General features: G+C 73.2%; 49 protein-coding genes and 1 tRNA gene (1 of these 50 only partly in view). 32 read left to right on the forward strand and 18 right to left on the reverse strand.

What is annotated here, in order from left to right:
• The 4 genes from ACIA5A_RS16870 to ACIA5A_RS16885 all read left to right on the forward strand — a co-directional run.
• Window positions 1-1,266 carry the 3' portion of a PQQ-binding-like beta-propeller repeat protein gene (locus ACIA5A_RS16870; RefSeq protein WP_396762667.1) on the forward strand. It extends 132 nt beyond the left edge of the window, so only the last 1,266 of its 1,398 coding nucleotides appear in the window; its start codon lies off the left edge, out of view; its stop codon occupies window positions 1,264-1,266.
• A gap of 77 nt (window positions 1,267-1,343) precedes the next feature.
• Window positions 1,344-3,011, forward strand: coding sequence for a fumarate hydratase (locus ACIA5A_RS16875; RefSeq protein WP_396762503.1), 1,668 nt, complete (start codon window positions 1,344-1,346; stop codon window positions 3,009-3,011).
• A gap of 199 nt (window positions 3,012-3,210) precedes the next feature.
• A complete protein-coding gene (locus ACIA5A_RS16880; protein ID WP_396762506.1) occupies window positions 3,211-6,192 on the forward strand; it encodes a BTAD domain-containing putative transcriptional regulator in 2,982 nt (993 codons plus the stop codon).
• Window positions 6,193-6,235: 43 nt separating this feature from the next.
• The gene (locus tag ACIA5A_RS16885) at window positions 6,236-7,645 is read left to right on the forward strand and encodes a class II fumarate hydratase (protein WP_396762509.1); all 1,410 of its coding nucleotides are present in this window, start codon (window positions 6,236-6,238) and stop codon (window positions 7,643-7,645) included.
• 2 nt (window positions 7,646-7,647) lie between these two features.
• Here ACIA5A_RS16885 and ACIA5A_RS16890 read toward each other — a convergent pair whose 3' ends face one another.
• A complete protein-coding gene (locus tag ACIA5A_RS16890; protein ID WP_396762511.1) occupies window positions 7,648-7,911 on the reverse strand; it encodes a hypothetical protein in 264 nt (87 codons plus the stop codon).
• Between the two features lie 259 nt (window positions 7,912-8,170).
• On the opposite strand from ACIA5A_RS16890, the gene ACIA5A_RS16895 reads away from it, so the two are divergent.
• Together ACIA5A_RS16895 and ACIA5A_RS16900 are read left to right on the forward strand one after the other, a co-directional pair.
• Window positions 8,171-8,983, forward strand: a complete 813-nt coding sequence (locus tag ACIA5A_RS16895; protein ID WP_396762514.1) for a Scr1 family TA system antitoxin-like transcriptional regulator — start codon at window positions 8,171-8,173, stop codon at window positions 8,981-8,983.
• Window positions 8,974-9,177 carry a DUF397 domain-containing protein gene (locus ACIA5A_RS16900; protein WP_396762517.1) on the forward strand — a complete coding sequence of 68 codons (204 nt, stop codon included), beginning with the start codon at window positions 8,974-8,976 and terminating at the stop codon, window positions 9,175-9,177. The genes ACIA5A_RS16895 and ACIA5A_RS16900 overlap by 10 nt, the downstream gene beginning before the upstream one ends.
• Here the strand turns inward: ACIA5A_RS16900 and ACIA5A_RS16905 are convergent.
• Entirely contained in the window at window positions 9,166-9,711 is a 546-nt protein-coding gene (locus tag ACIA5A_RS16905; RefSeq protein ID WP_396762520.1) for a CGNR zinc finger domain-containing protein, read from the reverse strand. The genes ACIA5A_RS16900 and ACIA5A_RS16905 overlap by 12 nt on opposite strands.
• A gap of 72 nt (window positions 9,712-9,783) precedes the next feature.
• Here ACIA5A_RS16905 and ACIA5A_RS16910 point away from each other — a divergent pair, with 72 nt between their 5' ends.
• The 4 genes from ACIA5A_RS16910 to ACIA5A_RS16925 all read left to right on the forward strand — a co-directional run bounded on the left by ACIA5A_RS16910 (window position 9,784) and on the right by ACIA5A_RS16925 (window position 16,892).
• Complete coding sequence (locus ACIA5A_RS16910) at window positions 9,784-10,746, forward strand: EamA family transporter (RefSeq protein ID WP_396762523.1); 963 nt, start codon at window positions 9,784-9,786, stop codon at window positions 10,744-10,746.
• Window positions 10,743-11,441, forward strand: coding sequence for an HAD family hydrolase (locus tag ACIA5A_RS16915; RefSeq protein ID WP_396762526.1), 699 nt, complete (start codon window positions 10,743-10,745; stop codon window positions 11,439-11,441). The genes ACIA5A_RS16910 and ACIA5A_RS16915 overlap by 4 nt, the downstream gene beginning before the upstream one ends.
• Before the next feature lie 89 nt (window positions 11,442-11,530).
• The gene (locus ACIA5A_RS16920; protein ID WP_396762529.1) at window positions 11,531-13,219 is read left to right on the forward strand and encodes a S8 family serine peptidase; all 1,689 of its coding nucleotides are present in this window, start codon (window positions 11,531-11,533) and stop codon (window positions 13,217-13,219) included.
• Between the two features lie 268 nt (window positions 13,220-13,487).
• Window positions 13,488-16,892, forward strand: a complete 3,405-nt coding sequence (locus ACIA5A_RS16925) for a hypothetical protein (protein ID WP_396762532.1) — start codon at window positions 13,488-13,490, stop codon at window positions 16,890-16,892.
• A gap of 199 nt (window positions 16,893-17,091) precedes the next feature.
• Here the strand turns inward: ACIA5A_RS16925 and ACIA5A_RS16930 are convergent, their stop codons facing one another.
• A complete protein-coding gene (locus ACIA5A_RS16930) occupies window positions 17,092-18,384 on the reverse strand; it encodes a hypothetical protein (RefSeq protein WP_396762534.1) in 1,293 nt (430 codons plus the stop codon).
• Window positions 18,385-18,509: 125 nt separating this feature from the next.
• On the reverse strand, window positions 18,510-19,157 hold the full coding sequence (locus tag ACIA5A_RS16935; RefSeq protein ID WP_396762537.1) for an IclR family transcriptional regulator: 648 nt from the start codon (window positions 19,155-19,157) through the stop codon (window positions 18,510-18,512).
• A 63-nt stretch (window positions 19,158-19,220) separates the two neighbouring features.
• Between ACIA5A_RS16935 and cysS the strand changes: the two genes are divergently transcribed.
• Complete coding sequence (gene cysS / locus ACIA5A_RS16940) at window positions 19,221-20,636, forward strand: cysteine--tRNA ligase (RefSeq protein WP_396762540.1); 1,416 nt, start codon at window positions 19,221-19,223, stop codon at window positions 20,634-20,636.
• Window positions 20,636-21,760: a 23S rRNA (guanosine(2251)-2'-O)-methyltransferase RlmB gene (rlmB, locus tag ACIA5A_RS16945; protein WP_396762543.1), complete on the forward strand. Its 1,125-nt coding sequence runs from the start codon at window positions 20,636-20,638 to the stop codon at window positions 21,758-21,760. The genes cysS and rlmB overlap by 1 nt, the downstream gene beginning before the upstream one ends.
• Before the next feature lie 66 nt (window positions 21,761-21,826).
• Here rlmB and ACIA5A_RS16950 read toward each other — a convergent pair whose 3' ends face one another.
• Window positions 21,827-22,918, reverse strand: coding sequence for an ABC transporter ATP-binding protein (locus ACIA5A_RS16950; protein WP_396762546.1), 1,092 nt, complete (start codon window positions 22,916-22,918; stop codon window positions 21,827-21,829).
• Between the two features lie 364 nt (window positions 22,919-23,282).
• Between ACIA5A_RS16950 and ACIA5A_RS16955 the strand changes: the two genes are divergently transcribed.
• Window positions 23,283-23,359, forward strand: a tRNA-Thr gene (locus tag ACIA5A_RS16955).
• 46 nt (window positions 23,360-23,405) lie between these two features.
• On the opposite strand, the gene ACIA5A_RS16960 is transcribed toward ACIA5A_RS16955, so the two are convergent.
• Window positions 23,406-24,068, reverse strand: a complete 663-nt coding sequence (locus ACIA5A_RS16960) for a DUF4386 domain-containing protein (RefSeq protein WP_396762548.1) — start codon at window positions 24,066-24,068, stop codon at window positions 23,406-23,408.
• Window positions 24,069-24,388: 320 nt separating this feature from the next.
• On the opposite strand from ACIA5A_RS16960, the gene ACIA5A_RS16965 reads away from it, so the two are divergent.
• The 3 genes from ACIA5A_RS16965 (at window position 24,389) to ACIA5A_RS16975 (ending at window position 25,942) form a co-directional block, all read left to right on the forward strand.
• Entirely contained in the window at window positions 24,389-24,790 is a 402-nt protein-coding gene (locus tag ACIA5A_RS16965) for a helix-turn-helix domain-containing protein (RefSeq protein WP_396762551.1), read from the forward strand.
• Between the two features lie 35 nt (window positions 24,791-24,825).
• Window positions 24,826-25,260 carry a VOC family protein gene (locus ACIA5A_RS16970; protein WP_181570659.1) on the forward strand — a complete coding sequence of 145 codons (435 nt, stop codon included), beginning with the start codon at window positions 24,826-24,828 and terminating at the stop codon, window positions 25,258-25,260.
• A gap of 67 nt (window positions 25,261-25,327) precedes the next feature.
• Window positions 25,328-25,942: a histidine phosphatase family protein gene (locus tag ACIA5A_RS16975; RefSeq protein ID WP_396762555.1), complete on the forward strand. Its 615-nt coding sequence runs from the start codon at window positions 25,328-25,330 to the stop codon at window positions 25,940-25,942.
• 102 nt (window positions 25,943-26,044) lie between these two features.
• On the opposite strand, the gene ACIA5A_RS16980 is transcribed toward ACIA5A_RS16975, so the two are convergent.
• Window positions 26,045-26,701 (reverse strand): type 1 glutamine amidotransferase domain-containing protein, encoded by a 657-nt coding sequence (locus ACIA5A_RS16980; RefSeq protein ID WP_396762558.1) that lies wholly within the window; start codon window positions 26,699-26,701, stop codon window positions 26,045-26,047.
• 72 nt (window positions 26,702-26,773) lie between these two features.
• On the opposite strand from ACIA5A_RS16980, the gene ACIA5A_RS16985 reads away from it, so the two are divergent.
• Complete coding sequence (locus ACIA5A_RS16985) at window positions 26,774-27,658, forward strand: LysR family transcriptional regulator (protein ID WP_396762561.1); 885 nt, start codon at window positions 26,774-26,776, stop codon at window positions 27,656-27,658.
• Between the two features lie 10 nt (window positions 27,659-27,668).
• Here ACIA5A_RS16985 and ACIA5A_RS16990 read toward each other — a convergent pair whose 3' ends face one another.
• Entirely contained in the window at window positions 27,669-28,124 is a 456-nt protein-coding gene (locus ACIA5A_RS16990; RefSeq protein ID WP_396762572.1) for a hypothetical protein, read from the reverse strand.
• 170 nt (window positions 28,125-28,294) lie between these two features.
• On the opposite strand from ACIA5A_RS16990, the gene ACIA5A_RS16995 reads away from it, so the two are divergent.
• The 3 genes from ACIA5A_RS16995 (at window position 28,295) to ACIA5A_RS17005 (ending at window position 32,191) form a co-directional block, all read left to right on the forward strand.
• Window positions 28,295-30,685 (forward strand): M4 family metallopeptidase, encoded by a 2,391-nt coding sequence (locus tag ACIA5A_RS16995; RefSeq protein ID WP_396762575.1) that lies wholly within the window; start codon window positions 28,295-28,297, stop codon window positions 30,683-30,685.
• A 77-nt stretch (window positions 30,686-30,762) separates the two neighbouring features.
• The gene (locus tag ACIA5A_RS17000; RefSeq protein WP_396762578.1) at window positions 30,763-31,530 is read left to right on the forward strand and encodes an enoyl-CoA hydratase/isomerase family protein; all 768 of its coding nucleotides are present in this window, start codon (window positions 30,763-30,765) and stop codon (window positions 31,528-31,530) included.
• Between the two features lie 58 nt (window positions 31,531-31,588).
• Window positions 31,589-32,191 (forward strand): hypothetical protein, encoded by a 603-nt coding sequence (locus ACIA5A_RS17005; RefSeq protein ID WP_396762581.1) that lies wholly within the window; start codon window positions 31,589-31,591, stop codon window positions 32,189-32,191.
• A 163-nt stretch (window positions 32,192-32,354) separates the two neighbouring features.
• Here ACIA5A_RS17005 and ACIA5A_RS17010 read toward each other — a convergent pair whose 3' ends face one another.
• The 4 genes from ACIA5A_RS17010 to ACIA5A_RS17025 all read right to left on the reverse strand — a co-directional run bounded on the left by ACIA5A_RS17010 (window position 32,355) and on the right by ACIA5A_RS17025 (window position 36,367).
• The gene (locus tag ACIA5A_RS17010) at window positions 32,355-32,795 is read right to left on the reverse strand and encodes an HNH endonuclease (RefSeq protein ID WP_396762584.1); all 441 of its coding nucleotides are present in this window, start codon (window positions 32,793-32,795) and stop codon (window positions 32,355-32,357) included.
• A gap of 211 nt (window positions 32,796-33,006) precedes the next feature.
• The gene (locus tag ACIA5A_RS17015) at window positions 33,007-34,125 is read right to left on the reverse strand and encodes a hypothetical protein (RefSeq protein WP_396762586.1); all 1,119 of its coding nucleotides are present in this window, start codon (window positions 34,123-34,125) and stop codon (window positions 33,007-33,009) included.
• 18 nt (window positions 34,126-34,143) lie between these two features.
• Window positions 34,144-35,685 carry an FAD-dependent oxidoreductase gene (locus ACIA5A_RS17020; RefSeq protein ID WP_396762589.1) on the reverse strand — a complete coding sequence of 514 codons (1,542 nt, stop codon included), beginning with the start codon at window positions 35,683-35,685 and terminating at the stop codon, window positions 34,144-34,146.
• Window positions 35,686-35,890: 205 nt separating this feature from the next.
• Window positions 35,891-36,367, reverse strand: a complete 477-nt coding sequence (locus ACIA5A_RS17025; protein WP_396762590.1) for an MSMEG_6728 family protein — start codon at window positions 36,365-36,367, stop codon at window positions 35,891-35,893.
• Between the two features lie 88 nt (window positions 36,368-36,455).
• Between ACIA5A_RS17025 and ACIA5A_RS17030 the strand changes: the two genes are divergently transcribed.
• Entirely contained in the window at window positions 36,456-38,219 is a 1,764-nt protein-coding gene (locus ACIA5A_RS17030) for a potassium channel family protein (RefSeq protein WP_396762593.1), read from the forward strand.
• Window positions 38,220-38,225: 6 nt separating this feature from the next.
• Here the strand turns inward: ACIA5A_RS17030 and ACIA5A_RS17035 are convergent, their stop codons facing one another.
• Window positions 38,226-39,431: an APC family permease gene (locus ACIA5A_RS17035; protein ID WP_396762596.1), complete on the reverse strand. Its 1,206-nt coding sequence runs from the start codon at window positions 39,429-39,431 to the stop codon at window positions 38,226-38,228.
• A 105-nt stretch (window positions 39,432-39,536) separates the two neighbouring features.
• Window positions 39,537-40,304, reverse strand: a complete 768-nt coding sequence (locus ACIA5A_RS17040; RefSeq protein WP_396762599.1) for a phosphatase PAP2 family protein — start codon at window positions 40,302-40,304, stop codon at window positions 39,537-39,539.
• 45 nt (window positions 40,305-40,349) lie between these two features.
• On the opposite strand from ACIA5A_RS17040, the gene ACIA5A_RS17045 reads away from it, so the two are divergent.
• Window positions 40,350-41,612: a DUF4032 domain-containing protein gene (locus tag ACIA5A_RS17045; RefSeq protein WP_396762601.1), complete on the forward strand. Its 1,263-nt coding sequence runs from the start codon at window positions 40,350-40,352 to the stop codon at window positions 41,610-41,612.
• Window position 41,613: 1 nt separating this feature from the next.
• Here ACIA5A_RS17045 and nagA read toward each other — a convergent pair whose 3' ends face one another.
• Genes nagA through ACIA5A_RS17060 form a run of 3 tightly spaced genes read right to left on the reverse strand, consistent with a single transcriptional unit; the run spans window position 41,614 to window position 44,578 of the window.
• Window positions 41,614-42,723, reverse strand: coding sequence for an N-acetylglucosamine-6-phosphate deacetylase (gene nagA / locus ACIA5A_RS17050; RefSeq protein WP_396762604.1), 1,110 nt, complete (start codon window positions 42,721-42,723; stop codon window positions 41,614-41,616).
• A complete protein-coding gene (locus ACIA5A_RS17055) occupies window positions 42,720-43,652 on the reverse strand; it encodes an ROK family protein (protein ID WP_396762607.1) in 933 nt (310 codons plus the stop codon). Before ACIA5A_RS17055 ends, nagA begins: the two co-directional genes overlap by 4 nt.
• Window positions 43,649-44,578, reverse strand: a complete 930-nt coding sequence (locus ACIA5A_RS17060) for an SIS domain-containing protein (protein WP_396762610.1) — start codon at window positions 44,576-44,578, stop codon at window positions 43,649-43,651. Before ACIA5A_RS17060 ends, ACIA5A_RS17055 begins: the two co-directional genes overlap by 4 nt.
• 199 nt (window positions 44,579-44,777) lie before the next feature.
• Between ACIA5A_RS17060 and ACIA5A_RS17065 the strand changes: the two genes are divergently transcribed.
• The 4 genes from ACIA5A_RS17065 (at window position 44,778) to ACIA5A_RS17080 (ending at window position 48,324) form a co-directional block, all read left to right on the forward strand.
• Window positions 44,778-45,563: a DeoR/GlpR family DNA-binding transcription regulator gene (locus tag ACIA5A_RS17065; RefSeq protein WP_396762613.1), complete on the forward strand. Its 786-nt coding sequence runs from the start codon at window positions 44,778-44,780 to the stop codon at window positions 45,561-45,563.
• A 112-nt stretch (window positions 45,564-45,675) separates the two neighbouring features.
• A complete protein-coding gene (locus ACIA5A_RS17070; RefSeq protein ID WP_396762616.1) occupies window positions 45,676-46,677 on the forward strand; it encodes an ATP-binding cassette domain-containing protein in 1,002 nt (333 codons plus the stop codon).
• Complete coding sequence (locus ACIA5A_RS17075) at window positions 46,674-47,687, forward strand: ABC transporter permease subunit (protein WP_396762619.1); 1,014 nt, start codon at window positions 46,674-46,676, stop codon at window positions 47,685-47,687. The genes ACIA5A_RS17070 and ACIA5A_RS17075 overlap by 4 nt, the downstream gene beginning before the upstream one ends.
• A 136-nt stretch (window positions 47,688-47,823) precedes the next feature.
• A complete protein-coding gene (locus tag ACIA5A_RS17080) occupies window positions 47,824-48,324 on the forward strand; it encodes a DUF3263 domain-containing protein (RefSeq protein WP_396762622.1) in 501 nt (166 codons plus the stop codon).
• A gap of 6 nt (window positions 48,325-48,330) precedes the next feature.
• Here ACIA5A_RS17080 and ACIA5A_RS17085 read toward each other — a convergent pair whose 3' ends face one another.
• Window positions 48,331-48,543, reverse strand: coding sequence for a hypothetical protein (locus ACIA5A_RS17085; protein ID WP_181570637.1), 213 nt, complete (start codon window positions 48,541-48,543; stop codon window positions 48,331-48,333).
• A gap of 143 nt (window positions 48,544-48,686) precedes the next feature.
• Here ACIA5A_RS17085 and ACIA5A_RS17090 point away from each other — a divergent pair, with 143 nt between their 5' ends.
• The 6 genes from ACIA5A_RS17090 (at window position 48,687) to ACIA5A_RS17115 (ending at window position 52,703) form a co-directional block, all read left to right on the forward strand.
• The gene (locus ACIA5A_RS17090; RefSeq protein WP_396762626.1) at window positions 48,687-49,589 is read left to right on the forward strand and encodes a hypothetical protein; all 903 of its coding nucleotides are present in this window, start codon (window positions 48,687-48,689) and stop codon (window positions 49,587-49,589) included.
• Between the two features lie 152 nt (window positions 49,590-49,741).
• The gene (locus ACIA5A_RS17095) at window positions 49,742-50,251 is read left to right on the forward strand and encodes a GNAT family N-acetyltransferase (protein ID WP_396762629.1); all 510 of its coding nucleotides are present in this window, start codon (window positions 49,742-49,744) and stop codon (window positions 50,249-50,251) included.
• 258 nt (window positions 50,252-50,509) lie between these two features.
• A complete protein-coding gene (locus tag ACIA5A_RS17100) occupies window positions 50,510-50,974 on the forward strand; it encodes a hypothetical protein (protein WP_396762631.1) in 465 nt (154 codons plus the stop codon).
• Window positions 50,975-50,979: 5 nt separating this feature from the next.
• Entirely contained in the window at window positions 50,980-52,140 is a 1,161-nt protein-coding gene (locus ACIA5A_RS17105; RefSeq protein WP_396762634.1) for an SRPBCC family protein, read from the forward strand.
• An 18-nt stretch (window positions 52,141-52,158) separates the two neighbouring features.
• Window positions 52,159-52,365 (forward strand): gas vesicle protein, encoded by a 207-nt coding sequence (locus tag ACIA5A_RS17110; protein WP_396762637.1) that lies wholly within the window; start codon window positions 52,159-52,161, stop codon window positions 52,363-52,365.
• Complete coding sequence (locus ACIA5A_RS17115; protein ID WP_396762639.1) at window positions 52,362-52,703, forward strand: gas vesicle protein K; 342 nt, start codon at window positions 52,362-52,364, stop codon at window positions 52,701-52,703. The genes ACIA5A_RS17110 and ACIA5A_RS17115 overlap by 4 nt, the downstream gene beginning before the upstream one ends.
• Window positions 52,704-52,788 lie beyond the last annotated feature (85 nt).

A 52,788-nucleotide genomic window follows, 5' to 3' on the forward strand; every position in this document is an offset into this window, starting at 1 on the left:
GGCGGCACCCCGCGCAGCGTCACCATCGCCGGCGACACCGTGATCGTGGAGCAGCGCACCCGGATCGAGTCGCGCCGGCTCGCCGACGGCACCCAGCTCTGGGAGCGCAAGGCCGACTGGTCGGCGGTGGCCGGCAGCGGCCGGGAGTCGGTCGTCGCCGTGGGCAAGCTGCTGGACAAGGGGTACGAGGTGCTCGACCCGGCGTCCGGCGTCACCCGTCGACGCGACGATCGCGCGATAGCCGTCTGGACCTACCGGAACCTGCTGCTCGACGCCTACTGCGTGCAGCCCACCGACTGCACGTTACGGGCCTGGGACCCGCGCGGCGCCACCCCGCTGTGGAGCGCGTTCCTGCCCGGCGTGCACAGCGGCGTGCTGGCCGACAACCCGGAGCTGCTCGGCACCCGGCGGCTGGGCGCGACCCGCATCGACGGCGGGGTGGCCGGGCCGGAGTCGGTCCCGCCGCTGCTCGGCTTCCCGGTCGACGGCCGGGTGCACGTGGTGGACACCGCCACCGGTCGGGTGCTGCAGAACGTCCAGCCCGGCCGGGAGGAGCGGCTCGCGGTGGTCGGCGGCCGGCTGCTCCGGATCGCGGCCACCTCCCGCGACGGGAGCTGCTACTTCGTCATCACCGCCGTCGACCCGGCCACCGGGCAGCAGGTGTGGCGCCGGGCCGGGATCAACCTGCGCACCGCGGACTCCGCCGGCTGCGTGCAGCGGGAGGACCCGCAGGGCGCCCGCAATGTGCTCATCGGCGTCGCCCCGGACGGCCGTGAGGCGGTGCTCGACGGCTACGACGGCCGGCTGCTCCAGGTCGGCGCGGACGGGGAGAAGCTGCTCGCCGTCGACGACCGCTACGCGGTGGTGCGCAGCGCCGACAAGGACTCGCTGTTCGGCCGCGAGCTGTCCGCCGACCGGACCCGGTGGACGCGCCCGGCCGGCGGGAAGAGCGGCGCGGCGCTCACCCCCTACGCGGCGGTGATCACCGAGGAGAAGCCGTCCCGGCTGGTCGCGGTCGAGCCGCGGGGCGGCCGGGTCCTGGTCGAGCTGCGGACCTCGGCGAACGCGCTCGCGGTCGGCCCGAACGGCATGATCATCGGCGAGGGACGGGAGATCGGGTACGTCCGCTGGGGCGCCGCCGAAGCCGGCGTGCCCCCGCCGGACCAGGGCGCGGTGCCGGTGCCCGATCCGGCCGACACCTGGCGTCCCCCGAGCGACCAGGGCAGTTGCGGGCCGAAGAAGGAGCTGTGCGTCGACGGCAAGTGACGTCGGGTTGAGATCGGCGTCCCAGGACCCACCGGCGGGTGTCACCGATCGACCGCTCTGCCCTAGGCTTTTCGGTCATGAGCAGTGCCGCCGCCTTCTCGTACGCACCCCTGCTGCCGACCGGTCCCGACCAGACGGAATACCGCCTGGTCACCGATGAGGGCGTGGACGTCGTCAACGGCCCGGGTGGCCGCCGGTTCCTCACCGTGGAGCCGGCCGCGCTGACCGCGTTGACCGCCGAGGCCATGCACGACATCGCCCACTACCTGCGCCCGGCGCACCTGGCCCAGCTCCGGTCGATCATCGACGACCCGGCGGCCTCGCCGAACGACCGGTTCGTCGCGCTCGACCTGCTGCGCAACGCCAACATCGCGGCGGGCGGGGTGCTGCCGATGTGCCAGGACACCGGCACCGCGATCGTGATGGGCAAGCGTGGCCGCCACGTGCTCACCGACGGCGCCGACGCGGAGGCGATCTCCCGGGGCGTCTACCAGGCGTACACCCGGCTCAACCTGCGCTACTCGCAGCTCGCGCCGCTGACCATGTGGGAGGAGCGGAACACCGGCAGCAACCTGCCGGCCCAGGTGGACCTCTACGCCGAGGACCCGGACGGCCACCCCGACGCCTACAAGTTCCTCTTCATGGCCAAGGGCGGGGGCTCGGCCAACAAGTCCTACCTCTACCAGGAGACCAAGGCGCTGTTGAATCCGACGCGGATGATGCAGTTCCTGGAGGAGAAGCTGCGGCTGATCGGCACCGCGGCCTGCCCGCCCTACCACCTGGCGGTCGTCATCGGCGGCACCTCCGCGGAATACGCGTTGAAGACCGCCAAGTACGCCTCGGCGAAATACCTGGACGCGCTGCCCACGCAGGGGTCGATGAGCGCGCACGGCTTCCGTGACCTGGAGCTGGAGGCCGAGGTGCTGGAGTTGACCCGCAACTTCGGCATCGGCGCGCAGTTCGGCGGGCGCTACTTCTGCCACGACGTGCGGGTGGTCCGGTTGCCCCGGCACGGCGCGTCCTGCCCGGTGGCGATCGCGGTGTCCTGCTCGGCCGACCGGCAGGCGGTCGCCAAGATCACCCCGTCGGGCGTGTGGCTGGAGCGGCTGGAGACCGACCCGGCGCGCTTCCTGCCCGACGTCACCGACGAGACGCTGGAGACCGAGGAGGTCGTCCGCGTCGACCTCAACCGGCCGATGGCCGAGATCCGCGCCGAGCTGTCGAAATACCCGGTGAAGACCCGGCTGTCGCTGACCGGTCCGCTGGTCGTGGCGCGGGACATCGCGCACGCGAAGATCGCCGAGCGGCTGGACGCCGGCGAGCCGATGCCGCAATACCTGCGTGACCACGCGGTCTACTACGCCGGCCCGGCCAAGACGCCCGAGGGTTACGCGTCCGGCTCGTTCGGCCCGACCACGGCCGGCCGGATGGACGCCTACGTGGAGAAGTTCCAGGCCGCTGGCGGGTCGATGGTGATGCTGGCCAAGGGCAACCGCTCCGCGCAGGTCACCCGCTCCTGCGGCACTCACGGCGGGTTCTACCTCGGCTCGATCGGCGGCCCGGCCGCCCGGCTCGCGCAGGACTGCATCAAGCACGTCGAGGTGCTCGAATACCCGGAGCTGGGCATGGAGGCGGTCTGGAAGATCGAGGTGGAGGACTTCCCGGCCTTCATCGTGGTCGACGACAAGGGCAACGACTTCTTCGCCGAGGTCACGAAGCCGGTGCTGACCGTCGGCCGCCGCTGATCGACATCGGTGCGCTCACCCGGCCCGAAGGCCGGGTGAGCGCACCGCCCCCGTCGGATGCCGTCACCGACAGCAACCCGCGACGAGTCTGGACCGAGGCGCTGTCGATCGCCTATCAGATCGCTATCACCTCCACACGGCGTTCGGTCACCAGCGCGTTACGCTCCTGGGAGGACACCACGGGCGTACGGGGGCGCGCATGCGGTTCGGGATCCTGGGACCACTGCGGGTGGGCGGCGGCGAAGCCACCGTCACCGCAGGTCGGGACCGGTCCGTGCTCGCCCTGCTGTTGCTGCGTGCCGGCCGGGTGGTGCCGTTCGACGAGCTTGTCGACGCGGTCTGGGAGGAGCGCCCGCCGGCCACCGCCCGGGCCCAGTTGCAGATCTGCGTGTCGCGGTTGCGGCACCGGTTCGTGGTGCTGGGCCTGCCCGCCGAGACCATCGTCACCGATCCGGCCGGCTACGGCATCCGGGTCGAGCCGGGCGACCTCGACGCCGAGGTCTTCGCCCGTACCGTCGAGGCGGCCCGCGCCCAGGTGGTCGCCGGCCAGGTCGGCGCGGCGTGCCGGCTCTACCGGTCCGCGTTGGCGCTCTGGCGCGGCCCGGCGCTGGCCGGCATCCCCGCCCGCACGGTGCGGCGGCGGGCCCAGACGCTCGACGAGCAACGGCTCGCGGTGCTTGAGGAGTGCGTCGACGTCGAGCTGCGGCTGCGCCGGGCGGCCGGCCTGCTCGACGAGCTCTCCGAGGCCGTCGAGCGCAACCCGCTGCGGGAACGACTGCGCGGGCAGTTGATGCTGGCCCTGTGCGCGGTCGGCCGCCAGGCCGACGCGCTCGCCGTCTACCGCGAGGGCCGGCGCGTCTACGCCGACGAGCTGGGCATCGAACCGGGTAAGGCATTGCAGGAGCTGCACCAGCGGGTGCTCGCCGGTGACCTGGCGCTGGGCGGTTCGGAGAGCCGGGCGACCGGTCCGGTGCGGGCGCTGCCCCGGGCGATCAGCGACTTCACCGGACGGCAGCAGACCGTGGCCCGGCTGGTCAAGGAGATCGAGGAGGACGGTGTCCGGGTCCAGTTGGTCGACGGCATGGCGGGCAGCGGCAAGACCACGCTCGCCGTGCAGGTGGCGACCGCCCTGGGCGACCGGTTCCCGGACGCGCAGCTCTTCGTCGACCTGCACGGGCACAGCGAGCGCACCCCGTTGACCACGGCGGCCGCGGCGGCGACCCTGCTGCGGCAGCTCGGCGTGCCGGCGGAGCGGGTGCCCGTCGATCCGGCCGACCGGTTGGCGATGTGGCGCTCGGAGCTGGCCGACCGGCGGGCGGTCGTGGTGCTGGACAACGCGGCGGACGCGGGCCAGGTCGGGCCGTTGCTGCCGAACGGCCCGGACTGCCTGGTGCTGATCACGAGCCGCCGCCGCCTGGTGGGGCTGGACGAGGGCCGGCCGTCGTCGCTGCCGGTGCTGGATCTCGACGAGGCGGTCGAGCTGCTGGCCCGGGTGGTCGGCGTGGAGCGGGTCGCGGCCGAGCCGATGGCGGCCGAGGAGGTGGCCCGCCGCTGCGGGTTCCTCCCACTCGCGTTGCGGCTGGCCGGCGCCCGGCTCGCGCACCGGCCCCGCTGGCGGGTGGCCGACCTGGCGGAGCGGCTCTCCACCGCCGCCGACCCGCTGGCCGAGCTGGCCGCCGGGGAACGGTCGGTGGCCCGGACCTTCGCCCTGTCGTACGCGCAGGTGACGCCGCCCGCGCAGCGGGTGTTCCGGCTGCTCGGGCTGCACCCGGGCGCGCGCGCCGACAACCGGGTGGCGGCGGTTCTCGCCGATCTTCCGCTCGCCGACGCCCAGGACGCGCTTGACGAACTCGTGGACGCGCATCTCCTCGACGAGGTGGAGCCGGGTCGCTACGGCCGGCACGACCTGATCCGGGAGTACGCCCGTACCCTCGGCGCGGAGCACGAGACGGCGGAGGAGCGGCGGGCCGCGCTCGTCCGGCTCCTCGACCATCACATCCAGGTCGCCGCGACCATCGCGTTGTCGCTGGAACTCGCCGTTCCGCGTGATCTGTTCGCGTTGCCGGACCCGCTGCGACCCGACCTGGTGGCGGCCACCGTGGGGCTGGGTCGCACCTGGATCGAGGAGAACCGGGCGACCCTGGCCGCGCTGGTGCGGTTGGCCGAGGCCGAGGGCTTCCTCCGGCAGAGCTGGCAGCTCGCCCGTGCCGGCTGGGCGGTCAACTTCGACGGCGGCCACCTGGACGACCTGATCGAGACGCACCGCGTCGGCCTGCGGGCGGCCGAGCGGCTGGGCGACGACAAGGCCGTGGCGACGATGCACAACTATCTCGCCTCGGCCAACTACCGGCGGGCGCGTTTCGCCGAGGCGATCCGGCAGATGGAGGTGGCGGTCGGCATCTACCGGCGGCTCGGGCTGACCGGGGAGCTGCGGGGCGCGGTCGCCAACCTCGGCACCGCGTACGCGGTGGGTCTGCAGTTCCGGCGGGCGATCGAGACGTTCGAGGCGTCCCGGGCGTTCTTCCGGGAGTCCGACGGGCCGGCGCCGCTGGCCCACCTGCTCAACAACCTTGAACTCACCCTGATGTGGAGCGGACGCCTCGACGAGGCGCTGCGGATGTGCCGCCACCACCTGAGCCTCGCCCGGCAGATCGGCGACCCGCGTCAGATCGGGCATGCCATCGGCCATCTCGGCATGGTCCGTCACCGGCTCGGCGATCGGGGTCCGGCCCGCCGGCTCCTGCGCGCCGGGTTGACCGTGAAGCGCCGGACGGGCAACCGGTTCGGTGAGGGGGAGCTGCTCAACGAGCTGGGCATGATGGAGCGCGAGGAGGGCCGCCCCGATCTGGCCGCCGCGCTGCACCGGGAGGCGCTGGTGGCGATAAACGACGCGGGCGACCTGGTCGGGCAGTGCGCGTCCCGGAACCTGCTCGCCCGGGCGATCCTCGACCAGGGCGACGAGGCGAGCGCGTTGGATCTGCACCGCCGGGTGCTCACCGACGCCACCCGCCTGGATGCCCGGTACGAGCAGGCCCGGGCGCTGGACGGGATGGCCCGGTGCCTGCGGTGGACCGATCCGGAGCAGGCCCGCCGCTACGCCGGCCGGGCGGTCGCGCTGTTCGGGCAGATCGGGCTGCCGGACCGGCGGGCGGCCGAGGAGCTGCTGGCCGAGCTGGGTTGAGGCCGCCGGCGTTCCGCTGCACGTCGGCGGGTGGCGCGGCAGGATGGTGTGCGTGACGACTCCAGAGGCGACCGGTTACCGGATCGAACGTGACTCGATGGGCGAGGTGGAGGTGCCCGCCGAGGCGCTGTGGCGGGCGCAGACCCAGCGCGCGGTGCAGAACTTCCCGATCTCCGGGCGTGGGCTCGAACCGGCGCAGATCAAGGCGCTGGCCCAGATCAAGGGCGCCGCGGCCCAGGTCAACGGCGAGCTGGGGGTGATCGACGCGGACGTCGCGGAGGCGATCGCGACCGCCGCCGCGCACGTCGCCGACGGCGGCTACGACGACCAGTTCCCGGTGGACGTGTTCCAGACCGGCTCCGGCACGTCGTCCAACATGAACACCAACGAGGTGATCGCCTCGCTGGCGAGTCGCGAGCTGGGTCGGGACGTCCACCCGAACGACCACGTCAACGCGTCGCAGTCCAGCAACGACGTGTTCCCGACCTCGATCCACCTGGCCGCCACCCAGTTCGTGGTGGAGGACCTGCTCCCCTCGTTGACGCAGCTCGCCATGGCGTTGGAGGCGAAGGCGGCCGAGTTCGAGACAGTGGTCAAGGCCGGCCGGACCCACCTGATGGACGCCACGCCGGTGACGCTGGGGCAGGAGTTCGGTGGCTACGCCGCGCAGGTCCGCTACGGCGTGGAACGGCTGGAGATGGCGTTGCCCCGGCTGGCCGAGCTGCCGCTGGGGGGCACCGCGGTGGGCACCGGCATCAACACGCCGCTCGGCTTCGCGGGCAAGGTGATCGGGCGGCTGCGCGACTCGACCGGCCTGCCGCTGTCCGAGGCGCGCAACCACTTCGAGGCGCAGGGCGCCCGGGACGCGCTGGTGGAGACGTCGGGTCAGCTCCGGACCGTCGCGGTCAGCCTTTACAAGATCGCCAACGACGTACGCTGGATGGGGTCCGGCCCGCGCGCGGGCCTGCGCGAGTTGCGCATCCCCGATCTCCAGCCCGGCTCGTCGATCATGCCCGGCAAGGTCAACCCGGTGGTGGCCGAGGCGATGCGCCAGGTCTGCGCGCAGGTGATCGGCAACGACGCGGCGGTGGCGTTCGCCGGTTCGCAGGGCGACTTCGAGCTGAACGTGATGCTCCCGGTGATGGGCCGGAACCTGTTGGAGTCGATCAAGCTGATCGCCGCGTCCAGCCGGCTGTTCGCCGAGCGCCTGGTGGCCGGCCTGGTCGCGGACGCGGAGGTCTGCCTGGCGTACGCGGAGGGGTCACCGTCGATCGTCACCCCGCTCAACCGTCACCTCGGCTACGACGAGGCCGCCTCGATCGCCAAGGAGGCGCTGGCCAAGCAGGTCTCGATCCGCGAGGTGGTGATCTCGCGCGGCCACGTCGACTCGGGCAAGCTCACCGAGACCCAGTTGGACGAGGCGCTGGACCTGCTCCGGATGACGCACCCCTGAGATCAGGGGACGGCCCGGCGTCGCGCCCAGCCGAGGAAGCGGGCGAACAGCGCGGCCGGGTCGAGCCGGTCGGCCGGGTGCAGCCGGTGCAGGTCGGCGGTCGCCTCGTGGAGCACGCCGCAGAGATAGACGCTGAGCCCGACCGGGTCGGTGGCGTACTCGCCGAGCAGCGTGAGGCGCGCGTCGGCGCACGGCCAGGGCGTGCCGCACGTGCGGCACAGCCAGAGCGGGCGCAACGGTAGGTGGGGCCGGTCGGATCGGGGCATGTGCGGTCCCTTTCGAGCTGAGTCGTTCGTGACATCGCCGCCCCGGCTGGGTGGGACCGCTCGGCCGGGGGAGCGGGCGGTCCCACCGCGACGCCGGACTCGGGGGAAATGAGCGCCGGTGCCGCACTTCACAGTCTGCTGACGTCGTGACTACGCTCGAAAGGGTTCGAGGGTGTTGCCCGAGGTCCTCTGCGGCGGGCCGGTCGGCCGGTGGCGTCCCCTCGGAGTCGATCACCGCGATCCTGGAGGACGGCTGGCGATGTCGGGTGGGCAGATGACGGCGGGGGCCTTTCTGGTCGCCGAGATGCGTCGGGCCCGCGCCCGGCGAGGCTGGAGCCAGGAGGAACTGGCCCGGGCGGTCAACTATTCGGCGTCGATGGTCAGCGCGGTGGAGCTGGGCCACCAGCCGCCCACCGCGAAATACGTGGAGCTGGTCGACGACGCGCTCGACACCGGTGGCCTCTTCGGCCGCATGATGACCGAGCTGGTCAGCCTGGACCGCGCCCAGCCCTGGTTGCGGGGCCGAGGCGAAATCGTCGCGCAGTCGCGGGTGCTGCGGTGGTACGAGCCGCTGTACGTGCCCGGTCTGCTCCAGACGGAGGCGTACGCCCGTGCCGTCTTCGAGGCGGGCGGAGTGATCGAATCGGACGTTGTCGAGCACCGGTTGACCGAGCGCATGGAGGGGCAGCGTCTCCTCTACGACGAGAAACCACCGAGACTGTGGGCGGTGTTGGACGAGGCCGCGCTGCGCAGGCAGGTCGGGACGCGCAAGACGATGTGCGACCAGGCAACGCACCTGGCCAGGATCGCGACCGAGCACCCACGGGTTTGGTTGCACGTCGTGCCACGGTCCGCTCTGGAGTATCCGGGCCTCGGCGGTCCGTTCATTCTGGCGACCCTCCGGGACGGGACCGATCTGGCGTTCATGGCCACACTGGCAGGCGGCCAAGAGGTTGATCAACCGGCGGATCTCGGCCTCGTGCAACGAGTTTGGGAGGCTATCCTCGGTGAGGCGTTACCCCCACAGGAGTCCGTCGAGTTCGTGAGGGAGGTGGCCGAGTCGTGGATCTGAGCGGCGCGACCTGGCGCAAGAGCCGCCGGAGTGCCCAGAGCAACGACTGTGTCGAGGTCGCCGTCGACCTTCCGGGCGTGGTCGGGGTGCGGGACAGCAAGGACCCGGCCGGACCGGTGCTCACCTTCGCCGCGTACCCCTGGCGGGTCTTCGTCGCCGCGCCACCGCGGCGACCTCGAGGCTCAGGACGGTGAGGCGGCGCGGCGGGCGCGGTAGGCGCTGACCGCGGCCCGGTTGCCGCAGCTTCCGTCGCAGAACCGGCGGGACCGGTTCTTCGACAGGTCGACGAGCACGTCGTCGCAGTCGGGGTGCGCGCAGTGGCGCAGCCTGCTCAGCTCGTTCATCCGGACCAGGTCGGCGACGGCCATCGCGGCCTCGACCGCCATCCGGGTCGCCAGCGGCGCGTCGCGGGGCACGGCGTGCAGATGGTACGGCTCGTCGTCGTGCCGGATGAGCTGCGGCAGCGCGTGTGACTCGCGGAGCAGCGTGTTGACGATCTCGACCACGCCGTCGGTGTCGGTGTCCCAGATCCGGCGCAGCCTGGGGCGCAGTGCGCGGACCTGGCGCAGCTCGACCTCGGTGTGCTCGTGCCGGCCGCTCCACCCGTGCGTGGTGAAGAACCCGTCCAGCGCGGCCACGTCGGGCAGGCCCTCGCGGTCCGGGCCGGCGGTGTTGACAAGCGCGGCGGCGGCGGTCAGCCCGCACTCGGTGTCATGAGCGAAAAGCAACTTGACTCCTGTCGGACGGCACCCCTAACGTCATCAGCGTAACGCTTCATCACTCATGACCAGGAGTCGCCGATGCGGGAACGATCCGGCGCCGGGCTCGGCCTGGCCCTGCTCTCCGCGCTCACGTTCGCCACCTCGGGCACGTTCGCCCGGCCGCTGATCACCGGGGAGTGGTCGGCCGTGGCGGTGGTGATCGCCCGGGTCGGCGTCGCCGCGCTGGTGCTGGCCGTGCCCGCCCTGCTGGCGCTGCGCGGGCGGTGGCCGGTGCTGCGCCGCAACGGGCTCACCGTGGTGCTGTTCGGGCTGCTCGGCGTGGCCATGGCCCAGGCGTGCTTCTTCAACGCGGTCCGCTTTCTGCCGGTCGGCGTCGCGCTCCTGCTGGAATACCTCGGCATCGTGCTGGTCGTCGGCTGGATGTGGCTGGTCCACGGCCAGCGTCCCCGGCGGCTGACCGTGGCCGGCTCGCTCACCGCCCTGGCCGGCCTCGCGCTCGTCCTCGACCTCACCGGCGCCGGCCGGCTCGACCCGGTGGGCGTGCTCTGGGGGCTCGGCGCCGGGATCGGGCTGGCCGGCTACTTCGTCATCGCCGGCCGCCTCGACGACGACCTGCCGTCGGTGGTGATGGCCAGCGGTGGCATGGCCGTCGGCGCCCTGGTGCTGCTGCTGCTCGGCGCGGTCGGGGCGCTGCCGCTGGCCGCCGGCACCGCCGACGTCGACTTCGCCGGGCACCGGATGAGCTGGCTGGTGCCGATCGCCGGGCTGTCGCTGATCGCCGCCGTGGTCGCCTACCTGACCGGGGTGGCCGGCACCCGGCTGCTCGGCGCCCGGCTCTCCTCGTTCGTCGGGCTGACCGAGGTGATGTTCGCGGTGCTGATCGCCTGGCTGGTGCTGGACGAGCTGCCCACGCTGATCCAGTTGGCCGGCGGGGTGCTCATCGTCGGCGGCGTCGCCCTCGTCCGGGTGGACGAGCTGCGGTCCGCCCCCGAGGCGGTCCCGCCGACGCCGGCCGAGCCGGCGCTCAGCGGTGAGCGATGAGCACGCCCCGCACCGCCGTCGTCTTCGACGCCGACGAGACGCTTGTCGACCTGCGCCCCGCGGTGACCGGCGCGCTGTCGGCCGTACTCGACGAGATGCGGCGGCGGACCCCGGCGGCGGCCGAGGTCTCGCTCGCGGACCTGGAGGGCGACTGGGGTGCGATCTTCGGCGCGCTCAGCGCGGCCCCGGTGCAGGAGATCCGGCGAGCCGCGCTGGCCCGCTCGCTCGACCGGGCCGGGCTCGGCGGCCACCTCGACGAGTTCGCCACGCTCTTCTTCGCCCGGCGCTACGCCCTGAGCCGGCCCTTCCCGGACGCGCTGCCGGCGCTCGCCGCGCTGCGCCCGCACCACCTGCTGGGCTTCGCCACGAACGGCAACAGCCGCGCCGAACGCTGCGGGCTCGCCGGGCAGTTCGCCTTCGCGTTGTACGCCCACGAGGGTGGCCTGCCGAAGAAACCGGCGCCGGGGTTCTACGCCGCCGTGGTGGCGGCCACCGGGCTGCCCGCCGACCGGATCGTGCACGTCGGCGACTCGCCGGAACACGACGTGACCGGCGCCCAGCGGGCCGGCCTGCGGGCCGTCTGGCTCAACCGGGCCGGCCTGCCGCGCCCGCCCGGCCTCACCCCCGACGCCGAGGTGTCCACGTTGACCGACCTTCCCGGCGTGCTCGTCGATGTGACGAGCGCGAATGCCTGATTGGGTGCTATTCCGGACGGGCCCCTGGCGAAACCCGCGTCCATGTTGTGGGATGACTGCCACGTCCCTCAACGAGAGGATCTGATGTGGTGAGCAAGCGCTTCACCGCCGGCGCGGTCGCGGTCGCGGCCTCGCTGGCACTCACGGTGACCGGCCTGGGTGTCCCGGCGACCGCCGCGCCGTCGGACAGCCGGACCTTCACCGTGCTGGCCGAGAGCGGCGTGTCCAGCGACGCCGCGATCGCCGCGATCAAGGCGGCCGGCGGCACCGTCGTCTCCCGCACCGACGACGTCGGCCTCTTCCGGGTGACCAGCGACCGGGCGGACTTCGCCAGCCGCGCCAACGCCGCCGGCGCGCTCGTCGGCGCGGCCGAGGAGAAGGCGATCGGCCGCAAGCCGAAGCTGGACCGGGTCGAGCAGGAGCACCTGCTGGCCGCCGCCGCGGCCAAGGGCAAGGCCGCCAAGGGCAACGCCAAGAAGATGGACCCGCTTGACGACAAGCTCTGGGGTCTGGACCTGATCCGCGCCGACCAGGCGCGCAAGATCGAGCCGGGTGACCGTCGGGTGACCGTCGGCGTGCTGGACACCGGCCTCGACGCCAGCCAGCCCGACCTGGCCCCCAACTTCAACTGGGCGCTGTCGCGCAACTTCGCGCCGGACATCCCCGACGTCGACGGCCCGTGCGAGGTGGCGAGCTGCCTCGACCCGGTCGGCACCGACGACGGCGGGCACGGCACGCACGTGGCCGGCACGATCGGCGCCGCCGCCAACGGCTTCGGCCTCTCCGGCGTGGCCCCGAAGGTCTCCCTGGTCGAGCTGAAGGGTGGCCAGGACAGCGGCTACTTCTTCCTCGACCCGGTGGTCAACGCGCTGGTGCACGCCGGCCGCTCCGGGCTGGACGTGGTCAACATGTCCTTCTACGTCGACCCGTGGCTCTACAACTGCACCGCCAACCCGGCCGACAACCCGGAGCAGCAGGCCGAGCAGCGGACCGTCATCGAGGCCATGAAGCGGGCGCTGACCTTCGCCCACCGCAAGGGCGTCACGCTCGTCGGCTCGCTTGGTAACAACCACGAGGACCTGGGCGCCCCGCGCACCGACGTGAGCAGCCCGGACTACGGCGCGGACCCGTACCCGCGGCCGATCGACAACGCGAGCTGCTGGGACCTGCCGGTCGAGGGCCCGCACGTGATCGGCGTGTCGGCGGTCGGCCCGTCCGGCAAGAAGTCCGACTACTCCAACTACGGCACCGAGCAGATCTCGATCGCCGCGCCGGGTGGTTGGTTCCGGGACGGCTTCGGCACCGACACCTACCGCACCGACGCCAACATGATCCTCTCCACGTACCCGAAGAAGGTGCTCCAGGAGGAGGGGTCGGTCGACGAGAACGGCAACATCGTCGCCGGCTTCGAGAACTCGGTGTTCAAGCAGTGCACCGCCAAGGGTGAGTGTGGCTACTACACCTACCTCCAGGGCACCTCGATGGCCTCGCCGCACGCCTCGGGCGTGGCCGCGCTGATCGTCAGCAAGTTCGGCAAGAAGCAGGGCCGGAACGGCTTCGGCCTGGCGCCGGACCTGGTGGAGCAGCACCTCTACCGGACGGCGGCGGAGCACGCCTGCCCGGAGCCGCGGCTGCAGACCTACACCAACGAGGGCCGCGACGCCGAGTTCGACGCGTACTGCGCGGGCTCGCTGAACTTCAACGGCTTCTACGGCTACGGCATCATCGACGCCTACGCCGCGGTGAAGACGCCGCTGAAGCCCAACGCGCGGCCGTAACCGCTCCGCACCACCGAGAAGCCCGGGCGACATCCGTCGCCCGGGCTTCTCCGTGTCGGCGAATGCGCACAGTGGTCTTCCCATCTGGCGCTGTCCGGTTGGCGTGAATTGGCGTTTGCGCAGCTCAAACCCTCCCCGTAGGGCCGAAGGTCCCTTCCGTCCAGGTTCTCACTCGACTTCAATTGCGCTGGGGCCCGGCGACCCGCCCGACTACTTCGGATTCACCCCCAACTACGCCAACAGCCCACTCCCCACCGTCGTCGGCGGGGTGGTGCAGCCGGGCACCGGGATGCGCAAGTTCATCGACACGCTGCCGGGCCTCGGCCCCACCAACGCCAACGACCTGGGCAACTACATCCCGGTCGCGGTGCCCGACACGGTCACCTATCCGAACTGCGACTACTACGAGATCGGGATCCAACAGTTTTCGCAGCAGTTCCACAAGGACCTGCCCGCCACCCGGTTGCGTGGCTACAAGCAGCTCAACAACGGCACCGACGGAAACGGGCAGAACACGATCGCCCCGCCCGCCCGGCCCTACTACGGCGGACCGCTCATCTACGCCAACCGGAACCGCCCGATCCGCGTCAAGCTGGTCAACCAGTTGCCCACCGGCGCGGCAGGCAACCTGTTCCTGCCGGTGGACATCACGCTGATGGGTGCCGGCACCGGCCCGCTGAACGACACCGAGCTCTACACCCAGAACCGGACCGTCCTGCACCTGCACGGCTCGGAGACGCAGTGGATCAGCGACGGCACGCCGTTGCAGTGGTTCACCCCCGCCGGCGAGGTCACCTCCTACCCGAAAGGTGCCAGCTACGCGAACGTGCCGGACATGCCCGACCCCGGCCCGGGCGCGGTCACGCTCTACTTCCCGATGCAGCAGAGCGCCCGGATGATGTGGTTCCACGACCACACCGAGGCGACCACCCACCTCACCCCCTACAGCGGGCAACTCGGGATCCTGCTGCTCCGGGACCCGTTCGAGCGGCAACTGGTGACCCAGGGCGTCGTCCCCGCCGAGGAGATCCCGCTGCTCATCCAGGACAAGACGTTCGTGCCCGACCCCGCCCAGCTCGCCGCCGAGGACCCGACCTGGGACACCGCCAAGTGGGGCGGCAAGGGCAGCCTCTGGATGCCGCACGTCTACATGCCCAACCAGAACCCCTACAACGCGGCAGGCGCCAACCCGATGGGCCGCTGGGACTACGGGCCCTGGTTCTGGCCGCCGTTCACCGGCATCGAGCAGGGACCGGTGCCCAACCCGTACCACGACCCGGTCACCCGGCCCTGGGAACCGCCCGTGCAGCCGGGCACACCCCTGCCCACCATCACGCCCGAGGCGTTCATGGACACCCCGGTGATCAACGGCTGCGCCTACCCGACGTTGCAGGTCGAGCCGAAGGCCTACCGGTTCCGGATCCTCAACGGGTGCAACGACCGGGCGCTCAACCTCCAGCTCTACCACGCCGCCTCGAACGGCACCATGTGGAACCCGAACGGCACGCTCGCCGACGGCGCAGCCGGCGAGGTGCCGATGGTGGAGGCGTGCCCGGGGGAGGGCCTGCCACCGACCTGGCCCACCGACGGACGGGAGGGCGGGGTGCCGAACCCGGACGCGGTCGGCCCGGACTGGATCCAGATCGGCAACGAGGGCGGCCTCCTGCCGCACGTCGCGATCATCCCGCCACAACCGATCAACTACGAGTACGACCGACGCTCGATCACCGTGCTCAACGTCTCCGACCACTCACTGCTGATGGGCCCGGCCGAGCGCGCCGACGTGATCGTGGACTTCTCCACGGTCGCCCCCGGCTCCACACTCATCCTCTACAACGACTGCCCGGCGCCGATGCCCGCCTACGACACCCGCTACGACTACTACACCGGCGACCCGGACCAGACCGACGCCGGCGGCGCGCCCACCACGCAGCCCGGCTACGGCCCGAACACCCGCACCCTCATGCAGATCCACGTCGTCGGCACCCCGGCCGCGCCGTTCGACCTCGCCCAGTTGGAGACCCGACTGCCCCAGGCGTACGCGGGCAGCCAGCCGGCGCCGATCGTGCCGGAGGAGGCGTACAACGAGGCGTTCGGCACCAACTCGCCGAACACCTACGTGGCGATCCAGGACACCACCATCAGCTACTTCCCGCTCGGCGGCACCGGCCGCATCACCCTGCCGCTGCAACCGAAGGCGATCGTCGAGGAGTTCGACCCGGTCTACGGCCGGATGATGCCGAACCTGGGTGTCGAGTTGCCCCGGACCAGCGCGTTCATCCAGACCACGATCCCGTTGCCGTACATCAACCCGCCGACGGAGATCCTCTACATGTCCAACCTGGCCACGCCGGTCGGATCGCCGGGTGACGGCACCCAGATCTGGAAGGTCACCCACAACGGGGTGGACACCCACTTCATCCACTTCCACTACTTCAACGTGCAGCTCATCAACCGGGTCGGCTGGGACGGCGTCTACAAGCCGCCGGATGCCAACGAGGTGGGCTGGAAGGAGACCGTGCGGATGAATCCGCTGGAGGACTGCATCGTGGCGATGCGGCCCGCGCTGCCGGCGAACCCGCCGTTCAAGGTCGGTGACAGCGTCCGGCTGCTCGACCCGACCCAGGTCCCCGGCACCACCAACGGCTTCGCCCAGATCGACCCGCAGACCGGGGACCCGGCGGTCGTCACCAACGTGCCCTACAACTTCGGCTGGGAGTATGTCTGGCACTGCCACATGGTCGACCACGAGGACTTCGACATGATGCGGCCGATGGTCATCCGGGTGTCGCCGGAGCCGCCGACCGGCCTCACCGCGACCGCCAACGCCGGATCGACGACGGTGAAGCCGTCGATCGTGTTGACCTGGACGAACCCGCCCGGCCTGCCGGCCGCCACCCAGGTGCTCATCCAGCGTGCGACCAACCAGACGTTCACCACCGGGCTCACCACGTTCACCGCGGCGGCGGGAGCGACCACCTACACCGACTCGACGGTGGCCAGCGGGATCACCTACTACTACCGCGTCCGCCGGGAGAACTCGGCCAGCTATTCCGCCTGGTCGAACACCGCGTCGGCGGTGGTCAACCTGGCCGGGCCGATCAACCTGACCGCGGTCCAGCCGTCCGGCGTGCCGACCCGGGTCAACCTGGCCTGGACCAACAGGTCGTACTCCGACTCGGTGGAGATCCAGCGGGCCACCAACTCCTCGTTCACCGCCGGGCTGACCACGTTCACCGCGCCGGCCAACGCCACCACCTACACCGATTCCACGGTGCTGGCCACCACCTACTACTACCGGGTGCGGACGGTCTATCTCGGCGTCGCCTCGCCGTGGTCGAACACCGCCACGGTCACCGTGGTCGGGCCGCCGCTGCCCGCCGCCCCGACCAACCTCGCCGGCACCGCGGTCACCGCGCCCAACAACCTGGCCACGGTGAACCTGACCTGGCAGGAGAACCCGAGCAGCGTGGTCACCACGTTCACCCTGCAGGTGTCCACCAGCCCGACGTTCAACGCCAACGTCGCCAGCCTCACGGTGGCGGGCACGGCCCGCAACTACAGCGACACGAACCGGGCCCGGTCGACCACCTACTACTACCGGATCCGGGCGAACAACGCATCAGGCAACTCGGCCTTCAGCAACGTCTTCAGCATCACCACCCCCGCCTGATCGGGGCCGAGGGGCGGCGCCCGGATCCCCCGGGCGCCGCCCGCAGCCGCTCCCGGCACCCTCCGGTGGCGTCGCGGACCCCCGGCCGGCGGCTCACTGTCGCCGAGCCCCGGGTCCCCGGCGGGCGTGTCACGCTCGCCGGCCCTGGGCCCCCGGCCGGCGTCTCTTGGTCGCCTGCCCAGGGTTCCCGTCCGGTGCCTCACGGTCGCCAGCCGCGGGCCACCAGCGCGGACCGGACCTCTCGGACGAGGGCGGGAAACGCGTCGGGCGGGCGCCGACCGGTCACGGGCAGCACCAACCAGCCGGCCTCGACGAGCCCGGCGAACCCCGTGCGGTCGGGCTCGCCGCGCCCCGGACCGTCGTGCGCGACGGCGACCCGGAACCCCGGCCAGGCCAGGTCGGGATGGAGCACGAGACCGGCCGACACGCGAACCGGATGCCGGGCGACCGGACGTGGCAGGCCGGCGAACATCAGGCGCACCCGCAGGTGGGACTCGGCCGGCGATCGGGCGCAGCCGTCGGCCAGGCCGAACACCCACGACGCCCGCCGGCCGCCCGGCCGGCCGGCGTTACGGGCCGCCTCGGTGGCCAGCGCGGACCGGCTGACCGCGCCGACACGCAGCAGGCCGTCGACGATGCCGACCGCCCGCACCGGATCGGCCCAGACCGCCGTCTCCCAGGCGCAGACAACGGGCTCGGTCCGTGGCAGCGGTGGCCCGATCAGGTCCGGCCGGCCGGGCCGGCCCGGCGCGACCTCACGAGCGGGCGGCCGGTCGCCCGGGAGCCGCCGGCCACCCCCGCCCGAAAGCGCGGTGCCGGCGGACGGGCGGGTGCGGGCCGGCGCGGAGGCCGCCGCCGACCGGGACGGCACGAGGACCGTCGTCGTGACGGCGCCGTTCGGCGGGGAGCCGTTCTCGGCAGGATCGGCGTCGCTCGACGGACGGCCGCCTCCAGCCGGGCGGGTGCCGTTCCGGGCGAGGCCGTCCCCGGCCGGGTGGGTGCCGCCGCTTCGGGCGAGGCGATCCCCGGCCGGGTGCGTGCCGCTCTGGGTGAGGCGATCCCTGGCCAGGTGGGTGCCGTTCTGGGCGAGGCCCGGGACGGCCCGGGCGGCGTCTGCGGAAGCCGGCCGATCGTCGGACGCGCCGGCGACCGGGGCGTGGTGCACGCGGACACCCGGATGGGAGTCGGCGCGGACCGTGGCCGGCAGCAGGACGTGCACGTCGTCCGTGAAGCCGGCGGCGTGTCCGACGCCGTGCAGGTAGGCCGCCGACGGGCCGGCGACCAGGGTGCCGGGCGGCATCCGGAGCAGGACGGCACGGCAGGCCAACGCGTGGTCGCGGTCGAGGCGGGCGTCGGCGTAGACGTCCTGCCGGAGGCGGACCCAGGACGCGCCCCGCAGGTGGTGGCGGGACAGCAGCCCGCGCCGGACCGCGTCCGAGCCCCGGAAGACCTGCCACTGCAACTGTGGCGGCCGATGCGGATGAGGTGGCATACGACAAGCGTGCGGACGGGGCGACGGCCGGCGACAGCCCTGTGGACGACGACGGCCGGTCCCGACCCGGCGCCCTGTGGACAACCTCCGGACCGCCCGGCCGGTGTGCTATCGGGCCGGCGCGGTCAGGAGAGCGCGACGGCGACCGCCTCGGCGGCGGCGGTGACCTGGGCGCCCACCTCGGCCACGTCGAGCGGGGTCAGCGACACCACGCCGACGCTGCCCTCCAGCCCGGGCACCCCGAGCACCGGCGCGGCCACCCCGTACGCGCCGGACTGCAGTTCGCCGCTGGTGCTGACCGGCCCCGCGTCACCGGCCCGCCCGGCCAGCACGGCCCGGCCCGCCGCGCCCCGCTCCAGCGGGTGCCGGGAGCCGGTCCGGTACGCCACGTGGAAGGCCGTCCAGCTCGGCTCGACCACCGCCAGCGCCACCCCCTCACCGCCCTCGACCACGGTCAGGTGGGCGGTCGCCCCGGTCCGCTCGGCGAGCCGACGCAGCGCGGGCAGCGCCCCCTCGGCGAGCAGCGGCTGGGCGCGCCGGGCCAGGTGCAGCACGCCGACGCCGATCCGTAGTCGGCCCTCCCCGTCGCGCCGGAGCATGCCGTGCCCGCTGAGCGCGCCGACCAGCCGGTAGACGGCGGCCCGGCCGATGCCCAGCCGCTGCGCCGCCTCGGTGACGGTCAGCCCGCCCGGGGCGTCCGCGACCAGGTGCAACAGGCGCAGGCCCCGGTCCAGGGTCTGCGCGGTCTCCGGGGGGCGCGCCGCCGTGTCCACAGCACGCAGCGTACGACCCGGCTCCGGCCAACCCCGAAATGTGCGGACGGCTACCCTTGGGAGGTGACGCTACGCCTGTATGACACCGCCACCCGATCGGTGCGGGACTTCGTCCCGCGGGAAGCCGGCAAGGTGGGGGTCTACCTGTGTGGTCTCACGCTCCAGGGGCCGCCGCACATCGGTCACCTTCGCTCCGGTGTGAACTACGACGTGCTCCGCCGGTGGCTGGTCGCCGCCGGGTTCGAGGTGACCTTCATCCGCAACCTGACCGACGTCGACGACAAGGTCCTGGCCAAGGCCGTCGAGCAGGACCGGCCGTTCTGGTCCATCGCCTACGCGAACGAGCAGATCCTGGCCGCCTCCTACCGCGCGCTGAACGTGCTCCCGCCGACCTACGAGCCGCGGGCCACCGGGCACGTCCCGGAGATGCACGAGCTGATCGCCCGCCTGATCGACACCGGGCACGCCTACCCGGCCGGCGACGACTCCGGCGACGTCTACTTCGACGTGGCGTCCTGGCCGGCCTACGGTTCGCTGTCCGGGCAGTCCCCGGCCGACATGCAGCCGGCCGGCGACGCGCCCGACCGGGGCAAGCGGGACCCGCGCGACTTCGCGCTCTGGAAGGGCGCCAAGCCGGGCGAGCCGGCCGACGCCGCCTGGCCGTCGCCGTGGGGCCGGGGCCGTCCCGGCTGGCACATCGAGTGCTCGGCGATGTGCTGGCGCTACCTCGGCGCCGAGTTCGACATCCACGGCGGCGGGCTCGACCTGACGTTCCCGCACCACGAGAACGAGATCGCCCAGTCGCAGGCCGCCGACCTGCCGTTCGCCCGCTACTGGGTGCACCACGGCCTGCTCGGCATCGGCGGCGCCAAGATGGGCAAGTCGCTGGGCAACACGCTCGACCTCGACTACGTGGCCTCGCTCGGGGTGCGCCCGGTGGAGCTGCGCTACTACTACGCCGCCGCGCACTACCGGTCGCACATCGACTACTCCGAGGACGCGCTGCGCGACGCCGCGGTCGCGTACCGGAGGATCGAGGGCTTCGTGCAGCGGGCGGCCGAGCGGGTCGGCGCGGGCCGACCCGACGGGCTGCCGGCCGGGTTCGTGGCGGCGATGGACGACGACCTCAACACCTCGGCGGCGCTCGCCGTGCTGCACGAGGTGGTCCGGGACGGCAACACCGCGTTGAGCGGCGGCGACGATGTGACCGTCCGCACGACGCTCGCCGCCGCCCGGGCGATGCTGGATATCCTCGGCGTCGACCCCCTGGATCCGGCCTGGACCGGCGGCGACCGCGCGGGTGACCTGCGCGGCGTGGTGGACTCACTGGTCGCGCTGGCCCTGGAGCAGCGCGCCCAGGCCCGAGGCCGCAAGGACTGGGCCGCCGCCGACGCCGTCCGCGACCAGCTCAAGCAGGCCGGCGTGGTCGTCGAGGACACCCCCCAGGGCCCGCGTTGGACTATTGGAGAGCAGGACTGATGGCCGGCAACTCGCAGCGCCGTGGCCGGCGACTGACGTCGAAGGCGAGCGCCCCCAAGGGCTCCGGTGGCAAGAACAAGGACTCCCTCGCCGGTCGGGGCCGCACCCTGCCGGCGGACGAGCGCCCGTGGCACAAGGCCTACTCGGGCACCGAGAAGCTGCCCCAACGCACCGCCTGGAAGCAGGACAAGGAGCGCCGTGCCGCCGCCGAGGAGGGCCGCGCGCCCAAGATCGGCCAGCCGGGCAGCAAGGACACCACCTGGGGCAGGGGCGGCGGCCGGGGCGTACCCACCGCCGCCAAGGGGCGGGGCGGCAAGCCCACCGCCGGCCGGTCCGGACCCCGGGTCTCCCCGGGCCGTAAGTCGAACCCGGCGAAGGACAGCCCCGAACTGCTCGTCGGGCGGAACCCGGTGCTGGAGTCGCTGCGCGCGCAGGTGCCGGCGACCGCGCTCTACACCGCGCAGGGCATCGACGTCGACGACCGGGTCAAGGAGATCGTCCGCACCGCCGCCGACCGGGGCATCGCGATCCTCGACGTCAGCCGCGCCGAGCTGGACCGGATGACCGGCGGGGTGCTGCACCAGGGCGTCGGCCTCCAGGTGCCGCCGTTCGCCTACGAACCGTTCGAGGACCTGGTCACCGCCGCGCTGGAGCAGGCCGCCCCGCTGCTGGTCGCGCTGGACGGGGTCACCGACCCGCGCAACCTCGGCGCGGTGATCCGGTCGGCCGCCGCGTTCGGCGCACAGGGTGTCTTCGTACCCGAGCGGCGTGCCGCCGGGATCACCGCGACTGCCTGGCGGACCAGCGCCGGCGCGGCCGCGCGCGTCCCGGTCGCCCAGGTCACCAACCTGACCCGGTCGCTCAAGGCGTGCAAGGAGGCCGGCTTCGTCGTGGTCGGCCTGGACGCCGACGGGGAGACCGACCTCTATGACCTGGAGGCCGCCGTCGGCCCGCTGGTCGTCGTGGTCGGCTCGGAGGGCCGCGGCCTGTCCCGCCTGGTCGGCGAGACCTGCGACCTGACCGTCAGCATCCCGATGATCTCCGACGTCGAGTCGCTCAACGCCAGCGTCGCCGCCGCGGTCACGCTCGCCGAGGTCGCCCGCCGTCGCGCCGTCGAGGCCTGACGCCGCACACGCACACGAAAAGGGGCGGTCCGCCGTGGCGGGCCGCCCCTTTTCACTTCGCGTACGTCAGATCCGGCGCCCGGTGGAGGCGTGGAAGACGTGGCTGCGGCCGGTGCGCGGCTTGACGAACACGGTGTCGCCCATGTTCGGCATGGTGCGCCGGTCGGTGCGGACCACGAACCGCTCGTTGTGGCCCTCCAGCGCGGCGTGGCCGTAGACGTTGGCGTCGGAACCCAGGTCCTCGACCAGCTCGACCACGACCGGCATGCCGCCCTCGGACGGGCCGACCAGGTCGCAGTCCTCCGGCCGGAAGCCGACGGTGACCTTGCCGTCGCCGCCCTCGGCGCGGGCCGCCTCGATCTGCTCACGGGTCAGCGGCACGATCAGCTCGGCGAACGCGCCGCCCTGCTCGTTCAGCTTCACCGTCTTGATGTTCATGGCCGGGGAGCCCATGAAGCCGGCGACGAAGACGTTCGCCGGGGTGTCGTAGAGCGCCCGCGGGGTGTCCACCTGCTGGAGCACGCCGTCCAGCATGACCGCCACCCGGTGACCCATGGTCATGGCCTCGACCTGGTCGTGGGTGACGTAGACCGTGGTGACGCCGAGCTTCGCCTGGAGCGAGGCGATCTGCGTACGGGTCTGGACGCGGAGCTTGGCGTCGAGGTTCGACAGCGGCTCGTCCATGAGGAAGACCTGCGGCTCGCGGACGATCGCGCGGCCCATGGCGACACGCTGGCGCTGACCGCCGGAGAGCGCCTTCGGCTTGCGGCTGAGGAACTCCTCCAGCTGGAGGAGGTTGGCCGCCTCCTTGACCCGCCGGTCGATCTCCGACTTGGAGGTCTTGCGCAGCTTGAGGGCGAACGCCATGTTCTCGTACACCGTCATGTGCGGGTAGAGGGCGTAGTTCTGGAAGACCATCGCGATGTCGCGGGCCTTCGGCGGGAGGTGGGTGACGTCCCGGTCGTCGATGTAGATCGCGCCGTCGTCGACGTCCTCCAGGCCGGCGAGCATCCGCAGGCTGGTGGACTTACCGCAGCCGGACGGGCCGACCAGGACGAGGAACTCCCCGTCGCCGATCTGCAGGTCGAGCTGGTTGACGGCGGGGCGCTCGGTGCCCGGATAGATCCGGGACGCCTTCGCGTAGGTGACCGTAGCCATGATGGAGCGCTTCCTTTCACCGGCAGGAACGTGCCGGACGATCCGAGTGAAGGAGCGACCGGCACCCAGGGTGCCGGCCAGACGGGGCGTCGCCCGGGCAGCCGAGGCCGGCCGGAGTGTCGTCCGTGTCACTGCACCGTAAACGGCTTTCGCGATCGTGCCAAGACGTGGAGCAACGGATGGGACGGACCGCATACACATTTCGGTCACCCGGGCACGGCAAGGCATCAATCTCCCGGCTGTCAAGCGGATCCGGCGACGATCCGACGGTCGAGCCGGTCGGGAAACCGACGTTTTCCGTGGTCGGGAGCGCTGCCACGCGGGAATTCCGGGACCCAGTCGCTATGCTGAGCCCGTCACACGCGCCCCTGTAGCTCAGCTGGCCAGAGCACTCGCCTTGTAAGCGAGATGTCGCCGGTTCGATCCCGGCCGGGGGCTCCAATTCCACAAGGCGATCCCGGCCGGTGTCCGTCGTTCGTCCCGGCGGTCAGACGGCGACGTCCCGCGCCGGCCGCAGGCCCCTGGCGATCAGATAGACGCTCAGCGAGAACTCCCAGACGGCGATGGGGAGAGCCCCGACCGCGGTCACCGGGGACAGCCGGTCCCAGCCACCGAACAGCACGCCGGCGTCGGAGGCGACAAGCAGGGGCGCGCCGACCATCCCGAGCAGCGGGAGTACGCGCGGGACGAGGCGCGACTGGTAGAGCAGGGAGCCCAGCAGCAGCGCGTTCACGGCCGGGACGAGGCTCTGGCTGAGCAGGAACATCGAGTCGTAGAGGGCGACCAGCGCCGGCGCGGTCGCCAGCGCTTCCGTGCCAATGCCGGCCCGCCGCAGGCCCACGAGCGTCAGGATGCTCGCGACGCCGACGAGGATGCCGGTGGCCTCCACCGTCCGCGCGGCGACGAACCCCAGCGCTCGGGCCTCACCCTGGCGCTTGACCACCGGGAACAGCGCGACGGCGGTGCCGACGCAGGCGAGGGCGACGATCACCTCGAGGACCGCCCCGACGACGACCGGGGTCTCCGACGTGGTGCCCACGAGGTAGTCGGCGTCGCGCACCGGGCGGTACAGCGCGACGGTCGGGATCGAGACGAAGGTGAGTACGTAGAAGCCGCCCGCGACCAGCGAGGTCTTCCGCAGTGCGTCCATCCGGGCCTCCTGTCGCGGCGGTTGTTCGATCGACGGTGGTATGCCGGTTACCCTGCTGCGCACGGGGGCTGCGGTGGATCGGCCGCTCGGGCAGTTCTCGGCGAGGACGGAACACGGCGGACGAGGGGGAGCGACGTGGGTGCCAGGACGGCGCTGCCGGCAATCGCCGACGACGACATCCGTCCCGCGTTGCGCGCGGGCGGCCCCGGGCCCGCCTCGGCGATGCCGGATGGCGCCGGACGGCACGATGCGCGAGGTGCCGGGGTGTTAACCGGGGGCCCTTCCTATACCGGATGCGTTAACAGGGGGCCCGGCCTTTCATGAGTCGGGCGGTGGAGGAGTCGAACCGGGCCATGCTGCGGGCCCGGGACGCGATGGACCGCGCGTACGCGCAGCCGCTGGACATTCCCGCGTTGGCCCGGATCGCGCACGTCTCCGAGGCCCACTTCATCCGGACGTTCCGCGCCACGTTCGGCGAGACGCCGCACCGCTACCTGCAACGCCGGCGCGTCGAGCGGGCCATGTCGATGCTGCGGGAGACCGACCGGGACGTCACCGACATCTGCCTCGCCGTCGGCTTCACCAGCCTCGGCACGTTCAGCCGGACGTTCCGGGAGATCGTCGGCGAGTCGCCGCGTGACTTCCGGCGGCACCGGAGCGCCGCCGCGAACGTGCCGAGCTGTTTCGCCAAGTCCTGGACCAGACCGAGCAGTTTTGGATAAGCGCCAGGTCAGGGCGTTGCTCTAGCGTCGACGGCATGACGATGACTTCGATTTCCCGCTCCCAGATCTACGTCCTCGACCAGGACGAGGCGCTCGACTTCTACGTCGGCAAGCTGGGTATGGAGGTGAACACCGACCAGGATCTCGGCTTCATGCGCTGGCTCACGGTCAACGTGCCGGGCGACGCGCAGCGGGAGATCCTGCTGGAGAAGCCGGGCCCGCCCGCGCTCGACCCGAAGACGGCCGAGCAGGTCCGGGAACTGCTCACCAAGGGCGCCACCGGTGGCTTCCTGTTCCTGACCACCGACGACGCGCACAAGACGTACGCGGACCTGGTGGCCAAGGGCGTGGAGATCACCGATGAGCCGACCGACCGGCCGTACGGGATCGACTTCGGCATCCGGGACCCGTTCGGCAACCGGATCCGGATCGGCCAGATGCACCCGCGGGAGCAGTGGGCGAACGGCTGAGCGCGGGGCTGCGGGTCGCGGCGGCTGCGGGTTAGGGTCGGCCTTCCCGATCTTGGTGAGGTGACAGGTGGCGACCCGACTGCTGTTCCTGGCCCGGCACGGCGAGCAGGAGGAGACCGGGGCGGAGGCGCCGGAGGTCGGTCTCTCCGCCCGGGGTCGGCGGCAGGCGACGCTGCTCGGCGAGCGGCTGCGGGGCGCGCGGCTCGACGCGGTGCACCACGGGCCGCTGGCCCGGGCGGCGGAGACCGCCGCGCTGGTCGCCGCCGCGCTGCCCGGTGTTCCGGTTCATCAGGACGATCGGGCCGGCGACCACATGCCGCACGACACCGACCCGACCGGCCTGCCCGAGCGCCACGCCGCGTTCCTGGCCGAGTTCACCGCGGAGGAGCGGCGGGAGGGGCCGGTGGTGACGGCGGAGGCGGTGGCCCGGTTCGCCACCGCTCCCGCCTCCGGCGACGTCCGTGAGCTGGTGGTCACCCACAGCTTCCTGGTCGCCTGGCTGGTGCGTCACGCGTTGGAGGCGCCGGAGCGTCGCTGGATCGGGCTCAACCCCGCCAACTGCGCGCTGACCGTGATCCGCTACAGCGACGCCGGCCCACCCGCGCTGATCGCCCTGAACGACCCCGCCCACCTCCCACCCGACCTACGCGCCACCGGCTTCCCCGCCGACTACCACTTCTGACCCCCGAGCCCCGGGGAAGCGGGCGGTGACCAAGGAGTTCGTGTCGCCGAGGAAATCGGATCCGACACGAACTCCTTGATCACCGCGGTGGAGGGAGAGACGTCAGGGGCGGAGCTTGACCACGGCCTCGGCCACCGCGCGGGCGGACTGCGGATTCTGGCCGGTGACCAGGTTGCCGTCGACCACCACCTGCTCGGTGAAGTTCGGTGCGGGCACGTGCTGCGCGCCGGCCTCGGTCAGCTTGTCGGCGAGCAGGAACGGCACCACCTCGGTCAGGCCGACGGCGGCTTCCTCGTCGTTGGTGAAGCCGGCCACCCGCTTGCCGGCGATCAGGTGCGAACCGTCCGATCCGGTGAGGTTGACCAGCGCCGACGGACCGTGGCAGACGGCGGCGACCACGCCGCCGCGCTCGTGGACCGAGCGGGCGATCCGAGCCAGGTCCTCGTTGTCGGGGAAGTCCCACATGGTGCCGTGGCCGCCGGCGAAGAGGACCACGTCGTAGCCGGCCGGGTCGACGTCGGCCGCCTTCGGGGTGTCGGTCACCCCGGCGGTGGCGAGGAAGTCGTTCTGGGTCTTGTCGTCGGCGTCGCGGCCGTCGGTCGGCGGCTCGCCACCGGCCACCGAAACGAGGTCGACGTCGTACCCGGCGGCTCGGAAGACCTCCCACGGCTCGGCGGCCTCGCCGACGTAGTAGCCGGTCTTGCGGCCGGTGTCACCGAGTTCGGAATGGCTGGTCAGGGCGATGAGTGCACGAGTCATGTCACCCATGCTGGCGCGCCGAGCCATAGCTGACCAATAGGCAAGAGTCACGTCGGCGATAGGTTTGCTGATGTGAAGACGTCGCTGGACCTGCTCCGCAGCTTCCTGGCCGTGCACCGGGCGGGTTCGATCACCGGCGCGGCCGAGCTGCTCGGTGTGGCGCAGCCCACGGTGACCGCCCAGCTCCGGGCGCTGGAGGAGGCGGTCGGCCGGCCGCTCTTCGACCGGCTGCCCCGGGGCGTCACGCCGACCGCCGCCGGGGACGAGCTGGCCCGCCGGGTGGCCGAGCCGCTGGACCGGCTCGCCGCCGTGCTGACCGGGGAGCCGGACACCGCGTACGCCCGGACGGTCTTCCTCGGCGGACCCGCCGAGCTGCTCGCCGAGCGGGTGCTGCCGGCGCTCGCCGGTCCGGTCGCCGACGGCCTGGAGCTGCGGGTGGTGGCCGGGATGCCGGAGGGGTTGCAGGACGACCTGGTCGCCGGCCGGCTCGACCTGGCGGTGACGAGCGTGCGGCCCCGCCGGCGCGGGATGGTCGTCGAGCCGCTCTACGACGAGGAGTTCGTGCTGGTGGCGGCGCCGTCGTGGGCCGACCGGGTGGTCGGGCCGGTGACGCCGGCGGCGCTGCGCGAGGTGCCGCTGGTCGCCTGGGGCGAGGAGGCGCCGATCCTGCGCCGCTACTGGCGCACCGTCTTCGACACCCGGCTCACCCGCACGCCCAGCCTGGTGGTGGCGGACCTGCGGGCGGTCCGGTCGGCGGTGGCGGCCGGCGCGGGGGCGAGCGTGCTGCCCGCGTACCTCTGCCGGGGTGAGCTGGCCTCGGGCGCGCTGCGGGCGCTGCTCGTGCCGCCGGTGCCGCCGCTCAACACGCTCTTCCTCGCGGTCCGGCCGGGCGCGGCCGGGCGGCGCGAGGTGCAGGCCGTGCGGCGGACGCTGCTCGCGGCGGCCCCCGGCTGGTGAGCCGCCGCCCTCAGCCGGTGGCGCGGGTGAGCAGGCCGACGACCTCGGCGGTGGCGGCCGGCGGGGTGGCCTGTGGTGGGCAGTCCACGTAGCCGACGCTCGTCGGGCCGACGGTGAGGCGGTAGCTGAACGCGTCGGCGCACATGGTCGCCGGCACGGTGACCGCCGACTCGGCGAGCAGGCGGGGGTCGGCGGCGAGCTGCCGCAGCCGGTCGAGGTCCGGCGCGGCGAGCCGGCCGTCGCGGGCGGTGCCGGCCCGGTCGGTCTTCGTCCAGGTGCCGTCGGGTCGCACGGTGATGGTGTCGGTCAGGCCGGCGATGCCGCCCGATGTCACGAGCGTCACCTCGACGCCGGGCTGCCGGGTGGTGGCCGGGCCGGCCGGCGCCGGGGTGTCGGCGCGGGCGCAGCCGGCGAGCGGGACGAGGGCGGCGGCGAGGCCGACCGCCACGGCGTGGGCTGCTCTCATGCCGATCGGACGCACGACGGGGCCACAGGGTTCCGGTCCACCGTGCCTCCTCATCCGTTCGGTCAGTGTCTGGGACGGGAAACCGTCGCCCTCTTTCACGTCTGTCGATGTCTCAGCTATATCTACAGCAGTGACTACCCCCGTCACAACTTCTCCTTGCAGGAGGGCACGTGAAAAGAACCGTCGCCGCCGTCAGCGCAGCGCTGCTCACCAGCGGCGTGCTGGCCTGCGTCAGCACCACGGCGCAAGCGGCCGCGCCCAGCGCCCCCAGCCCCGAGTCCGCCGCGGCTCGGGCCGACAGCCTGATCCGTACCAACCCGGGCGCCGTCCAGGGCGCCGGCGGGGAGGCCTACCGGGCCGTCCGCACGAAGGTCGACCCCTCCGGGGCGGCGCACACCCGTTACACCCGGACCTACCAGGGCCTGCGGGTCTACGGCGGTGACTTCGTCGTCCACACCGCACCGAACGGCACCATGACCGGCACCTCGGTCGGCCTGTCCGCCCCGCTGACCCTGGGCACCACCGCCAAGGTCGGCGCGGCCGCGGCCAAGGCCAGCGCGCGCAAGGCGTTCACCGGCAGCCTCACCTCCGTCGGCGCGCCCGAACTCTTCGTCGACGCCAGCAGCGGCAAGGGCCGGCTCGCCTGGGAGACCGTCGCCAGCGGCTGGAAGGCGGACAAGCAGACGCCGTCGAAGCTGCACGTGGTCACCGACGCCACCACCGGCAAGGTGATCGGCTCGTACGACGAGATCGAGTCGGTGGTCGGCAGCGGCCAGGGCATCTACACCGGCACGGTAAGCATCGACACGACGCTCTCCGGCAGCACCTACTCGATGATCGACCCGTCGCACGGCAACGGCCGTACCTGCGACATGAACAACGGCACCTCCACCTGCACCACGTTCACCGACGCGGACAACGTGTGGGGCAACGGCGCCACCTCCAACCGGCAGTCCGCCGGCGTGGACGCCCACTTCGGCGCCGCGAAGACGTTCGACTACTACCTCAACGTGTACGGCCGCAACGGCATCTTCGGCAACGGCCAGGGCGTGCCGAGCCGGGTGCACTACGGCAGCAACTACGTCAACGCCTTCTGGGACGGGTCCCAGATGACCTACGGCGACGGCTCGGGCAACGCCCGCCCGCTGGTCTCGCTGGACGTGGCCGGGCACGAGATGAGCCACGGCGTCACCGAGGCGCTGGCCGGCCTGGTCTACTCCGGTGAGTCCGGCGGCCTGAACGAGGCCACCAGCGACATCTTCGGCAACATGGTGGAGTTCTACGCCGCCGCGCCGAGCGACCCGGGCGACTACCAGGTCGGCGAGAAGATCAACATCAACGGCAACGGTACGCCGCTGCGCTACATGTACAACCCGTCGCTGGACGGCTCGTCCGACTCCTGCTGGTCCACCAGCACGAAGAACAAGGACGTGCACTACTCCTCCGGCGTCGGCAACCACTTCTTCTTCAACCTCGCCGAGGGCACCGGCGCCACCGCGTACGGCACCTCGCCGGTCTGCGGCTCGGCCCCGGCGGTCACCGGCATCGGCCGGGCCAAGGCGGAGAAGATCTGGTACCGGGCGCTCGACGTGTACTTCACCTCGAACACCTCCTACGTCAACACCACCACCCCGTCGAACACCGCCCGGGCCTACAGCCTGCGGGCGGCGACCGACCTGTACGGCAACTGCTCCACCGAGTACAAGGCCGTCCAGGCGGCGTGGACCGCGGTGAACGTGGCCGGCAACGACGCCCCGTGCAGCTCCACCGGCAACGACTTCTCCGTCTCGCTCTCCCCGACCGCCGGCTCGGTCACCCAGGGCGGGTCCGCCACGGCCACCGTCGCCACCGGCACCACCAGCGGGACCGCGCAGACCGTGACGTTCTCCGCGTCCGGCCTGCCGACCGGCGCCACCGCGTCGTTCAGCCCCGCCTCGGTGACCTCGGGCGCCTCGTCCACGCTCACCATCGCCACCAGCGCCAGCACCCCGACCGGCACCTACTCGGTGACGGTCACCGGCACCGCCGCCTCGGGCACCAAGACCGCCACGTACTCGCTGACGGTCACCGGCACCGGCGGCGGCTGCACCGGTGCCGGCCAGAAGCTCGGCAACCCGGGCTTCGAGACCGGTACCAGCCCGTGGACCGGCACCACCGGCGCGATCGGCGCCTACAGCGGCCAGTCGGCGCACGGCGGCACCCGGTTCGCCTGGCTGAACGGCTACGGCTACAGCAGCAACGAGAACATCGCCCAGTCGGTGAGCCTGCCGTCGGGCTGCTCGACCTACAACTTCAGCTTCTGGCTGCACATCGACTCGGCCGAGTCCACCACCACCGTGCAGTACGACAAGCTGAACGTGCAGGTCCTCAACTCGTCCGGCACCGTGCTGGCGACGCTGGCGACCTACTCGAACCTGAACAAGGCCACCGGCTACACCCAGCGGTCGTTCTCCCTGGCCGCGTACGCCGGGCAGACCGTCACGCTGAAGTTCGCCGGCACCGAGGACGCGTCCCTCCAGACGTCGTTCGTCATCGACGACACCGCGGTCAACGTCTCCTGACCTGACCGCCCGACCCCGGGGCCCGGCGGCCACCCCACGCGGGTGGTCACCGGGCCCCGCCCGTTACGGTCAGCCCCATGTCCGACGCCGAGCTGACCGTCACCGTGACCGGGCCGGTGGCGACCGTGGTGATCCACAACCCGACCCGCCGCAACGCCATGACCCCGGCCATGTGGCGCCGACTGCCGGTGCTGCTCGACGGCCTGGAGGCCGACCCGGCGGTGCGGGCGCTGGTGCTCACCGGCGCCGGCGGCACGTTCTGCGCCGGCGCGGACCTCGGCGACCTGGACGAGCTGCTGGCCGCCGGCGACGGCAGCATCGCGGTCGCCGCCGAGGAGCGGCTCGCCGCGTTCGGCCGCCCCACCGTGGCCGCGATCGAGGGCGCCTGCGTGGGCGGCGGCTGCCAGCTCGCCGTCGCCTGCGACCTGCGCCTGGCCGCGGCGGACGCCCGCTTCGGCGTACCGCCGGCCCGGCTCGGCCTGGTCTATCCGGTGCCCACCACGCGGCGGCTGGCCGGGCTGGTCGGCCCGTCCGCCGCCAAGCACCTGCTCTTCACCGGCGACCTGGTCGACGCCGAGCGGGCGCTGCGGATCGGCCTGGTCGACGAGGTGCTGCCGGCCGCCGCGCTGGCCGACCGGGTGGCGGCGCTGACCGCCACCATCGCCGAGCGGTCCCGGCTCACCGTGACCGCCGCCAAGGAGATCGTCGACGGGCGCGCCGACGCCGACCGGATCGCCTGGTGGCACGCCCAGGTGCGGGACAGCGGCGAGGCCCGCGAGGGGGTGGCGGCGGTCAACGAGCGCCGGCCGCCGCGCTTCGGCTGGACCCCGCCGGCCCCGCACTGACCGCCGTTTCCCCGCCACCCCCATGGGGTACGCCCCGAGCGGCGAACGGGGGGCCACGATGGACGGTACGGGGGAACGCCAGGAGATCCGGCGCGGACGTCGACGGTTCCGGCTGCTGCTCGCCGGCACGATTGGGGCCTTCACGCTGGTGTCGATCCTGGTGGGATGGCTGGCGGAGGGCTTCCCGGCGAGCTGGCTGGAGCGCGGCAACCCGCCGGGCTGGCTGGAGGTGACCGGCAGGATCCTGGCGGTGTCGGGTCTCGTGCTCATGATCGTCACGCTGATCCGGATGGTTCGCGGTGGCGGCTACCGGGCCGATCAGAAGTCCCCGCTGTGGGCGGTGAGCGCTCGTCGTCGCCGCGCGCTCGCCCGTGGGGTTCGCCGCGACATGGTCGCCTCCCCGGACGACCTGCCCTGGCTGCGTGCGACCGCCGCGCAGATGGTCCGCCAACGATGGGTCGTCGCGTCGACCGGTGGCTTGCTGACGATGAACCTCGGCCAGGCGCTGCTCAGTCTCGCGCCGATCTGGCTGGCTCTGATGGGCATCATGGCGGTGATGTTCGGCATCGTCTGCTGGCAGGTCCCCCGCGATGCGCGCCGGGCCGAGGCGTTCTTGCGTCACCACCCCGCCGAGCCGCCCGCCGCCCCCGCCACGGCGTGAGGCTCACGCGCTGCGCGAGATCTTGGTGAACACCGAGATCTTGGTACGAGACCGCCCTCGATGGGGCGTGTGCGTACCAAGATCTCCGGCGGACGGGGCCGGCGGGCGCCGCGCCGGGGGGCGTAACCCCCGACACCGCCCCCTGTGCCCGCCGGCCGTCCGGTCACCGCGCCAGTGACGCCCAGCTCGGGGTCGCCGGCTCCCGCCGCAGCGGCATGCCCGCCTCGGCCGGGGTCCGGTCGCCCTTGCGCTGATTGCAGGCGTAGCAGGCGGCGGTGGTGTTCCCCCAGGTGTTCCGGCCACCGCGCGAGCGGGGCAGGACGTGGTCGACGGTGGTGGCCGGCCGGTCGCAGTAGGCGCACCGCCTGCCGTCGCGGGCCAGCACGCCGGCCCGGGACCAGGAGGGGCCGGCGCGGAACCGCCAGCGGGTCACCACGTACCGGACGAGGCGGACCACCCGCGGCAGCGGGAAGACGCCGATGACCTGGTCCGGCTCGGACTCGTGGATCTCGGCGACCCGGCGGCAGAGCATCCGGATCGCGTGCTGGACGGTGACCCGGTGCAGCGGGCCGAGGTCGGCGTTGACGACGAGGACGGCGTCCACCGGGTTCTCCCTTCCGATCGGTACGACGAAAAAAGCCGCCCGGTCCAGGCGGACCGGGCGGCGACGACGGGACGCGCGGGCGCGCGTCAGTCGGGCTCTCCGGGCCGTGGACCGTGTTCCCGGCAGCCGTCGGCGAACAGCCACGACGTGGTCGTGGTGGCGGATCGCAGCGACATTGACGGCTCCCGGAACGGTGGTTGACCTTGCGTGTTCACGGTAGATCCACGCCGGAAACGCGGGCAACGTATTTCGATCCGCCGTCGGACGGTGGCCGCTGCCGTCCGGCCCGCCCGGCCCGGCGGGCGGCGGCGAGCGGGCGGTCGATCCGGGTGCTCATCTGCGCCACCAGCTCGCTCTCCAGCAGTGGCCGGTTCACCTCGGCGGCCACCGACAGCGTCGGGGCGGAGATCGACCGCCAGATGGCGGTGAGCCCGGCCCCGAGGCCGACGAGCGCCACCGCGGCCCGGGTGGTGGGGGAGCCGGCCGCCGCCGCGGCGCTGACCCCGACCACCGCCAGGAGCACCACCAGCAGCGGCGCCAGCACCGGCCAGAAGATGCCCCGGGCCGCCTGCGCCACCAGCCTGCGGTCCCGGACGACGACGTTGCGGGCCACCACCGCCCAGTTCTCCTCGTCCAGCAGGTCGCGCGGGTGCAGGCCGCCGGTGAGCACGTCCTGCCACAGGTCGCCCTGGTTGCGCAGCTCGCGGGCCAGCTCGGCGAGCCCCGCCTCGCCGGGGTCGCCGAGGGTGGCCCGGCCGACCGCGTCGGCCCAGGTGGACAGCGAGCGGCGCACCACCGCCGCCGAGTACGGCGGCAGCATGCTCGCCAACTCGTCCAGCCACCGGCTGAGCTGGACCTGCCGGCCGCCGAACCGCTGCACCAGCTCGGCGGCGTCGCCGCGCCGGACCGTGTCGGCCAGCGAGCGACCCAGCCGGTACGCCACCCCGACCCGGTGGTTTGTCGCCATGGTCCAGCGCAGCACGTCGACGTTCAGCCCGTCGAGGGCGAGCAGCAGCGGCTCCCGGTTCGCCCCGCCGGCCCGCCGGGCGACGTCCGTCGAGGGCAGCACCCGGCCGGCCGGGGTGAGTGGGGCGATCTGGGCGAGCGCCACGTCGACGCCGTCGAGATACATGCCGAGCCGCTGCCGTCCCGGCATCTCGGTCAGGTTGGACAGCTTCGTCGGGGCGGTCGCCCGCCGGTCGGCGTCCGCGCCCAGGTCGGCGGTCTGCGCGTGGTGGTAGGCGTCCGCCATGGACCAGCCGAGGCGCAGCGCGGTGACCACGGCGGTCCGCTCGTCCTGCCGGTCCTCCGTCCGCGTCGCGGTGCCCACCACCCGACTTTATGTGGCTTATGACCGCTTGTCGGCGATTCGCGCCAGCAGCCCTCGGGGACGGATCGAGCGGACCGGCTCGGCCGCCGCCCCCGCCGCCCGCAGGATGTGGTTCGCCGCGATGATCCCGGTCGCCGCCGACCGCTCCATCAACGCGCTCGGGAACTCGGTGCGGATCCCGTCCCCGGCCAGGTACAGCCCGTCGGCGTCGGTGCGTACCCCCGGCCGGCCGGCGTGGCTGCCCGGGGTGAACGCCGGCGCCTGCGCCTCGACCCGGGCACGCAGCTCGCGGACCCGCAGGTCGGCCACCTCCGGCCAGAGCGCGGTCAGCTCCCGCAGCATCCGCGCGGCCAACTCGTCCGCCGGCACGTCCGGCTCACAGGCGTACGCGTGCAACTCCACCACCGACCCGCCGGTGCGCTCCGCCCAGCGGCGCGGCTCCTCCTCCAGCCGGTGGTAGAGCGTCACCGAGTCCAACGTGGGCTGACGGGAGACGCCGCTGAACACCGCCCGGTCCGGGCGCACGTCCCCGTCCATCCAGTAGCGCGCCACCGCGTACGGCGGACCGGCCTGGCCGAACGCGGGCATCCGCGCCACCAGCTCGGGCGCCACCGCGACCAGGCCGGGAGAGGCGGCGACCTGCGCGGCGAGCGCCGGAGGGTCGACCGCGAGCACCACGTGCCCGGCCGCCCAGGAGTCGCCGTCCGCGCCGGTCACCCGCCAGCCCTCCGGCTCACGGTCCAGCCGCGCGGCCCGGGCGCCGGTCAGCACCCGGCCGCCGTGCTTCTCCACGTGCCGGGTCAGCGGCTCCCAGATCGCCGTCGCGTAGTCCTGGTCCGGGCAGTCGAACGCCAACCCCTCCGGGTTGCCGAGCAGATAGAAGTGGAACTGCGCGATCATCTCGGCGGCCGACATCTCCGCCTCGTGGTTGAAGAACGAGTGCGAGAAGACCTCGAACAGCATCGCCCGGGCGCGGTCCGGCAGCCGCAGCGAGGTGAGCAACTCGTCGGCGGTGCGCTCGTCGAACTCCGCGTAGGTGCGCTCCGGGTCGTAGGTGAGCAGCGGCAGCGCGGCGTCCCGGTCCATCGACCGCAGGTCGGCCAGGCGCAGGCTCGGGCTGCGCAGCAGCAACGCCAGCAGGTTGGCCGGCGGGGCCGGCGGCAGCTTGCCGAACTCCTCGGTCGGCCACTGCGCGGACAGGATCGGATAGCCCGGGATCGGCTTGAGGAAAGCCAGCGCCGGGTCGACCCGGCGCAGGATCGATCGCCAGTTCCAGTACTGCCGGAAGAACGCGTGGAAGCCGTGCTCGTTCTGCTGGGCGCCGTCGGGCAGCGCCTCCGGCCAGGCCCCGAGCCGTCCGCCGAGATGCGGTGCGGCCTCCAGCACGGTCACCGCCACCCCGCGCTCGGCCAGCACCACCGCCGCCGACATGCCCGCGATGCCGCCGCCCACCACCAGCGCCGACGTCGGCCGGGGCACGCGGGGCGCGCCACCGCCGCCCGGGTCCACCACGTGCTCACGTACGCCGATGAGTCGACCAACCCTCTGCGACAGCCCCACGCCCCACCCCTCCACTCGACAGTGCTCCCCATCCTGCCTGAGGTTGAAGGAAGGGCCCCTTGTTAACGCCTCCGGTATAGAAGGGCACCCCTCTCACCGGGCGCGATGCCGGCGCGCGCACCCGACGCCGTGGCGCGTCGTGCCGGCTGCGGTGTCAAGCGGGGCGCGTTCCTCTACCTGAGGCGTTAACAAGGGGCCCCTCCTTTCACGCTCGGCGGGGGCGGTCGGAGGAGGGCCAGACGTAGTCCAGGTCGAGCGGGGTGTCGGCGGCGAAGAGCGGGGTGTAGTGGGCAGGGTCCTTGCGCAGCAGCGAGGACCGGTGACTGCGGTGCAGGTCGTCGCGGCCCAGCCAGGGCGGGAGGTCCCCGGCGGCGGCCAGCTCGTCCTGACGGCGGATGGTGGTGATGCCGCAGGCGGCGGCGAGGTCGGTGGCGAGCGTCGCGGCGCAGGTGTCCGCCCGGCCGGGCTCGCACCACACCGCGCACATGTCGAGCCCGTAGCGGGTCAGCGCCTCCTCGTACCCGGCCCACATCTTCACCGCGGGATGGTTGCGCCAGCCGTAGTCGGGTCGGGTCAGCCCGCGCAGCACCTGGATGGCCTCGACGCGCTGCTTGCCCAGCCGCTTCTGGTCCAGGGCCCGGGCGCTGGCCAGGAAGTCCGGATACGGCAGGAACGTCTGCATGCCGGTGCTCTACCCGTACCCGGCGACGCCATGCGTTCAAGATCGAAGGGGGCTGCGCCCGCTGCGAGCGGCTGACTACGATCCGGGCATGGCCGAGCCACTGCGCGATCGAGCGCGCCGCGCGACCGGGTGGCGGTTCCGGCCGAACGGGGACGAACGCCCCCATTACGTGGTCTGTGGCTCGGATCCGCTCGCCTACTGGGTGGTCCGGGCGCTGCTCGCCACCGATCCGGCCGCCGGGCAGGTGCGGGTGACGCTCGTGGTGCCCGGGCGCCGCCGCTCCGACGGCCCGGACGGGCGGGACGTACCAGGCGTACGCGTGGTCACCGCGGACCGGCTCGACGAGGCCGCGTTCCGCCGGGCCGGGTTGGCCGACGCGGCCGGGCTGGCCCTGCTGCACCAGGACGACGTGGGCAACATGCACGCGGCGCTCTGCGCACAGGAGGTCGAACCCCGGTTGCGCCTGGTGGTGCGGATGTTCAACACCAACCTGGCCGACGGGCTGCGTCAGCTCTTCCCCGACTCGGCGGTCATCTCGGACGCCTCGATGGCCGCCCCGGCCTTCGTCGCCGCCGCGCTGGGCGAGCTGGCGCCGACGCACTTCCGGCACGCCGGCCGCACGCTCTACGTGGCCCGCCGTGCCGACGTACGCCCGCGGGACGTGGTCTGCGGCCTCGCCGTCACAGGCGACCCGGAGCTGGTCCGGGTGCTGCCCGCCGACGAGGCCGCGGCCGACGTGGTGCTGGCCGAGGCGACCGGCCAGCCGCCCGGCACCGAGCTGGCGGCCCGCCGGCTGGTGCGGGCCCGGCGGCGCCGGCAGCCGGTGGAGGTGTTGGTGCGGGCCGTCCGCAGCTTCGCCACCCGCAAGATCGGCATCGCGGTGCTGGTGCTGCTCGGGGTGATCGCGGTGCTGGGCTGGCTCAACGCCCGCGCCGCCTCCGTCACCTGGAGCGAGGCCATCTACCTGACCCTGGTCACCACGCTCAGCGGCCAGGACCCGGACGTCAACAAACCGGTCGCCGCGCAGGTCATGCAGGTGGTGCTCAACCTGGCCGGGCTGGCGTTGATCCCGCTGATCACGGCCGCCGTGGTCGACGGCGTCGTCAACGCCCGGCTGGCCCTGCACGCCGGGCGGATCCAACCCGACCGCTCCGGGCACGTGGTGGTGGTCGGGCTGGGCAACATCGGTACCCGGGTGATGGCGCAGTTGCACGACTTCGGCGTCGAGGTGGTGGTCATCGACAAGAATCCCGACGCGCGGGGCGCCGCGCTGGCGCACCGGCTGGGCGTGCCGGTGATCGTGGGGGACGCCGGCCTGGAGGAGACGCTCCGGTCCGCCTCGGTCGACACCAGCCAGGCGCTCGTGGTGGTCTCCACCGACGACGGGGCGAACCTGCGCGCCGCGCTCATCGCCCGTTCGCTCGACGCCGACCTGCGGGTGGTGCTGCGGCTGTTCGACGGCGACTTCGCCGAGCGGATCCAGCAGGCGTTCGGCATCGGCATCTCGCGCAGCGTGTCCTACCTGGCCGCGCCGTCGTTCGCGGCGGCCCTGCTGGATCGCGCGGTGATCGCCACCATCCCGGTGGACCGGCACGCGTTGCTGGTCACCGAGGTGCCCGTGGTGGCCGGTTCCCCGTTGGACGGTCGCCCGCTCGGCGCGGTGGCCCGCCCCGGCGAGGTGCGCCTGCTCGCGCACACCCGCAGCGGGCAGAAGGCCGACTGGTCGGTCGACCCGCGGGTGGTGCTGAACGCCGGCGACCGGCTGACCGTGGTGGCGCGGCGGGCCGGGTTGACCGCGCTGCTGCGGGAGACCACGCCGGCGCCGCCCGCCCCGCGTGAACCGGCGGAGTGACGCCGCTCAGCGGTGGCGGACGGCGTACCAGAGCGCGCCGAGGGCGAGCACGCCGAACCCGGCGAGCACGCTCGGCAACGGCAGGCTGACCGCCAGCACCAGGCAGCCGACCAGCCCCAGCGCGGCGAGCAGCGACGGGCCGAGCGTCAGCGCCGCCGCGTTGGTGATCGCGTAGTAGACCAGCACGGTGCAACTGGAGAAGCCGATCGCGCCCCGGACGTCGCCGAGCGCCACCACCACGGCCACCACGGCGGCTACCGCCAGCTCGGCGCGGTGCGGCACCCGGTGGCGGGGGTGCACGGCGGCCAGCGCGCCGGGCAGGTCGCGGTGGCGGGCCATCGCCAGCGTGGTGCGGCCGACGCCGGCGAGCAGGGAGAGCAGCACCCCGGTCACCGCGACGGCGGCCCCGGCCCGGACCAGCCAGGCCAGCCCGGGGTGGCCGGCCACGGTCACCACGTCGACGAGTGGCGCCGTCGAGGCGGCGAGCCGGTCGGCGCCGAGCACGCCGAGCGCCACCACGGCCAGCGCCAGGTAGACCGCCAGCACCGCGCCGAGCGCCAGCGGCACCGCGCGCGGGATGGTGCGTTCCGGGTCGCGCACCTCTTCGCCGAGCGTGGCGATCCGCGCGTACCCGGCGAAGGCGAAGAAGAGCAGACCGGCGGCGGTGAGCACACCGTGCGTCCCGAGGGTCGCGGAGCCGGTGAGCCGGTTGGTGGCCACCTGCGGCGCGCCGGTCGCCGCCACCACGGCCAGCACGGTGAGCACCACCGCGACAAGCGCCCGGGTGACGGCCGCGGTCTTGCCGATCCCGAGCAGGTTCACCGCGGTCACCGCCGCCACCGCGAGGACCGCGACGAGCCGCGCCCGGCCCGGCCACAGGTAGGCCCCGATGGTCAGCGCCATGGCCGCGCAGCTCGCGGTCTTGCCGACCACGAATCCCCAACCGGCGACGAAGCCGGCGAACGGGTGCAGCCGTTCCCGGCCGTAGACGTAGGTGCCGCCGGACTCGGGGTGGCGGGCGGCGAGCCGCGCCGAGCTGGTGGCGTTGCAGAACGCGACGAAGCCGGCCAGCGCGAGCGCGACGAGCAGCCCGGCGCCGCCGGCCGCCGAAGCGGCCGGGGCGAAGACCACGAAGACGCCCGCACCGAGCATCGCGCCCAGACCGATGACCACCGCATCGGGTACGCCGAGTCGCCGCGCCAGCCGTTCCACAACCCGCAGCCTAGGGTGCCGGCGTGAACGGCCGGTGCCGCCGGCGGGGTCGCGCCGGTGGCACCGGGTCGAGGCCGCCGTGGTCGGCGGAGCGGCGGAGGACGCTCAGTCGAGCCCGTCGACCGGCCGGGCCCAGGCGTCGAGCCGAGCCGGCAACGGCAGGGCGTTCCAGGGCACCCGGCGCCGCAGCCGGTCCAGCAGCAGGCCGAGCAGCAGCCCGGCCACCGAGTCGGTGAGCCAGTGCCAGCCCAGGTAGACGGTGGTGCAGAAGACCACCGCCGGCGGCACCACCCGGACCACGGTGACCAGCCGGGGTGGCACGACGCGGCCGACCGTGCGCAGCAGTGGCGCCAGCAGCAGGGCGAGCACGCCGTACCAGACGATCGCGTTGGCCACGTGCCCCGACGGGTACGACTGGGCGAAGCGCACCGGCAGCTCGTGCTGGAACAGCGGCAGCGTCTGCTCGGGCGCCAGGAACGGCTCCTTGACGCTCGCGCTCGGCGCCGGGCGGGCGGTCCACACCTTCAGCGGGCCGATCGTGAAGAACGTCAGCACGAACGCGGTCACCGGCGGCAGCACCGCCCGCACCGCGCGCACGCGCACCGCCAGCAGCACGCCCAGCCCGGCCGCCAGCAGCGTCAACGGGGTGCCCTGGCCGAGCAGGTTGAGCGCCATGGCGGTCCACCTGGCGGCGGTCGGCCGGTGCGCGGCCGACCAGTCGGCCACCGCCCGGTCCAGCCCGAAGAGGTGACCGGAGGCGAGCGCCACGGTCAACGCGACCAGCGCGGCGAGCAGCAACCCGTCCCACCACCACCCGGCCGGTCGGACCGGCCGCAGCCGCAGGTCGCGGCGTACCGCTGAGGTCTGGCGCACGCGACCACGCTACCGGCCGACCGGCCCGACCCGGTCGGTGGCTGTGTGCCGAACCACGAAGGGAAGCGCTCCGGGGAACCAGCGGTCACACTGGTTGCCGTGCGGATCACCTCGGCCCTCGTCGACCCGGCGCTGCTCGACCTCCCCTGGTCGACCCCGCTGGAGCAGTGGCCTGCCGAGCACCTGGTGGCGCTGCCCCAGGGCATCTCCCGGCACGTCGTGCGGTTCGTCCGGCTCGGCGGCTACGTCTACGCGGTGAAGGAGACCGGCGAGCGGGTCGCCGAACGGGAGTACGACCTGCTGCGCGCGCTGGAGCGGATCGACTTCCCGTCGGTCGAGGCGATCGCGATCGTGGCCGACCGGCAGACCGACGACGGCGAGCCGCTCGACCCGGTGCTGATCACCCGGCACCTCCAGTTCTCCCTGCCCTACCGGGCGTTGTTCTCCAACACGCTCCGCCCGGAGACGATGAACCGGCTGCTGGACGCGCTCGCCGCCCTGATCGTGCGGATGCACCTGACCGGCTTCTTCTGGGGCGACTGCTCGCTGTCGAACACGTTGTTCCGGCGGGACGCCGGCGCGTTCGCCGCCTACCTGGTGGACGCCGAGACCGGCGCGCTGCACCCGTCGCTCTCCAACGGCCAGCGCGGGGAGGACCTGGAGATCGCCCGGGTCAACATCTTCGGCGAGGCGCTCGACCTCCAGGCCGCCGGCCTGCTGCACGAGTCGATCGACCCGGAGGTGGTCTGCGAGGAGGTGGTGCGGCGCTACGAGCGGCTCTGGCACGAGATCACCTACGAGCAGCAGGTCGAGCGCGCCGCCCGGCACGACATCGAGGGCCGCATCCGCCGCCTCAACGAGCTGGGCTTCGACGTCGCCGAGGTGGCCATGTCGACGGTGGACAACGGGCGTTACCTGGTGCGGCCCAAGGTGGTCGACGCCGGCTACCACACCCGGCGGCTGCTGCGCCTCACCGGCCTGGACGCCGAGGAGAACCAGGCCCGCAAGCTCCTCAACGACCTGGACGCCTACCGGGTGGAGAGCGACCTGACCGACGAGCAGCAGGCCGCGCACCGCTGGCTCACCGAGGTCTTCGAGCCGGTGGTCCGGGCGGTGCCCGGGCACCTGCGGCGCAAGCTGGAGCCGCAGGAGCTGTTCGCCCAGATCATCGAGCACAAGTGGCTGCTCTCCGAACAGGCCGGCCGCGACGTCGGGATGCGCCGGGCCGTGCACTCCTACCTGGCCGACGTGCTGGTGCACCGTCCGGACGAGCAGGCCGTGCTGGGCGTCGAGGTGCCCATCGCCTGACTCACTCCACCCAGTCGCCGCCGCGCATCACCCGGACCACGTTCAGGTCGTCGTCAAGCATCACCAGGTCGGCGCGCAGGCCGGCCCGCAGCGCACCCACCCGGTCGGCCAGGCCGAGGGCCCGGGCCGGGGTGGTGGCCACCATCCGACAGGCGTCCGGCAGCGCCACTCCGGCGCCGACCGCGTGCCGCAGCGCGGCGTCCATGGTGAGCGTGCTGCCGGCGATCGCGCCGTCGCGGCTGAGCCGGGCCACGCCGTCGGCCACGGTGACCGCCTGACCGCCCAGCTCGTAGTCGCCGTCGGGCATGCCGGCGGCGGCCATCGCGTCGGTGATCAGGGCGGTCCGCTCGGGACCGGCCACCGAGGCGGCGAAGGTGAGCATGCCGTCGTGCAGGTGCACCCCGTCGGCGACCAGCTCGCAGACCACGTTCGGGGCCTCCAGCAGCGCCACCACCGGGCCGGGCTCGCGGTGGTGCAGCGGGCGCATCCCGTTGAACAGGTGGGTGCCGACGCTCGCCCCGGCGGCCACCGCCGCGCGGGTCTGCGCCCAGGTGGCGTCCGTGTGGCCGACCGCCGCGACCACCCCGCTCGCCACCAGCAGCCCGATCGCCTCGGTCGCGCCCGGCCGCTCGGGGGCCAGCGTGACCATCCGCACCGCGCCGCCGCCCACCTCGATCAGCTCGGTCAGCTCCTCGACGGACGGGTCGCGCAGGAACTCCGGGTTCTGCGCCCCGCAGCGGTCGGTCGACAGGTAGGGGCCCTCGAAGTGGATGCCGGCGAGCACGCCGCTCTCGACGAGCGGGCGGAACGCGGCGGTGGCGTCGCGCATCAGCGCGAACGGGGAGCTGACCAGGCTGGCCAGCAGCGTGGTGGTGCCGTGGCCGAGGTGGAACTCCGCGGCCCGCCGGGCGGACTCCGGGTCGCCTGTGGTGAACGTGTGCCCGCCGCCGCCGTGCGTGTGCATGTCCACGAACCCGGGCACGATCCAGTGCCCGTCGCGCACCGACGGATACTCGGCGACCGCGGTGATCCGGCCGTCCGCGATCTCCACGCAGCCCTGCCGGACGACGCCGGTCGGGGTCACCACCTTGCCGGTCACGCGCCGGGTCATCGACTCTCCTTCGCCAGGGTGTCCAGGGCCAGCAGGGCGGCGCCGAGGCAGCCCGCCTCGTCGCCGAGAGCGGCCGCGACCAGACGCGGCTCGCGGTGGAAGGTCAACCGCTCCCGCAGCGCGCCGCGCAGCGGGTCGAACAGCCGGGGGCCGGCCTGGGCCAGGCCGCCGCCGAGCACCACGGTCGCCACGTCGAACAGCGCCTGCCCGGTGGCGAGACCGTCGGCGAGCGCCTCGACCGCCTCCCGCCAGACGTCGCCGGCGAGTCGCTCACCGGCCGCCGCCCGGTCGGCCACCTCGGCCGCGGTCGCCGGCGCGCCGGCCAGCTCCGTGTAGCGGCGGCCGATCGCCGAGGCCGAGGCCACCGCCTCCAGGCAGCCGACCCGGCCGCAGCCGCAGCGCGGACCGTCGGGGCGTACCAGAATGTGGCCGATCTCCCCGGCGGCGCCGTGCGCGCCGGTCGCGGCCGACCCGTCGACCACGTGCGCGGCGGCGATGCCGGTGCCGATCGCGACGAAGAGCACGTGGCCGGCGTCCCGACCGGCGCCGAGCCGGGCCTCGGCCAGGCCGCCCACCCGCACGTCGTGGCCGAGCGCCGCGGGCAGGCCCAGGCGGGTGGCCGCCAGCTCCCGCAGCGGTACGTCCCGGAAGCCCACGTTCGCCGACCAGACCGCCGCCCCGCGCGTCTCGTCGACCACTCCCGGCACGGCGATGCCGCAGGCCACCGGCGTGTGACCGGCGGCGCGCGCGGTGCCGGCCAGTCCCTCGGCCACGTCCAGGATGGTGCCGACCACGGCGTCCGGCCCGCGCCCCGCGTCGGTGGCGTGCCGTTCGGTGTGCACGGTCGTGCCGTCCGGTCGGACCAGGGCGCACTTCATCCCGGTGCCGCCCACGTCCAGCGCGACGACGACCTCGTCGCGCCCATTCACGCCAGGACTACCGACCGGGTCAGGTGCCGGGGGGCGTCGGGGTCGAGGCCACGGCTGGTGGCGAGCGCGACGGCGAACCGCTGGGCCAGGATCAGGTCGGCCATCGGGTCGACCGGGGTGCGGCCGGCCGCCCAACTGGTCAGCACCGTGCGGCAGCCGTGCGTGCGGCTGTGCGCGAAGGCCGCGCCGGTGGCCGCCACGTCCTCCGCGAGCCCGTCCGGGATGTCGCCGAGCGCCCAGACCAGGCGGCCCGGGGCGGCGACCGAGATCGGGCCGTGCCGGTAGTCCATGGCCGGGTACGCCTCGGCCCAGAACGTGGCGGCCTCGCGGCACTTCAGCGCGGCCTCCTGGGCCAGCCCGACGGTCCAGCCGCGGCCGAGGAAGGTGACCTGCTCGATGCCGGCGGGGTCGATCGGCAGCGGCGCGCGGACGGCCACCTCGGCGTCGGCGGCGAGCCGGCCGATGTCCTCGCCGAGGTGAGCGCGGAGCAGCGCGAGGGCGGTGGTGGCGAAGCGGGTCTGCACGACCGAGCGCTCGTCGGCGAAGGGCAGCGCGACGGCGGCGTCGGCCAGCGCGACGGCCGGCGAGTCCGGGTCGCCCACCAGCACCGTGGTGGGGATCCGCCCGCGCAGCGCGGTGAGCAGGTCGAGCACCTCGGTGGTGGTGCCGGAGCGGGTGATCGCGATGAGCCGGTCGTAGCGGCGGGCGATGGGGAACTCGCTGGCCTGGAACGCGTCGGTCTCGCCCCGGCCGGCGCCCTCGCGCAGCCCGGCGTACGCCGCCGCCATGAACCACGACGTGCCGCAGCCGACCACGGCGACCCGCTCGCCGGGACGGGGCAGGTGCGCGGCGACGGTCGGCGCGAGTCGGGCCGCCTCACGCCAGCAGTCGGGCTGGCTCGCGATCTCCGCGTGCACGTACGCCATGACAACTCCTCGCCAGGGAAGACCTTGCGCAATACGGCGCGATAAGGCCATCTTTCGCGCGTCATTCTGCGCGAAGTGGGGTGGGCGTGGCAACCGTCTCCCGGTTCGCGCAGCACAGGGTTTTGCGCAGACGTAGTTTCGCGCACTACTGTGCACGCAATCAATCACCGTACGTGCACAGTCAGGGGAGGCCCCCGCGGTGGACCGCTACGCGCGTTGGAACGCGCTGCTCGAGATGCTGACCGACAGCGGCCGGGTCAGCGTCGAGGAGGCGGCCGAGCGGCTCGAGGTCTCCCAGGCCACCATCCGGCGGGACTTCGACCAGCTCGGCCAGCAGCAGATGATCACGCGAACCCGGGGCGGCGCGGTCGCCAACGGCGTCTCCTACGACCTGCCGCTGCGCTACAAGACCGCCAAGCACTCGGCGGAGAAGCAGCGGATCGGCGCGGCCGCCGCCGCGCTCGTCTCCCCGGGCACCGTGGTCGGCCTGAACGGCGGCACCACCAGCACCGAGGTGGCCCGGGCCCTGGCGGTCCGCCCCGACCTGAACACCAGTGCCGAGGGCGCCCAGCTCACCGTGGTCACCAACGCGCTGAACATCGCCAACGAGCTGCTGGTGCGCTCGCGGATGAAGGTGGTGGTGGCCGGCGGCGTGGTCCGGCCGAAGTCGTTCGAGCTGGTCGGCCCGCTGGGCGGGGCGCTGCTGCGTGAGGTCACGCTGGACGTCGCGCTGCTCGGCGTGGACGCGATAGACCCGCAGCTCGGCGCCGCCGCGCACCACGAGGGTGAGGCGGCCATGAACAGCCTGATGGTGGCGCGCGCCAAGCGGGTCGTGGTGATCGCCGACTCGTCCAAGCTGGGCGGGCACGCGTTCGCCCGGATCTGCCCGGTGGACCGGGTGGAGACGCTGGTGACGGACTCGGGGGCCGCGCCCGGGGTGGTGCAGGCGTTCCGGGACGCCGGCGTGCACGTCGTCTGCGCCTGACACCGACGGAAGGGCCCCCGCTCGACACGCCGACCTTGCATACCCGGTATTGCCTTCCCATGCATACCGCGTATGGTGTCGCTGTCACCTAACTCATCGGGGGAGGTCAGCTGTGTCGGCTGTCCTGGAGATCGAAGGTCTCCGCAAGACGTACCGGAGTCGCAAACGCGGGGTCCGCCACGCGCTCGACGGCTTCGACATGCGGGTCGAGGCCGGCCAGGTGCACGGCTTCCTCGGCCCCAACGGTTCCGGCAAGACCACCACGCTGCGGACGCTGCTCGGGCTGATCCGGCCCAACGGCGGCCGGATGGCCATCCTGGGCCAGGAGCTGCCGCAGGCGCTGCCGGCGGTCGCCGGCCGGGTCGGCGCCATCGTGGAGAGTCCGCAGTTCTTCCCGCACTTCTCCGCGCGGGACACGCTGAGCCTGCTCGCCGGCGCCGGCGAGCTGCCCCGACGGCGCGTCGACGAGGTGCTGGAGCAGGTCGGGCTGCGGGACCGGGCCGGGGAGCGGGTGAAGACCTACTCGCTCGGCATGAAGCAGCGGCTCGCCGTCGCGTCCGCGCTGCTCAAGGACCCGAAGCTGCTGATCCTGGACGAGCCGGCCAACGGCCTCGACCCGGGCGGCATCCGGGAGATGCGCCGGCTCATGCGCGAGCTGGCCGAATCCGGGATGACCGTGGTGCTCTCCAGCCACATCCTCGGCGAGATCCAGCTCATCTGCGACTCGGTCACCATCATCTCGCTGGGCCGACGGGTCGCGTTCGGGCCGGTCGAGCAGGTCCTCGCGACGCACTCCGAGAGCAGCGTGCGGGTCCGCCTGGACGCGGTCTCCGACCTGCCGCTGGCGGCGGAGACGCTGACCCGCTCCGGGATCCGGGTCGCCGCCACCGAGCCCGACCACCTGATGCTGGCCGGCGTCGACAAGCCGGCCGTGGTCAGCCGGCTCCTCGCCGAGCAGGGCCTCTACGTCAGCGAACTCACCCCGGTCGCGGTCGACCTGGAGAGCGTGTTCCTCGAACTGACCGCCACCGCGCCGGTCCCCGGCCAGAACCGTCAGGTCGATCAGTCCGCCAAGGTCGACCAGACCGGCACCGCAGGAGGTTGGGGCGCATGAGCCTGTTCGTCACCGAGCTGCGCCGGCTCACCAAACGCCGGCTCACCCGGCTGCTGCTCGTCCTGCTGGTGGTCGGGCTCGCCACCGTGGCGACCGCGTTCAGCTTCTCCAGCCAGAAGCTCTCGCCGGAGGTGGTGGCCGCCGCGCAGGCCGAGTCCGACGCCCAGTACAAGCGGTCGGTCCAGGAGTGGCAGCGCACCGTGACCGAGTGCGAGGCCGCCCAGGCCAAGGGCGAGCAGACCGAGGAACGGTACGGCCCGAACTGCGGCAAGGACTACCAACCGCAGCCGGAGATGTTCGACCCGAAGTGGAACCTGCCCTACCAGTTCGACTTCCGGGCCGAGTTCCCCACGTTCATCGCCGTGTTCGCCGGCGCGGTGGCGCTCTTCGCGTTCATCGTCGGCGCGTCCTTCGTGGGCGCCGAATGGAACACCGGCGGGATGATGAACCTGCTGCTCTGGCGGCCGAGACGGCTCGCGGTGCTGGGCACCAAGCTGGCCGCGTTGCTGACCACCGTGCTCGGCCTGAGCGTCGTGCTGGGCGCGTTGTGGACGGCGGCGTTCTGGCTGATCGGCACGTCCCGGGGCACCACCGCGAAGGTGACCGCCGGGGTGTGGCGCTCGATCGGGCTGGACGGGCTGCGGGCGGTGGCGCTGATCCTCGTCGTCGGCGCGGTCGCGTTCGCCCTCGCCTCGCTGGGCCGGCACACCGCGATGGCGCTCGGCGCGGCGGTGGCGTTGTTCGCGGTCAGCGAGATCGGCATCCGGATCGCGGTGAGCGTGCTGTCGGTGCCGTTCGGCGAGCGCTACGTGCTCTCCACGTACGCCCAGTCGTGGTTCATGAAGCAGGCGGAGCTGTTCGACTACGACACCTGCCAGTTCGCCAAGGGCGCCTGCGAGCCGGCCAAGTACGTGGTCACCTGGGAGCAGTCGGCGGTGGTGTTCGGCGTCGGCGCGGTGGCGGCCCTGCTCGCCGCGTTCTGGACGATGCGCCGGCGGGACATCTCCTGACCGGTCCGCGCCGCCGGCCGCACGTCGGCGGCGCGGACCACGCGTCCGGTGCGGCCGGGGGCGGCCCTGGTTACGCTGGGGTCCCCCCGGCCGGCGCGTCTCCCGCGCCGGTCACTCGCCGTCGGAGAGGAGCGCCGTGTCCGCCGACGCCACCGACCGGGCCGCCGTCGACGAGCCGGGACGGACCAGGGGTACGCGCCGCAGCGCCGGCGTCTCCGTGCCGCCGCCCCGCCCCGCCCCGCCGGTCGAGTCCGCGCCTCCGGTCCAGTCCGCGCCTCCGGTCGAGGCCGAGCCCCCGTCGACGGTCGAGCCGGCGGCCGAAGCCGCGGCGCTCGCCGAGCCGGCCACCGCTGCCGACGAGGCTCGGCTCGATGCCGACGAGCCCGGACCCGCTGCCGGACCGGCCGGTGGGCTCACCGAGCGGGAGCGGCGGATCCTGGACTTCGAGGCGCAGTGGTGGAAGCACGCCGGCGCCAAGGAGCAGGCCATCCGGGACACGTTCGGCCTCTCCGCGACGCGCTACTACCAGTTGCTCAACGGTCTGCTCGACCATCCGGCCGCGCTGGCCGCCGAGCCGCTGCTGATCGGCCGGCTGCGCCGACTCCGGTCGTCGCGGGCGCGCAGCCGGCGGCGTTGACCGGCCTCACTTCTCGTACGTGCGCAGCCCGTTGCCGATGGCGAAGAAGGTCGGCGCCCACTCCCCGATGAAGATGCCCCAGCGGTCCGCCCGGTCCACGCCGGCGCGTTCCAGGCTCTTGGAGAGAAACCAACTGGTGAACGAGAGTCCGATGCTGACGAATCCGGCCAGGTAGGCGTGTTCCGCGCGGATTCCCGACTCGTGCAACCGCTCCAACATGGCGATCCCCCTGCGACGATCCGACGAGGTCGAACCCGACGTTACCGATCGCCGCGACGTGGTGACGCCGAGTTGGCCGGATGCGCGGCATGGCCGGATCCGCGCCGGGTAAGGCGGCGGTCGGCGACGGAGGGAGTGGATCGATGGGGGCACCGGACCGCCGGTACGCGACAGGCAGCGCGACGATCCGGCCGGTCGGCGCCGGGCCGATGATGGGGGTGCGTACCGCGTCGGACCCGGCGCCGGGGCGGCTGGAGAACGAGGATCTGGTGTTCCGGTTCGGCCCGCTCGTCGGCGTCCTCGACGGCGCGACCGTGCCGGAGGGCTTCGACACCGGTTGCGTGCACGGCCCGGCCTGGTACGTGCGGCACCTGGCCGCCCGGATCGGCCTGGCGGTCGCCGCGCGCCCGGCGGCCACGCTGGTGAGCAGCCTCGCGGCGGCGATCCTGGCGGTGCGCGCGGACCACGGCGGCGCCTGCGACCTGGACCACGCCGGCACCCCGTCGTCCACGGTCTGCCTGCTGCGGGAGGGCGGGGACCGGGTCGACTACCTGGTGCTCTGCGACAGCCCGTTGGTGCTCGACACCGGCGACCGGATCGAGGTGGTCACCGACGACAGGTTGGAGACCGCCGTGGCCGACCTGCGCCGGACGGCAGCCGCGCTGCCCGACGGCGAGGTCGACCCGGCGACCCGGTTCCGACGCGCCGTCACCGGGCAACGGGCCCGGATGAACCGCACCCACGGCTACTGGGTGGCGGCCGGCGACCCGGACGCGGCGTACCACGCGGTGACCGGGACGGTGCCGCTGCGCGGGCCGGGGGCGCTGCGCCGGGCGGTGCTGCTGAGCGACGGCGCCTCCTGCGCGGTCGAGCAGTTCGGCCTCTTCGACTGGGCCGGGTTGCTGGAGGTGGTGGGCGTGGAGGGCCCGCAGGGGCTGATCGACCGGGTCCGGGCGGCCGAGCGGGCCCACCCGGACCGGTTGCGCCGGCACAAGCGCACCGACGACGCCTCCGTCGCGCTCTGTGAGTTCGCGCCCGCGACGTGAGCACCCTCACCCCGGGAACGGACCGGTCGGCTGACAACGCTGCGTGAGCCGGGAACACTCCGGGGGTACGACCGGACGCCCCGCTCGTCCGTACCGGCAATGAGTGCCCAAAGGGGTGGACGGGCGCTGCACCGGCCGGCAGACTCCGGCTCGTGACAGGTGCGGTGAGGCTGGAGCCGGTGGACGAGCGAAACCTGGAGCCGTTGCTCTCCGTAGCGGCGGCGGAGGCGGAACCGGAGGACGTGATGCCTCCGGTGGACGCGCCGACCGGGTGGTCGCTGGCCCGTCGGGATGCCTTCCGCGAGTTCCACCGGGCCAGTTTCGGCGGCCTGGACGGCCCGACCGCGACGGCGATGTACGCGATCGTCTCCGGCGGCGAGGTGGTCGGCATGGTGCGGATGGCTCGCCGGGACGAGCCGGGGACGGTGGAGACCGGCATGTGGCTCGGCCGGTCCGCGCGCGGTCGGGGCCTGGGCGCCGCCGCGCTGCGGGAACTGCTGCACGTCGCCGCGGCGGCCGGGATGCACACCGTCGTCGCGGACACCACGCCGGACAACGCCGGCGCCATTTCGGTGCTCCGGAAATGCGGTGCCGAATTGCGCGAAGAGGGCGGCAAGACCTACGCCCGAATGTGTCTGGATTCGGCCCTGCCGACCCACTGAGGTCGCTGCTTGCCGTCCGGCAATTTTCTCGCGTTCCCCCTGATCATTAATGCTTTGATGCGACGTTCGTCCCCCGTGGTATCGCCTTTCTGGTTGCCCGGGGGAAATGTTTTGCCATTGTTCTGACGGGTACTGCCGGCCGGGTCCGCTGATGCGGGACACCGGCTCGCAGGCCCTTTTCGCTGATCCTCGGCAGTTGTTTTCCGGGTCTGCTTCACACCTGAGGTGTCCTGTTCGCCGGGGAGCGAAGGAGAACTGATGAAGAGCGGAGCTCGGATCGCCCTGGCGGTCGGTTTCGGATATGTCCTCGGCCGCCGCCGCAAGCTGCGGACCGCACTCACCCTGGCCGCCGCCGTGGCCGCCGGACGGGCCAGCCAGAACCCCGGCGGCCTGAAGCAGATGGCCACCGGCCTGCTCGGGTCGAGCCCGCAACTGGGCAACCTGAGCAAGCTCGGCGCGCCGCTGGTCACCGCCGGCCGGGCCGCGGCGACCGCCGCCGCCGGCAGCGGCATCGACGCGGTCAGCGGCCGGCTGCGCGACGGCGCGGACGCGTTGCGCCGCCGCTCCGGCGCCCCATCGGAGGGCGGGCAGCGGTCCGCCCCGGACGAGGAACAGGAGCTGGACGACCAGCCCGACGCCGACTACGACGACGCCGACGAGCAGACCGACGACGAGGACCGCGCCGGCCGGCCGGCTCCCGTGCGTCGACGCCGGGGGCGGTGACGACCATGCCCACCAACAGCCTCACCGACCGGGCCCGCGACCAGATCGGCAGCGAGCTGCGCAACCTCGCCACCGCCATCGGCGAACGCGCCGTGCAGGTGGTGACCGAGCGGGTCACCGGCGCCACCGGGCGGCTCAGCGAGTACGCGAAGGAGGGCGGTGGCCCCGGCCTGGTCGCCGCGGCCACCGGCGCGCAGAAGCTCGCCGACGGCCACTCCCCGCTGAAGGCCATGTTCCATGCCGGCCTGGCCGGCGGTAAGGAGAAGCTGATGTCGGCGTTCGGCGGCGGCAAGGGTGGCAAGGGCGGCGGCAAGAAGCTCAAGGTCACCAACATCGTCGAGACCATCGAGGTCGGCGTGCCGGTCCGGGTGGCCTACAACCAGTGGACCACCTTCGGCGACTTCCCGAGCTTCATGAAGAAGGTCGAGCAGGCCGACAACGACGAAGACGAGAAGATGACCTGGAAGGCGCAGGTCCTCTGGTCGCACCGCACCTGGGAGTCGACGATCGTCCGGCAGATCCCGGACCGGCTCATCCACTGGCGGTCCAAGGGCGACAAGGGCTCGGTCGACGGCACGGTCAGCTTCCACGAGGTCGGCCCGGAGCTGACCCGGATCCTGGTCGTCCTGGAATACCACCCGCAGGGCTTCTTCGAGCACACCGGCAACCTCTGGCGGGCCCAGGGCCGCCGGGTCCGGCTGGAGTTGAAGCACTTCGTCCGGCACGTGATGACCGAGACCGTGCTCGACCCGGACTCGGTCGAGGGCTGGCGGGGCGAGATCGAGGACTCCCAGGTGGTCAAGGACCACGAGACGGCGCTCCGCGAGGAGCAGGAGGGGAGCGGATCGCGGGCGGCGGACCAGGACGAGGAGCCGGCGGAGGAGCGCCGGCCCGCCGAACGTGGCCGCGGCCGTCCGCCGCAGCGCCGCCGGCCGACCGAGGAGGAGCAGGAGTACGACGACTACGACTCCGGCGACGACTTCGAGGACGACGAGTACGACGAGGAACCGGAGGAGGAGCAGCCGCCGCCGCGTCGCCGGCAGCCCGAGCGGGCCCGCCGCCCGCAGCGCGACGAGCGGGCGCCCCGCGAGGAGCGGGCCCGCCGCGCGCCGGAGGCGCCCCGCCGCCCGGTGGTCCGGCGTCGCCGTGAGGAGCGTGGCGAATGAGCGTGGCGGCGGCCCGCCGTGCACGCCGCGCTGGCCGGGCACGCCGTCGACGCCGACGACACGGGCCGCAGGACCGGCGACTACCGGGTCCTCGCCACCGGCGTGGTGATCACCGGGGACATCACGTTGGCCATCGCCGACGTGGACCTGGTCCGGATCTCGCTGCGCGCGCTTGTGGCGTCCGTCGGCGCGCTCGCCCCACCCGATGTCACGGGGATGCCGTGACGGGTCGGGACGAGGCGGCGGCGCTCGGCGAGCCGCGGTGGCAGGCGCCCCGGGTGCGACCGCTGGACCGCCGGCTCGCGGTCGACCAGGACTCGGTCGAGCGCGGACTGGCCAGCCTGGTGCTCACCGTCGTCGAGCTGCTCCACCAACTGATGGAACGGCAGGCGCTGCGCCGGGTCGACCTCGGTGACCTGACCGACGAGCAGGTCGAGCGGATCGGCGTCACGCTGATGGCCCTGGAGGAGCAGATGACCCAGCTCCGCGAACACTTCGGCCTGGCCCCCGAGGACCTCAACCTGGACCTGGGCCCGCTGGGCCCCCTCCTTCCCACCGACTGACAGAGATGATGTTTGTGAGCACCTCCCGCCGAGGTCTGACCCACCGACTGACTGACTTCGGGTCTTCAACGGGATTTGTCGGCCT

This window comes from Micromonospora sp. NPDC051300, assembly GCF_044455315.1.
In the GTDB taxonomy this organism is placed as follows: Bacteria; Actinomycetota; Actinomycetes; order Mycobacteriales; family Micromonosporaceae; genus Micromonospora; species Micromonospora robiginosa.

What these genes read in the sequence shown, in the direction of transcription:
- ACIA5A_RS16875 (WP_396762503.1), top strand. Translation starts at nt 1,344, where the DNA reads ATGAGCAGTGCCGCCGCCTTCTCGTACGCACCCCTGCTGCCGACCGGT.
- ACIA5A_RS16880 (WP_396762506.1), top strand. Translation starts at nt 3,211, where the DNA reads ATGCGGTTCGGGATCCTGGGACCACTGCGGGTGGGCGGCGGCGAAGCC.
- ACIA5A_RS16885 (WP_396762509.1), top strand. Translation starts at nt 6,236, where the DNA reads ATGGTGTGCGTGACGACTCCAGAGGCGACCGGTTACCGGATCGAACGT.
- ACIA5A_RS16890 (WP_396762511.1), bottom strand. Translation starts at nt 7,911, where the DNA reads ATGCCCCGATCCGACCGGCCCCACCTACCGTTGCGCCCGCTCTGGCTG.
- ACIA5A_RS16895 (WP_396762514.1), top strand. Translation starts at nt 8,171, where the DNA reads ATGTCGGGTGGGCAGATGACGGCGGGGGCCTTTCTGGTCGCCGAGATG.
- ACIA5A_RS16910 (WP_396762523.1), top strand. Translation starts at nt 9,784, where the DNA reads ATGCGGGAACGATCCGGCGCCGGGCTCGGCCTGGCCCTGCTCTCCGCG.
- ACIA5A_RS16915 (WP_396762526.1), top strand. Translation starts at nt 10,743, where the DNA reads ATGAGCACGCCCCGCACCGCCGTCGTCTTCGACGCCGACGAGACGCTT.
- ACIA5A_RS16930 (WP_396762534.1), bottom strand. Translation starts at nt 18,384, where the DNA reads ATGCCACCTCATCCGCATCGGCCGCCACAGTTGCAGTGGCAGGTCTTC.
- rlmB (WP_396762543.1), top strand. Translation starts at nt 20,636, where the DNA reads ATGGCCGGCAACTCGCAGCGCCGTGGCCGGCGACTGACGTCGAAGGCG.
- ACIA5A_RS16950 (WP_396762546.1), bottom strand. Translation starts at nt 22,918, where the DNA reads ATGGCTACGGTCACCTACGCGAAGGCGTCCCGGATCTATCCGGGCACC.
- ACIA5A_RS16960 (WP_396762548.1), bottom strand. Translation starts at nt 24,068, where the DNA reads ATGGACGCACTGCGGAAGACCTCGCTGGTCGCGGGCGGCTTCTACGTA.
- ACIA5A_RS16965 (WP_396762551.1), top strand. Translation starts at nt 24,389, where the DNA reads ATGAGTCGGGCGGTGGAGGAGTCGAACCGGGCCATGCTGCGGGCCCGG.
- ACIA5A_RS16970 (WP_181570659.1), top strand. Translation starts at nt 24,826, where the DNA reads ATGACGATGACTTCGATTTCCCGCTCCCAGATCTACGTCCTCGACCAG.
- ACIA5A_RS16980 (WP_396762558.1), bottom strand. Translation starts at nt 26,701, where the DNA reads ATGACTCGTGCACTCATCGCCCTGACCAGCCATTCCGAACTCGGTGAC.
- ACIA5A_RS16990 (WP_396762572.1), bottom strand. Translation starts at nt 28,124, where the DNA reads ATGAGAGCAGCCCACGCCGTGGCGGTCGGCCTCGCCGCCGCCCTCGTC.
- ACIA5A_RS17000 (WP_396762578.1), top strand. Translation starts at nt 30,763, where the DNA reads ATGTCCGACGCCGAGCTGACCGTCACCGTGACCGGGCCGGTGGCGACC.
- ACIA5A_RS17005 (WP_396762581.1), top strand. Translation starts at nt 31,589, where the DNA reads ATGGACGGTACGGGGGAACGCCAGGAGATCCGGCGCGGACGTCGACGG.
- ACIA5A_RS17025 (WP_396762590.1), bottom strand. Translation starts at nt 36,367, where the DNA reads ATGCAGACGTTCCTGCCGTATCCGGACTTCCTGGCCAGCGCCCGGGCC.
- ACIA5A_RS17030 (WP_396762593.1), top strand. Translation starts at nt 36,456, where the DNA reads ATGGCCGAGCCACTGCGCGATCGAGCGCGCCGCGCGACCGGGTGGCGG.
- nagA (WP_396762604.1), bottom strand. Translation starts at nt 42,723, where the DNA reads ATGACCCGGCGCGTGACCGGCAAGGTGGTGACCCCGACCGGCGTCGTC.
- ACIA5A_RS17060 (WP_396762610.1), bottom strand. Translation starts at nt 44,578, where the DNA reads ATGGCGTACGTGCACGCGGAGATCGCGAGCCAGCCCGACTGCTGGCGT.
- ACIA5A_RS17075 (WP_396762619.1), top strand. Translation starts at nt 46,674, where the DNA reads ATGAGCCTGTTCGTCACCGAGCTGCGCCGGCTCACCAAACGCCGGCTC.
- ACIA5A_RS17085 (WP_181570637.1), bottom strand. Translation starts at nt 48,543, where the DNA reads ATGTTGGAGCGGTTGCACGAGTCGGGAATCCGCGCGGAACACGCCTAC.
- ACIA5A_RS17090 (WP_396762626.1), top strand. Translation starts at nt 48,687, where the DNA reads ATGGGGGCACCGGACCGCCGGTACGCGACAGGCAGCGCGACGATCCGG.
- ACIA5A_RS17100 (WP_396762631.1), top strand. Translation starts at nt 50,510, where the DNA reads ATGAAGAGCGGAGCTCGGATCGCCCTGGCGGTCGGTTTCGGATATGTC.
- ACIA5A_RS17105 (WP_396762634.1), top strand. Translation starts at nt 50,980, where the DNA reads ATGCCCACCAACAGCCTCACCGACCGGGCCCGCGACCAGATCGGCAGC.